Annotated in this window: 60 protein-coding genes (1 of these 60 running past the window's edge); 8 read left to right on the top strand and 52 right to left on the bottom strand. The window is 63.7% G+C overall.

Features of this window, described 5'->3' with window-relative positions; genetic code table 11:
- The 4 genes from FFS08_RS18150 to FFS08_RS18135 form a co-directional block, all read left to right on the top strand.
- Positions 1-7, top strand: partial view of a hypothetical protein gene (locus FFS08_RS18150; protein ID WP_137863669.1) — the 3' end only. 245 nt of this gene lie to the left of the window's left edge; 7 of the gene's 252 nt are visible here — the last part of the coding sequence; the start codon falls outside the window, past its left edge; the stop codon is at positions 5-7.
- Complete coding sequence (locus FFS08_RS18145) at positions 4-1,908, top strand: N-6 DNA methylase (RefSeq protein WP_137863670.1); 1,905 nt, start codon at positions 4-6, stop codon at positions 1,906-1,908. The genes FFS08_RS18150 and FFS08_RS18145 overlap by 4 nt, the downstream gene beginning before the upstream one ends.
- On the top strand, positions 1,905-2,771 hold the full coding sequence (locus FFS08_RS18140) for a DNA methyltransferase (protein ID WP_137863671.1): 867 nt from the start codon (positions 1,905-1,907) through the stop codon (positions 2,769-2,771). Before FFS08_RS18145 ends, FFS08_RS18140 begins: the two co-directional genes overlap by 4 nt.
- A 163-nt stretch (positions 2,772-2,934) precedes the next feature.
- Positions 2,935-3,771 (top strand): hypothetical protein, encoded by an 837-nt coding sequence (locus FFS08_RS18135; RefSeq protein WP_137863672.1) that lies wholly within the window; start codon positions 2,935-2,937, stop codon positions 3,769-3,771.
- A 117-nt stretch (positions 3,772-3,888) separates the two neighbouring features.
- Here FFS08_RS18135 and FFS08_RS18130 read toward each other — a convergent pair.
- A protein-coding gene (locus tag FFS08_RS18130) for an IS3 family transposase (protein ID WP_249341170.1) occupies positions 3,889-5,078 on the bottom strand; the annotation gives its coding sequence in 2 pieces (ribosomal slippage) (positions 3,889-4,826 and positions 4,826-5,078; 1,191 coding nt in all).
- 136 nt (positions 5,079-5,214) lie between these two features.
- Between FFS08_RS18130 and FFS08_RS18125 the strand changes: the two genes are divergently transcribed.
- Complete coding sequence (locus tag FFS08_RS18125; protein ID WP_137863673.1) at positions 5,215-6,156, top strand: hypothetical protein; 942 nt, start codon at positions 5,215-5,217, stop codon at positions 6,154-6,156.
- A gap of 26 nt (positions 6,157-6,182) precedes the next feature.
- Here the strand turns inward: FFS08_RS18125 and FFS08_RS18120 are convergent, their stop codons facing one another.
- From FFS08_RS18120 to FFS08_RS18110, 3 genes are all read right to left on the bottom strand, one after another.
- Positions 6,183-6,935, bottom strand: coding sequence for a hypothetical protein (locus FFS08_RS18120; protein ID WP_137863674.1), 753 nt, complete (start codon positions 6,933-6,935; stop codon positions 6,183-6,185).
- A gap of 140 nt (positions 6,936-7,075) precedes the next feature.
- Positions 7,076-7,336 carry a hypothetical protein gene (locus FFS08_RS18115; RefSeq protein WP_137863675.1) on the bottom strand — a complete coding sequence of 87 codons (261 nt, stop codon included), beginning with the start codon at positions 7,334-7,336 and terminating at the stop codon, positions 7,076-7,078.
- A 38-nt stretch (positions 7,337-7,374) separates the two neighbouring features.
- Positions 7,375-8,733, bottom strand: coding sequence for a tyrosine-type recombinase/integrase (locus FFS08_RS18110; protein WP_137863676.1), 1,359 nt, complete (start codon positions 8,731-8,733; stop codon positions 7,375-7,377).
- A 331-nt stretch (positions 8,734-9,064) separates the two neighbouring features.
- Here FFS08_RS18110 and FFS08_RS18105 point away from each other — a divergent pair.
- Positions 9,065-10,026 (top strand): IS630 family transposase gene (locus FFS08_RS18105; RefSeq protein WP_111467793.1). Its coding sequence is split into 2 segments (ribosomal slippage): positions 9,065-9,416 and positions 9,416-10,026, totalling 963 coding nucleotides; the frame shifts between segments, so codons are not numbered across the junction.
- Positions 10,027-10,078: 52 nt separating this feature from the next.
- Here the strand turns inward: FFS08_RS18105 and rnk are convergent.
- The 15 genes from rnk to kdpF form a co-directional block, all read right to left on the bottom strand.
- Positions 10,079-10,507 carry a nucleoside diphosphate kinase regulator gene (gene rnk / locus FFS08_RS18100; protein WP_111467794.1) on the bottom strand — a complete coding sequence of 143 codons (429 nt, stop codon included), beginning with the start codon at positions 10,505-10,507 and terminating at the stop codon, positions 10,079-10,081.
- A gap of 1,019 nt (positions 10,508-11,526) precedes the next feature.
- Complete coding sequence (locus FFS08_RS18095; protein WP_128079975.1) at positions 11,527-11,739, bottom strand: hypothetical protein; 213 nt, start codon at positions 11,737-11,739, stop codon at positions 11,527-11,529.
- A 90-nt stretch (positions 11,740-11,829) separates the two neighbouring features.
- On the bottom strand, positions 11,830-12,483 hold the full coding sequence (locus FFS08_RS24345; protein WP_137863677.1) for a LysR family substrate-binding domain-containing protein: 654 nt from the start codon (positions 12,481-12,483) through the stop codon (positions 11,830-11,832).
- Positions 12,484-12,836: 353 nt separating this feature from the next.
- Positions 12,837-12,965, bottom strand: coding sequence for a hypothetical protein (locus tag FFS08_RS24250; RefSeq protein ID WP_275298328.1), 129 nt, complete (start codon positions 12,963-12,965; stop codon positions 12,837-12,839).
- A 30-nt stretch (positions 12,966-12,995) separates the two neighbouring features.
- Positions 12,996-13,376, bottom strand: coding sequence for a hypothetical protein (locus FFS08_RS18085; RefSeq protein WP_137863678.1), 381 nt, complete (start codon positions 13,374-13,376; stop codon positions 12,996-12,998).
- A gap of 158 nt (positions 13,377-13,534) precedes the next feature.
- Entirely contained in the window at positions 13,535-14,503 is a 969-nt protein-coding gene (locus tag FFS08_RS18080) for a magnesium and cobalt transport protein CorA (protein WP_111467797.1), read from the bottom strand.
- A gap of 355 nt (positions 14,504-14,858) precedes the next feature.
- Positions 14,859-15,805 (bottom strand): IS630 family transposase gene (locus FFS08_RS18075; RefSeq protein WP_137863679.1). Its coding sequence is split into 2 segments (ribosomal slippage): positions 14,859-15,469 and positions 15,469-15,805, totalling 948 coding nucleotides; the frame shifts between segments, so codons are not numbered across the junction.
- 217 nt (positions 15,806-16,022) lie between these two features.
- Positions 16,023-16,775, bottom strand: a complete 753-nt coding sequence (locus FFS08_RS18070; protein ID WP_111467798.1) for a SpoIIAA family protein — start codon at positions 16,773-16,775, stop codon at positions 16,023-16,025.
- Between the two features lie 44 nt (positions 16,776-16,819).
- A complete protein-coding gene (locus FFS08_RS18065; RefSeq protein ID WP_099957415.1) occupies positions 16,820-17,539 on the bottom strand; it encodes a response regulator in 720 nt (239 codons plus the stop codon).
- Positions 17,511-17,999, bottom strand: a complete 489-nt coding sequence (locus tag FFS08_RS23860; protein WP_212742036.1) for an ATP-binding protein — start codon at positions 17,997-17,999, stop codon at positions 17,511-17,513. The genes FFS08_RS18065 and FFS08_RS23860 overlap by 29 nt, the downstream gene beginning before the upstream one ends.
- Before the next feature lie 138 nt (positions 18,000-18,137).
- On the bottom strand, positions 18,138-20,201 hold the full coding sequence (locus FFS08_RS18060) for a DUF4118 domain-containing protein (RefSeq protein WP_212742035.1): 2,064 nt from the start codon (positions 20,199-20,201) through the stop codon (positions 18,138-18,140).
- A gap of 37 nt (positions 20,202-20,238) precedes the next feature.
- The gene (gene kdpB, locus FFS08_RS18055; RefSeq protein WP_099957417.1) at positions 20,239-22,323 is read right to left on the bottom strand and encodes a potassium-transporting ATPase subunit KdpB; all 2,085 of its coding nucleotides are present in this window, start codon (positions 22,321-22,323) and stop codon (positions 20,239-20,241) included.
- A gap of 15 nt (positions 22,324-22,338) precedes the next feature.
- Positions 22,339-23,019: a potassium-transporting ATPase subunit KdpC gene (kdpC, locus tag FFS08_RS18050; protein ID WP_099957418.1), complete on the bottom strand. Its 681-nt coding sequence runs from the start codon at positions 23,017-23,019 to the stop codon at positions 22,339-22,341.
- 10 nt (positions 23,020-23,029) lie between these two features.
- Complete coding sequence (kdpA, locus tag FFS08_RS18045) at positions 23,030-24,733, bottom strand: potassium-transporting ATPase subunit KdpA (RefSeq protein ID WP_111467801.1); 1,704 nt, start codon at positions 24,731-24,733, stop codon at positions 23,030-23,032.
- Positions 24,734-24,863: 130 nt separating this feature from the next.
- Complete coding sequence (gene kdpF, locus FFS08_RS18040) at positions 24,864-24,959, bottom strand: K(+)-transporting ATPase subunit F (RefSeq protein WP_206289431.1); 96 nt, start codon at positions 24,957-24,959, stop codon at positions 24,864-24,866.
- 502 nt (positions 24,960-25,461) lie between these two features.
- On the opposite strand from kdpF, the gene FFS08_RS18035 reads away from it, so the two are divergent.
- Positions 25,462-26,358, top strand: coding sequence for a LysR family transcriptional regulator (locus tag FFS08_RS18035; RefSeq protein ID WP_283214636.1), 897 nt, complete (start codon positions 25,462-25,464; stop codon positions 26,356-26,358).
- A 179-nt stretch (positions 26,359-26,537) separates the two neighbouring features.
- Complete coding sequence (locus tag FFS08_RS18030; protein ID WP_111467803.1) at positions 26,538-27,776, top strand: outer membrane beta-barrel protein; 1,239 nt, start codon at positions 26,538-26,540, stop codon at positions 27,774-27,776.
- Between the two features lie 370 nt (positions 27,777-28,146).
- On the opposite strand, the gene FFS08_RS18025 is transcribed toward FFS08_RS18030, so the two are convergent.
- The 33 genes from FFS08_RS18025 to FFS08_RS17870 form a co-directional block, all read right to left on the bottom strand.
- On the bottom strand, positions 28,147-28,371 hold the full coding sequence (locus tag FFS08_RS18025) for a DUF2274 domain-containing protein (protein WP_137863681.1): 225 nt from the start codon (positions 28,369-28,371) through the stop codon (positions 28,147-28,149).
- Between the two features lie 2 nt (positions 28,372-28,373).
- Positions 28,374-29,510 (bottom strand): TraB/TrbI/VirB10 family type IV secretion system protein, encoded by a 1,137-nt coding sequence (locus FFS08_RS18020; protein WP_207802764.1) that lies wholly within the window; start codon positions 29,508-29,510, stop codon positions 28,374-28,376.
- Between the two features lie 80 nt (positions 29,511-29,590).
- On the bottom strand, positions 29,591-30,640 hold the full coding sequence (gene trbG / locus FFS08_RS18015) for a P-type conjugative transfer protein TrbG (RefSeq protein ID WP_111467805.1): 1,050 nt from the start codon (positions 30,638-30,640) through the stop codon (positions 29,591-29,593).
- Positions 30,637-31,320 carry a conjugal transfer protein TrbF gene (gene trbF / locus FFS08_RS18010; RefSeq protein ID WP_111467806.1) on the bottom strand — a complete coding sequence of 228 codons (684 nt, stop codon included), beginning with the start codon at positions 31,318-31,320 and terminating at the stop codon, positions 30,637-30,639. The genes trbG and trbF overlap by 4 nt, the downstream gene beginning before the upstream one ends.
- Entirely contained in the window at positions 31,320-32,675 is a 1,356-nt protein-coding gene (gene trbL, locus FFS08_RS18005) for a P-type conjugative transfer protein TrbL (protein WP_111467807.1), read from the bottom strand. The genes trbF and trbL overlap by 1 nt, the downstream gene beginning before the upstream one ends.
- A 4-nt stretch (positions 32,676-32,679) precedes the next feature.
- Positions 32,680-33,069, bottom strand: coding sequence for a putative entry exclusion protein TrbK-alt (gene trbK-alt / locus FFS08_RS18000; RefSeq protein ID WP_099957428.1), 390 nt, complete (start codon positions 33,067-33,069; stop codon positions 32,680-32,682).
- A gap of 10 nt (positions 33,070-33,079) precedes the next feature.
- A complete protein-coding gene (gene trbJ, locus FFS08_RS17995) occupies positions 33,080-33,856 on the bottom strand; it encodes a P-type conjugative transfer protein TrbJ (protein ID WP_137863682.1) in 777 nt (258 codons plus the stop codon).
- On the bottom strand, positions 33,853-36,309 hold the full coding sequence (gene trbE, locus FFS08_RS17990; protein ID WP_137863683.1) for a conjugal transfer protein TrbE: 2,457 nt from the start codon (positions 36,307-36,309) through the stop codon (positions 33,853-33,855). Before trbE ends, trbJ begins: the two co-directional genes overlap by 4 nt.
- Positions 36,310-36,321: 12 nt before the next feature.
- On the bottom strand, positions 36,322-36,603 hold the full coding sequence (locus tag FFS08_RS17985) for a VirB3 family type IV secretion system protein (protein WP_099957431.1): 282 nt from the start codon (positions 36,601-36,603) through the stop codon (positions 36,322-36,324).
- A complete protein-coding gene (locus FFS08_RS17980; protein WP_111467809.1) occupies positions 36,603-36,935 on the bottom strand; it encodes a TrbC/VirB2 family type IV secretion system protein in 333 nt (110 codons plus the stop codon). Before FFS08_RS17980 ends, FFS08_RS17985 begins: the two co-directional genes overlap by 1 nt.
- Positions 36,932-37,867 (bottom strand): P-type conjugative transfer ATPase TrbB, encoded by a 936-nt coding sequence (gene trbB / locus FFS08_RS17975; protein ID WP_341538222.1) that lies wholly within the window; start codon positions 37,865-37,867, stop codon positions 36,932-36,934. Before trbB ends, FFS08_RS17980 begins: the two co-directional genes overlap by 4 nt.
- Before the next feature lie 217 nt (positions 37,868-38,084).
- Positions 38,085-38,519, bottom strand: a complete 435-nt coding sequence (locus FFS08_RS17970) for a CopG family transcriptional regulator (protein ID WP_111467811.1) — start codon at positions 38,517-38,519, stop codon at positions 38,085-38,087.
- A gap of 9 nt (positions 38,520-38,528) precedes the next feature.
- Positions 38,529-40,517, bottom strand: a complete 1,989-nt coding sequence (locus FFS08_RS17965) for a conjugal transfer protein TraG (protein ID WP_111467812.1) — start codon at positions 40,515-40,517, stop codon at positions 38,529-38,531.
- A 26-nt stretch (positions 40,518-40,543) separates the two neighbouring features.
- Positions 40,544-42,283, bottom strand: coding sequence for a relaxase/mobilization nuclease domain-containing protein (locus FFS08_RS17960; RefSeq protein ID WP_137863684.1), 1,740 nt, complete (start codon positions 42,281-42,283; stop codon positions 40,544-40,546).
- A 244-nt stretch (positions 42,284-42,527) separates the two neighbouring features.
- On the bottom strand, positions 42,528-43,289 hold the full coding sequence (locus FFS08_RS17955; RefSeq protein ID WP_111467813.1) for a lytic transglycosylase domain-containing protein: 762 nt from the start codon (positions 43,287-43,289) through the stop codon (positions 42,528-42,530).
- Between the two features lie 3 nt (positions 43,290-43,292).
- A complete protein-coding gene (locus tag FFS08_RS17950) occupies positions 43,293-43,640 on the bottom strand; it encodes a DUF736 domain-containing protein (protein ID WP_111467814.1) in 348 nt (115 codons plus the stop codon).
- A 46-nt stretch (positions 43,641-43,686) separates the two neighbouring features.
- Positions 43,687-44,232, bottom strand: coding sequence for a S26 family signal peptidase (locus FFS08_RS17945; protein ID WP_099957439.1), 546 nt, complete (start codon positions 44,230-44,232; stop codon positions 43,687-43,689).
- A complete protein-coding gene (locus FFS08_RS17940) occupies positions 44,229-44,750 on the bottom strand; it encodes a DUF2840 domain-containing protein (protein WP_111467815.1) in 522 nt (173 codons plus the stop codon). The genes FFS08_RS17945 and FFS08_RS17940 overlap by 4 nt, the downstream gene beginning before the upstream one ends.
- On the bottom strand, positions 44,747-45,001 hold the full coding sequence (locus FFS08_RS17935) for a ribbon-helix-helix protein (RefSeq protein WP_099957441.1): 255 nt from the start codon (positions 44,999-45,001) through the stop codon (positions 44,747-44,749). The genes FFS08_RS17940 and FFS08_RS17935 overlap by 4 nt, the downstream gene beginning before the upstream one ends.
- Positions 44,998-45,636, bottom strand: coding sequence for a ParA family partition ATPase (parA, locus tag FFS08_RS17930; RefSeq protein ID WP_037455276.1), 639 nt, complete (start codon positions 45,634-45,636; stop codon positions 44,998-45,000). Before parA ends, FFS08_RS17935 begins: the two co-directional genes overlap by 4 nt.
- 208 nt (positions 45,637-45,844) lie before the next feature.
- On the bottom strand, positions 45,845-46,735 hold the full coding sequence (locus FFS08_RS17925) for a replication initiator protein A (RefSeq protein WP_099957443.1): 891 nt from the start codon (positions 46,733-46,735) through the stop codon (positions 45,845-45,847).
- 9 nt (positions 46,736-46,744) lie between these two features.
- Positions 46,745-47,023 (bottom strand): helix-turn-helix transcriptional regulator, encoded by a 279-nt coding sequence (locus tag FFS08_RS17920; protein WP_099957444.1) that lies wholly within the window; start codon positions 47,021-47,023, stop codon positions 46,745-46,747.
- A 178-nt stretch (positions 47,024-47,201) separates the two neighbouring features.
- A complete protein-coding gene (locus FFS08_RS24110) occupies positions 47,202-47,744 on the bottom strand; it encodes a DUF2285 domain-containing protein (protein WP_207802738.1) in 543 nt (180 codons plus the stop codon).
- Complete coding sequence (locus tag FFS08_RS24105) at positions 47,632-47,991, bottom strand: transcriptional regulator domain-containing protein (protein ID WP_099957445.1); 360 nt, start codon at positions 47,989-47,991, stop codon at positions 47,632-47,634. The genes FFS08_RS24110 and FFS08_RS24105 overlap by 113 nt, the downstream gene beginning before the upstream one ends.
- 101 nt (positions 47,992-48,092) lie before the next feature.
- On the bottom strand, positions 48,093-48,359 hold the full coding sequence (locus tag FFS08_RS17905; RefSeq protein ID WP_099957446.1) for a DNA -binding domain-containing protein: 267 nt from the start codon (positions 48,357-48,359) through the stop codon (positions 48,093-48,095).
- Positions 48,360-48,479: 120 nt separating this feature from the next.
- The gene (locus FFS08_RS17900) at positions 48,480-48,722 is read right to left on the bottom strand and encodes a helix-turn-helix domain-containing protein (protein WP_099957447.1); all 243 of its coding nucleotides are present in this window, start codon (positions 48,720-48,722) and stop codon (positions 48,480-48,482) included.
- Positions 48,723-48,907: 185 nt separating this feature from the next.
- A complete protein-coding gene (locus FFS08_RS17895; RefSeq protein ID WP_099957448.1) occupies positions 48,908-49,234 on the bottom strand; it encodes a DUF736 domain-containing protein in 327 nt (108 codons plus the stop codon).
- Between the two features lie 563 nt (positions 49,235-49,797).
- Complete coding sequence (locus FFS08_RS17890; RefSeq protein ID WP_502702049.1) at positions 49,798-50,184, bottom strand: hypothetical protein; 387 nt, start codon at positions 50,182-50,184, stop codon at positions 49,798-49,800.
- Positions 50,185-50,383: 199 nt separating this feature from the next.
- A complete protein-coding gene (locus FFS08_RS23605; RefSeq protein ID WP_164712595.1) occupies positions 50,384-50,548 on the bottom strand; it encodes a hypothetical protein in 165 nt (54 codons plus the stop codon).
- Between the two features lie 283 nt (positions 50,549-50,831).
- A complete protein-coding gene (locus FFS08_RS17885) occupies positions 50,832-51,377 on the bottom strand; it encodes a hypothetical protein (RefSeq protein ID WP_207802739.1) in 546 nt (181 codons plus the stop codon).
- Positions 51,378-51,420: 43 nt separating this feature from the next.
- On the bottom strand, positions 51,421-52,344 hold the full coding sequence (locus FFS08_RS17880; protein ID WP_099957450.1) for a DUF2493 domain-containing protein: 924 nt from the start codon (positions 52,342-52,344) through the stop codon (positions 51,421-51,423).
- Positions 52,345-52,651: 307 nt separating this feature from the next.
- A complete protein-coding gene (locus FFS08_RS17875) occupies positions 52,652-53,686 on the bottom strand; it encodes a DUF7146 domain-containing protein (RefSeq protein WP_111467817.1) in 1,035 nt (344 codons plus the stop codon).
- Positions 53,686-55,571, bottom strand: a 1,886-nt coding sequence (locus FFS08_RS17870) for a strawberry notch C-terminal domain-containing protein (RefSeq protein ID WP_502702048.1), incomplete at its 5' end; no start/stop codon positions are given. The genes FFS08_RS17870 and FFS08_RS17875, both read right to left, overlap by 1 nt.

Raw genomic sequence — 55,571 nt, 5'->3', positions numbered from 1 at the left:
TTCATGACGGCGAACAGGCTGGCTTCGCCGAGAGCAGGGCGTTCGCTGGAGGGCTTGGTCGCGCCACTTCGCGAGCACGTCCTCGCCGCGGTTGCCGTTGCTCGTAAACTTAAGCTCGACGGCGGCTGGATCGAGAAAGCTTCGCGGCATGACGTAATCAGAACGGGCTCGGAAGAACGGGCCGCGTGGGCCGCGGTGGCTGTGACTCTCGCGGATATGATCCGCACCGGACATGCAGCCGACGGCTGTCGCGCCAAGGCCTGGTTTGGACTGAGCGACCTCGCGAGTTGGTCAGCCCTTGATGCGCCGTTGCAACCGCTCGCCGGGGAGGTGCATCTTCTAGAACTTCTCCCTTATCTGCTCGACACCTATGGGCGGACCACTCGGCTGGACGTCCTGCGAGATGTCTCGCTTTCGGTCAGTCGTGCCGAGCGAAAGAAAGTTGGGTCGTTCTATACGCCGGCAGACGTCGCGGACTTCATGGTGGCCGCCCTCGCGGGCCCGGCGAAAGCCGAGTCTGATGAATGGTGGCTAGATCCTGCTGTCGGCAGCGGCGTGTTCCTCGCCGCCGCACTGCGTCGCTATGCTTCGGGAGACCGCGTGAGGTTCGCTGAGACGAAACTCACCGGGTGCGACATCTCTCCCCAAGCTTGCGACTTTGCCGCGTTCACGCTGCTAGCCGGAGTCGCGGCCGAAACGGTGAATCCGTCGACCACGTGGGCAGCGATCCGGAGCAACTTGGTAGCCGTCGATACGCCCTCAGTTGCCCGCGCCAGTGACTTGCGTGCGCGACTTGCCCCAGGCGGAGGACCGCTTCGGCTGATCTGCAATCCACCTTATGCGACCGGTGACGTTGTCCCAATGGCCGATGGTAGGCCGACATCATCGCTCTACCTACCCTTCATCGAGCTGAGTTGGACAGTGGCGAGTGGGCCGGATGACGCCGCTGCTCTGGTCGTGCCCCTCGCCCTCGGCGCGAACCGTTCTGCAGACCACCGGCGCTGTCGCTCAGCGATGTCGGCCCACGGTGGAGAGTGGACCCTACTTTTCTTCGACCGCCAGCCGCACGCCTTGTTCGGCGAGGAGGCTAAGACCCGTGCGACAATCGCCATCAAGCGGCCTGGGCCTACACCTGCCTCCATCCGAACGAGCCGCCTCCTGAAGTGGACCAGCAGGCAGCGCTCGACGATTTTCACCGAGAAGAGGACGGCGGAGATGGGTCAGGCGCCTATCGCGCGTCTGGTTCCTAAGCTCGGGTCTAACGCGGAGGTCGCCCTTTACCGCGCGCTCGAACCTTACCGGCTGCGATCAGGTGCGCGTCCAGAGCCTAGCAAGGCGGCCGCGTCTGAGATCGTCGGCACGGCGATCAGCTCCGACGTCTTCGTGGCGGGTACCGCCTACAACTTTCTTAACGTATTCAGAAACTATCCAGACAAGATTAGCTGGCGCGGGACGCTTAGCGCCAGTGGAATTAACCGACTCCACTGCTCCACCGTCGAAGAAGCCGACATAGTAACCGCCATCTTATCATCGCGGATTACTTACTGGCTCTGGCACGTCGAGTGCGATGGTTTTCACGTCCCGGCTTGGTTCCTCACGGAACTGCCGCTGCTCAATATGCGGATGCCGGAGAGGCTAGCGGAAGAACTCGGGCACCTCGGGAGATCAGCTTGGGCGGGCCTGCAACGAGACGTGATCTGCAGCGCGAACCGCGACCGGCTGACATTTGCCTTTCGCCCAACAGAGATCAGCAATGTGCGAAGCGCGATCGACGCGCTGCTGGCGGACCTTATTGGAGCCGATCCCGACACGGCCGCCATGCTGCGCGAGTTCGAACGACAAGTCGTTTCGATCGACGGCTCGGTCCGGCTCGCAAGGAACAGAAAAGATGAAGGAGTAGTGGAATGAAGCCTGGCGCAGAAGTGAAGGCGCTCAGTGCGCTTACCAAGGAAGAGTGGCGGGAGTACACTAAGACGGTCTGGAGTATCGCGAACGTCAGTCACGATCTCCACCCGGCGACTTTCCCTACTGAAATTCCCAAGCGTCTGACGAAGCTCTTTAGCTTCTGGGGTGAGACGGTGCTCGACCCCTTCGGCGGCGTCGGATCAACGGCGGTCGCCGCGATCCGCGAAGGCCGTAAGGCGATCTGCATCGATCAGAACCCGAACTTCGTCAAAGAGATGCGCGCAAGAGTCAAGAAAGAGCAGCTCGATCTGAACGCGTTTGACGCGCGTCAGGGCGACTCTCGCGATTTGTCCGGGATCGAGGACGGCAGCATCGACCTTATCGTCACCAGTCCGCCTTATTGGGACAAGGCGGACTATGGGGGCCGAAACACTGACATCGGTACTGCGGGTAGCTATGTCGATTTCCTCGACGAGCTTCGTCGTGTCTTTCAGGAGTGCTACCGGGTACTCCGGCCTGGACGTAAGCTCTGTGTCGTTACCGCGAACGTCAACCAAATGACCGATCACGGCCTGTTGACGTTCCCGCTCAGCACCGACATTGGGGTGCTACTCCGCGACATAGGCCTCGTAATGATCAATGAGATCATCTGGTCAAAAGACGGCACCGGAGGCCGCTGGGGATCAGCGAATGGTCAGCGACCAATATTTGGAAGCTACCCCTATCCGCCAAACTTCCTTTTCAAGAATGTGCACGAATACATCATCGTGTTTGCAAAGCCGGGCCTGTCGCGATCAAAGGGGGCAAAAGTTCGTCGATATGACGAGGTGATGGGCTTTCAGCCTTCGGTGATTGCCGCCGAGTAGGCGTACCGGCCGGCGGCAACGGAGACGAATAGCGGCGCGTTTTCCGACGAGTGGCGTAGCGACACCGCTCGTTCTGGTAACCCGGACGTGGAAAGACTAGCTTTCTGACCTTTGACGAGCGGCGCGGGCGGCTTAAATGCAGGCTGAGGGAGTGACATTAGGTATGACGGCAGACACCAGGAGGAAGCCTCGTGGCGTCGACGCTAATCGCGAACTCGTTGAGCTAGCAAAAACAGCTTGCCCCACGGTTTCAATCTCCCCTCCTGACCTGATCCATGTCACCACGGTAGGGTGGGGCAGACGTGTCATCAACGGAGGTCTTCTAGAACGGCGCCAATGCAGCGTCTTCGGAAAGGAACTTGTCTACTTCTTTGTGGCGCGTCCCGCTTATCGCTTCAGAAAAGGCGATGAGAAGAACGATCAGCTCAACTTTTTCCCGTTCGCCATCGCGCTGTCACCGAGCGCACTACCTGCCCCTTATCACGTATTTCCGTTCGACACTGGGGCCTATATGGCAGGCTTCTATAACGCTGTCGTAGATCCATCCATATATCTTGACGATTATGAACTTGAGCCAGAACTCGCGTCTGCGCTTCGTCATATCGAGTGGGCCTTCGGCGGCGTCGAGGAATACTTCGACGCAAAGGTGAAGACCGGGCTTGCCAGCTCAATCCCACACTGGCGGTCCGTAGCCCAAAATTGGATTCGGATCGCGTCGCTTGCCGCTACAGGTCGTGACCAGCCGGACCGCCGCGCCTCAGCTATCGAGCTCGCCTATGCGCAGTCTATAGACCTAAGGCAGGGCCACACCCGGCTACTTGTCTTCCCAGAACAACTTCTTGAGGACCCAAACGGGGCTAACAGTGCGCTTCTGAAGTCCATTCGTGACTTGAACGTCGACTTCGAAACCTACGACTGGCGACCCAACGAAACGCCAGATTCGTTCGCTGACATGATCGCACAAATCATGCGGCGCCGGCTTGGAAGCGCCGCTGCATGACCGCCCGTGGCGAGAGCGCCGTAGCGATGATGCTTATCGCATATGAGCGTCTAACCGATCACGGCCTCGCTTTGCCGCTATTTGCGTCTTCGCCCGCAGTGACGTGACCCCCGTTTCTCATCCAGCCATAACGAGAGTCCTTTGGTGATCTGAACTGGGGTTGGTGGGGTTGGCAAGAGGCCGGTCAGCGCAGCCTCCAACCAGCGCAGCGGACCGGCCGATCTTTCCGCTGAGCGCATCTGCGTAGGCCTGCGGCGTCAGCCAGCCGAGCTTCGAGTGCGGCCGGGTTTCGTTGTAGTCGCGCCGCCAGGTTTCGAGCACCGCACGGGCGTGCGGCAGGGATCGGAACAGCGTCTCGTTCAGCAGCTCGTCACGCAGACGGCCGTTGAAGCTCTCGTTGAAGCCGTTCTGCTGAGGCTTGCCCGGCGCGATGTAGTGCCAGCCCACACCGGCGTCGTCGGCCCAGGCCAGGATGGCGTTGGACGTGTATTCCGTGCCGTTGTCGCTGATGATCGTCTCGGGTCGCCCGCGTCGCAGGATGATGGCGTCCAACTCGCGCGCCACCCGTCGCCCTGACAGCGAGGTGTCGGCGACGAGCCCGAGGCACTCGCGGGTGCAGTTGTCGATCACCGTCAGGATGCGGAAGCGCCGCCCGTCCGTCATCTGGTCGGACACGAAGTCCAGCGACCAGCGCTGGTTTGCGACCAGAGGAATCTCCAGCGGCCGCCTTGTGCCCATCGCGCGTTTGCGCCCGCCGCGCCGACGCACCGTCAGCTTCTCCTCGCGGTAGATCCGCTGGACACGCTTCTTGTTGACCGCATGGCCCTCGCGCCGGAGCATCACGTGCAGACGTCGATAGCCGAACCGCCGACGCTCCTGGGCCAGGGCCTTCAGCCGATCGCGCAGGGCGCCGTCGTCCGGTCGCGTCGCCTGATAGCGCACGCTCGTCCGGTCCACGCCCAGCACCCGGCAGGCCCGCCGTTCGCTCATCCCGTAAGCCGACTGCAGGTGCGCCGCCGCCGCTCGATGCGCAGCGGGCGTCACCACTTTTTTCCCAGCAGATCCTTCAGCGCGACGTTGTCCAGCATCGAGTCCGCCAGCATCCGCTTCAGCTTGGCGTTCTCCTCTTCCAGCGCCTTCAGCCGCCGGGCCTCCGACACGTCCATGCCGCCATACTTGGCCTTCCATTTGTAGAAGGTCGGCGAGCTCAGCCCGTGCTTCCTGCACAGATCCGCCACCGGAACACCGGCCTCCTGCTCGCGCAGGATCCCGATGATCTGCTCTTCCGTAAACCGTGATCGCTTCATTCTGTCCGTCCTTTCGAGGGGCGGACTCTAGCTATTCGTGGAGGAGTTTCAGGGGGTCACGTCAGCAGCCAATGCCCTTCACGTTGCGGTTCCTTCGAGACCGGGCGACCCGACAGCTCATATACAAGCCTTCGAGTTGTACTCGACGACCGAAGCCAAAACGCTCGACCGCTTACAATTCCGCTCCGCAGTTCCAGGCGAAATCTGGATCGACGTCTTCATCTGGCGCGATACGGTGCATGTCGGCACCCGAGCAGAGCTGTGGCAGAGTACGGAAGCCTGCCACGAAGAGATGGAACGCATCTCCCCGCTGTCGTTACTCGCGCTGGCCGAAGGGCTCGATCGCTCAGAGGCGATTCGTTGTGCGAACATAGCCTACGATTGGCTGACACGAGATTGGGGCAGCAGCAGAGCCGACCGCTGGAGGGTCGACAGTTATCTCACGCGGCTTGCACGCCGTGATTTGATCAGGCGCTATGATACCGGACCGTCGAACGCGAAAGCGGCCAAGGTGTTAGAGTTCATGCGCCTGGCCCAACATGAAACCGTTCTTGAGCTCAGATCGCCTCGTTTGCTCGATTTCGAGGCAGATGATCTGCCCGATCTAGGCTTCGCCGTGAACGCCTTGGGGTGGAGGTTGGAAATCGTTTTCGATGAGCCAAGCGATCATCTAGCTCCGAGCGCCTCCTCGCCGACCGCGAAAGCCATGGTTATGCGACTCCGACACGGTCGGGGACGAACGCAGACGCAGATACCGCTACGCGTGTTCGACGGCTTCTTCGCTGGCAGCCGAACGCTGCGGGACGCCAGAACGGGGCGCTCAAGGACTATGACGCTGTCCAAAGCCGGCGAGGCGCGGAACACGATGAAGCTGCAGCTCCCGGAGATCGCCGGAATGACCGATCCCGTTGCGCGCTTTGAGCGTCATGATGACGGCGTCATCTTCGAAATACATGACGCGTCCTCGCCCGACGGCCGCAAGATTGTCCACCTGCTGGACGAGGGCGTCCGAAACGGCAGCACACGGAAAACACAGCGAGGGGCGACGTGGTGGCGCCTGCTGACTGACTCCGATTAGCCACTACTATTCGGGCGAAAAGGCTATCAATCGTCTTCAGCGACGTAGCGAACAGGATGGCTCGTCGCTATCTCAGCGATCGCCCCGACCAACGCCGCGTTGAGCGTGAGCATCGCGCGTTGTAGGTGAGGCAGGCTCACATAAAGTGCTGAACTAACGGGCGGCGTCGACCGCTTGGCGACAGGATCGTAGTTCTCACCGTACCGGAATGCGGTCGAGCCGGGATCGATTGAGGCGATCTCCTTCAACCGCGTCATGATCCACGATGGCACGGAGCCACCCGTTCGAGCGCGGACGGCCTCAGCGAGCGCATCGGCGAGCTCGGCCAGATCGTGGCCTCTTCGGCTCCCACCGACAATCTCTTTTAGTAACAGTTCAAGCGAATGTCGGTAGAGGAACAGCGCAGGATTAACCAACTTATAGTCTTCCCAATCACCGCGTTTGATCGACTCGAGAATGAGGTGCGCAGCATCGAAATACTGCTGAGCAAGCTCGGGTCGCTTGGGGAGGAATTCGTCGCCGATCATGAAGCCTTGGGGCCCGGTGAATGGGTCCTCTCGCTCGACCGCTTCCGTGGGCTCCTCAAATAGAGGGCGATTCATCGCCTCGTAAGTGAAGATTCGCTCCGTTTGTGGGTTAGGGATCGACATATAGGTATGACCGTCGCACCAAACTAGATCAATCTGCAACGCGTGATTTCGTAACCCATGGCCCGGCAAGCGCGTCCAATTTCTAATCGCGAGGACTCGCGCAGGCGCGCGAATTTGTGCGATATTCATAGCCTGATCGTCACCATCCAGATGGTTCCGGAGAAGATCGGCACCTCTTTCCCGAGCTGCGGCGCGGCCGGATCCACGCTTACTTGGAATATTTGGACTTGCTTGATCTGGCACCGATCCGAAAACTGAAGCGGGCTGCTTCAGCCGTCACGCGGGCCCAGATCGGCGCGGAAGGATAGGCCTTCTGATAGCAGAACAACCCGTTCTTCGCGTCCCAAGGCATCCAGCAACGCCTTGACCATCCCCGCTGCTTTTGGCGGCAAACGCGCAGTCTGAACTTCACCGTTGCCCCTGATCACGCGCAATTCGATCCCGTCACGCTCATCAAGCATGGGCAATGACGCGACCAACTGCCGATTCTGTCCAGCGAGTTGGACACGCTGGATGACTTCAACGCCCACGCTCTCCCTCCGATATTCCACGCGCTGTCGGTTCCGCATCATGCCGCCAAATGCTCCTCGGGAACCGGGGCATCGTCTCGCGCGCTGCTCATCATCTTAAGGAAACGAGCCAAAGTCGCCTTCCTGGCCCCACGGTCGAGCGCATAAGACGTTTGCTTGAACTCCACGCCGTCAAGGAGGCCTTCGATGTAACCGGAGATCGTATCGGCCGCCATGATCAACGCCGCGTCCAGCGTATGAATATATTTGCTGGTGACGGAGCCTCGCGAGTGACCGATCAACGCCGCGATCGTGGACTCCGTAAACCCCAGGTCGTTGGCTACACTCGCAAAACTATGTCGAAGGACATGCGGCGTGACATCCACCAGGGCCGTGTTCCGGAAAATCTTCTCCCAGTGATTGGGGAAACTGCCGAATGAGTTGTCCTCCTCGCCTCCTGGGAAGACGTAGGTCTTTGAAATCTTCGCGCTGCGCTCCTCGAGGTATTCCACGACAGGCAGGCCGATCGGTCGCACAGACGCTCCCTCCTTGCTGTCGGCGAGTCGCAAACAGCTTGCTTCGATATCGACTTCCTCCCAGCGGAGCACCAGCATCTCCGACCGGCGGCATCCTGTCAGCGCGAGCTGCCGGATGAGCTCCACCGTCATCCTGTACCTGTCGTTCTTCCCTGCTGCCCGGAGGATAGAGCCGAGCGTTTGATACTCGGCGTCGCTGAGACGACGGCTACGAATATTATCTTTTGGCCGTCGAACCCCGTGCGCAGGATTGGCTTCTATAATTCCTGCCTCGACGGCGTAGGTCAGTATGCCGCTGAGAAGTCCGACAGTACGTGAGGCTGCTCCCACACCGCCTCGCACGATGGACTTGCCCCGCAATTTTCCTGTCTTGAAACTGCCGTTGGTTTTACCGGCTATGACATCCTTCAACACCTTATTGATATCCGCCTTGGTGAGGTCTTTCACCCGCCGCGTCCCGACCAACGGAATGATGTGACGGCGGATTCGACCGACGTCGCTGACGATGGTTGTCGGCTTCTTCGGGCGTCCACCCTTGCCCATAATCAAGCCGGCGTTCAGGTCCTCGAGATAGCGCCCGCACAGCTCCTTGACCGTTATGGCTTTATGATTGAGTTGCCGCTGTTCAGACGGATCTTCGCCACGCGCGATCTTGCCGAAGAGAACCCTTGCCTCGTGGCGCGCAAGCTCGGGCGTCCAGAAGCCATGCAACCCGATGGTGAATCGGCGGGAGCGGCCGGCGAACCTATAATGAATGACATAGCTGCGCTTGCCGGATGGATATATCCGAAGATCGAGGCCAGGCAGTTCGGTGTCCCAGATGAAGTAATCCGTCTCCCGCGCCTTGGCGGAGTCCGCGTTACGTTTTGTGAGTTTTGGCATGTGTGGCGAGCGGCTTTCCCTTGGCGAACGCGCCAAGGAAGCGCCGGGAATGGGGAGCAACGAAGTGTCCCTTACCCAATCAGAATCGTTGGCGAGATTCGCATTTAGTGTCAGCGTTTTAGACGGGATCGCGCGATCGCACTAACCCCAGGAGCCTGACTACATCCCCTCCGAAGGTGGAGGCCACACGTTCGAATCGTGTCGGGTGCGCCACGCCCCTCAGGGCTGGCGCAATGGGTTAGAGCGAAGCTCCCCAGTGTCGGCTAGAGCCATTCCCGGCGGTGTTGCGACGGGATAGTGGCTGGTGCGTTGACCAGTGAAGGAGCCAGCGATGCCTTCACCCTTGTCTATCGATCTGCGCGAGCGCGTCGTGGCGGCCGTGGTAGAGGGCGCTTCGTTTCATCGGGCGGCGGCGCGGTTCGGGGTGAGCGTGTCGAGCGCCAGCCGCTGGTCGCAGCGGTTTGCGCAGCAGGGCAACGTCGTCCCCAAACCGACGCACAGCGACGACAGCTTGCCGGCGATCGAGGCGCATGCGGATCTGATCCTCTCCCTCGACGAGGCACGGCCCGAACTCTTCCTGCGCGAGTTGCGCGACGCCCTGGCCGAGCAGGGCGTGCAGACCAGCACGAGCGGACTGTCCCGCTTCTTCGCCCGCCACGGCATCACCCGCAAAAAGGGGCGCTGTACGCAGCTGAGCAGGAGCGGGCCGACGTGAAGGCGGCGCGTGAGGCGTGGTTCGCGGCTCAGCCCGACCTCGATCCCGACAAGCTCGTCTTCCTCGACGAGACGGCGGCCGCCACCAACATGGCCCGCCACTACGGCCGCGCCCCGCGCGGCGAGCGCTGCCGGCTGCTCGTACCGCAGGGCCATTATAAAATGACCACCGTCACCGCCGCTCTGCGCACCACCGGCCTGTGCGCCCTCGATCTCGCGGATGGCGCCACCAACGGCCAGCGCTTTCGCGACTACGTCGCCAACCGCCTCGTCCCGGTGCTGCGGCCCGGCGACACCGTGATCCTCGACAACCTGCAAGCTCACAAGGTCAGCGGCATCCGCGAGCGGGTCGAGTCGGTCGGCGCGCGGCTACTCTACCTTCCGCCCTACAGCCCCGAGTTCAACCCGATCGAACAGATCTTCGCCAAGCTGAAAGGGCTGCTGCAGACCGCAGCCGCCCGCACCGTGCCTGACCTATGGGACGCCATCCGGCGGGCCTTCAGCCGCTTCACCCCAGACGAGTGCCGTAACTGCCTCGCAGCCGCCGGCTACGACGACGACTTGGCCATCGCTACGTAAGCGGGAACGGCTCTAAGACGGAAAGATTTCAGGCAGGTTCGTAAGTCCGCGATCAGCGACTTTTTGCTGTCGTGTCTCGTGCCGGTTGGATCACCTTTACGACGCTCAGCGTGCGTTCGTGTCCATCGCGATCTGGCCAGAGTATTGAGTCACCTTCGCGCAAGCCAATGAGCCCGGCGCCGACAGGAGTGATTACGGAGATCCGGTTCGCAGCAATATCGGCCTCGGCAGGGTAGACAAGTTCGACGGTACGACGGGTGCTGGTTGCCTGATCGACAAACTCGACCGTCGAACGCATGGTAACGACGTCAGGAGGAATGTCCTCGGCGGTGTGAATCCTGGCGCGTTCGATCTCGGCCATCAACAGGCGGCTAACATCTGACTGGCGGGCGTGGGCACGCATTCCGAGATCGGACAGCGCATCGGCTTCGGTGTCGATCATATGAATGGGAGGGCGCGCGGCAGCTTTAACAAGGGTCATGACGAAGGCTCGTAGTGTGAGGGTTGCGAACGCTGGCGAGGCGTGGCGGATCGGGCTATGCCCTTACCCCGAACCCAGCACGCGAACGTCCGGACCCGGGGCTAACAGCCCGACATGAGCTGGCACCCGCGATTGCAGAATCGGACGTGAGCCTTCGACGCTTGCATAACCAGGCGACCATGGGCTGCGGCCCTAGCCCCGTCAATCGCCCCGCGAGCCTCAGAGCGATGTGTTACGTAACCCGGTGAACCCGATTTGGCTGAGAACGGCGAGCGCACGGCCTTAGCTGACCAGCATTCTGAGTGCCGCGGAGCTGATCAGCATCAGGAGCAACATCGCGAAGACGTGATCCCACATGCAGAGGCTCGTACGCGAAACTGGCTGTCGCGTGACCAGCGCCACCCCAACGAGAACGAGCGCGGATGCAGCAAACATTAAATGCACGAAGAACAGGAAAAGAAAGGGCGGCCGATGATCGAGCGCAAAGGTTGGTGCGCAGAGTAGGAGGATCAATCCGACTTGCCCGCAAAACGCGCGGAGGTGTAACCGCGAGCGGCTATCCTGCTCACGCAACAACCTCATCCACCGGAATCGCGTGACCGCTTCCCACATGGTCGGCGAGTGCCCTATCATTGCTCCAAGGCTCGCCGGTCACGGCCGCGCGAGGCCAATGCAACGAACGGTAGCTCGACCGACATCAGGATGGCGTATGATCGGGCCAAACCGCGCAAATATTGCGTTAGGGCAGATTAGCTTCGTCTAAGATCTCCGCTTTCAGTCTTTCTCGTCCTGAGATCCTTTAAGCCGACCTCGATCTCCAGCTACAGGTTCTTGTGGAGCCTCGGTTACCGACCGATCTTTGGCTTTGTTGATGAGCCGAGACTTAGAGAGCGTGTCGAGCTTCGCCATTATGCCTCGTGTGACTTGGCGTCGCCGTACGAACAACGCCACCAGCGACACGAGCAAAGCGAAGCGCGCGAGCATGAGGATCCAGTCGCCGACATCAGCGTGAAAGCTGTTCAACGCCATGGACGGCGACCAAGGAAGGAGCGCCCGCTTCGTTTCCCCGGGATCAGAACGTAGATGATCCCGAGCGCAAGAAACCAAAGCAAGGCGACCGCGCGCAACGGCGTCGCGGCCGCTGGTATATGATGAGCCGCCACGAGCAGGCCGATCAGGCCTGAGACGCCGATGATCTTAACGGCCGCGGAAAGAATGGTGAGGGGCGGCATCCTACAGCACCCTGGGCGAGGTCGGTGCAAAAGCCCTGATGAGCTGAAGGAAGCTCAGGCGGCGGCGCGCAGCATGGGTTGACGGGGCGATCACTCCACCGCTCCTTGACGGCCTTCGGCCTGGACATAGGCGAGCAGAACTGAGGCCTCTGGCGAGAGGGTCTCCGGCCGCCATATTGCGTAGACCGCAGCGTGAGGCTCCGGAGCGCTGATCGGTCGGTAGATGACGCCGGGATAATAAACGCCTAGTGCGCAAGAGCGTGTCAGCGCGATCCCGAACCCCAATCCTACGAGATGCATAAGAGTGTCGCGATGGACCTGGGTTGGAATGATCAACCGTGGCCGGCCTTCGAGTATTGTCGCTATTTCGTTCGCCGTGCGGATGACGCGCGTTTCATCGATCGCCATCAGAAACGTTTCGCATCTGAGTGCTTCGCGACGAAGGGCGTGGTGACCGGCGAGCCGATGACCCTCCGGCAAGGCCACTACGATCGTCTCGTTCCAGCAGTGCTCGGACACGATGGACGCTTTATTTACCCGCTCTTGTATGAAAGCGACGTTAATTGTTCCGCGCGCAACTTGATCGGCGATATCGTCGCCGTTACCCTCGACAAAACGTACATCTATTGCTGGTTCTGTTTTTTGAGCCGAGCGAGCACGTTTCGAAGTGGGCCATAGCTCAGGGAGGCGTCCAGTCCGATCCGAAGCGATGCCGATGTGCTGCCGCCGGTGAAATGACTGCAAGCGTCGCGCAGGCTATGTGAGAGCATCTTTTGAGGCCCACCGGAAGGGGCGGACAACTTGAGAAAGCGGCGACTTTTGCTTGGCTCAAACGTTGTAGGGCGTGTTCCAACTGGTCTATCCATACGTGGAATGCCTTCGGCTTTTTCGCTCGCGGGGACCGGCGGTCGGCGCTCCGGGCGAAGCAACAGGCGTGCTGCAATCAAGAGCGCGGCCAAGAAGATGATGAAGACGGACGCGCCAGACATTGGTCATTCCGTGAAACCGAGCGGACGGTCAATCGAAGCCGCGACGTTGATCGAAGTTCGCTTGCTCTCAGGTTGATCGCGGCTGCTCCAATCATTTTTGCGATTTTTTCAGGCGGAGCGTTCCTCCGATCCGCGGTCTTTTGTTGCTTTGCGCCTGTCCCGGCGGCTCGCCAGAAACAGCTTTACGCGGAGGTAGATGTTCAACCACAGCAACCCGCCGATGATGAGCAGAAGCATCAGGAGGCCTTCTGGATTCATCATTGTGCCTCATCGTGCTCCCCGCAGCAGAACATGGTTGCTGGCGCGCTGCGGGCGCGGAGACACCGATGATGGATTGGCGGGCGCCACGGTCCATCTCATTGCGTGCGAGGCCTCCTCGGAGGGAATGTGGAGAGGTGTCGCCGGGGAGCGCCTCGGTAGCTCGATCTGATCAAAGATGTGGCGACCGAGCACGAGCAAGGCGCTGCCCGCGCTCATGCCGACGAAGCCCAACGCCGCCAGAAGCATCTCAAAGGGCGTGGCTTCATGCAGCGGAAGCGCATGGACAAGTGCGTACAGGCGGCTCAACGCAAGTGCGGCAATGATCACGCCCAGCAAGCCCGCTAGTCGTAACCCTGCATTCCTTGCATCAGTTGCTGCGATTGGCATGCCGCCCTCCATGGTGGCGGCCATCCAACTAAAGGCACGATCATAAAGATTCGAGATCAGATTTTCGGGCTAGACGTAAAGATGGTGTATATATTCGCCTTACTTCCTAAGTCGGCAGCCATGAGGTATGCCGCGTCTTTGGCCTTAAGTAGTGTGGGCTATAGCCATCCAGTTTTTCGGAAGCGCCGGTATAGTGTCAGGCATATCACGGCGATGATCGACATAACCGCAGGGTAGCCATAGACGGAATGCAACTCGGGCATATGCTCGAAGTTCATCCCGTAAATGCCAGCCAAGGCAGTCGGCACGGCCAGGATCGCCGCCCATGCTGCCAGTTGGCGGGTGATGGCGCCAGTGCGTTGTTGCTCCATCAGATTGCTGAACTCGAAAACGGAAGTCAGCACCTCGCGGAGACCAGTGTTCATCGTCTCCACCCGCCGCACGTGATCCAGCACATCTCCGAAATAGTGGCGAGCCTCGGCATCGATGCAAGGATGGTTGGTCTGAGCTAACTTACGGGCCACCTCCTCCATGGGTATCAGGATGTGTCCAAAGCGAGTGAGCTGACGCCGAAGCGTGAATATTCGGGCGATCTCGGTTCGACCCAAGAAGGCGTCGAGGGTGTGCTGCTCCATAGCCGAGACTTCTTCCTCGAGCGACTCGACCAGTGGAATGTACCCGTCGACGATGAAATCCAGCACTGCGTGCAACACATAGTCCGTGCCTTGGCCGAGGAGATCTGGCGACTCTTCCAGGTGCTTGCGCAGCGGAAGGTGTGATCGGGTTGAGCCTTGCCGCACCGTGATGATGTGACTGTGACCGAGGAACACGGCGGTCTGTCCGTAGGCAATGACGCCGTCGTCCAGTTGCGCGGTGCGCGCGATCAGGAACAACTGATCGCCGTAGATATCGACCTTCGGCAACTGGCCGTCTTTGAGCGAGTCTTCTACCGCGAGTGGGTGAAGCTTGTAGAGGGCCTGTAACGCCATGACGTCCTCCGCGCATGGGTCCGACAAGCCTATCCAAACGAACTCGGAGCGATCCGTCGGGCAATCAACCCGTTCGCCGATGTCGACTTCGCGAACCCGACGACCGTCGCGGTAGAGATACGCTGCGATGACTGGCATCAGTCCTCTTTCTGTATGAGGAGGTGCGGCCCGAGCTTAGTCGCCTGACCTGCAGTCGTCATCGCGATGACCGGCGATTGTGTGCGGCTACAGCGCTTGTGACGTCGGGCTGATTGGCTCGCCGTGGTTCTAAGCGGCGCAGACATTGCGGTCGATGCCGGCTTGGGGAGCACCTCTGGTCGGGGCTTGACCTCGCTCTCGGCGGCCGGCGGTAAAATCATGTTCGACAGATTGGATGACTCGCCTCGACGTCTCGCGCAGCCAACTCGCGGCGCGTTGCATATCGCGCGGCGAGATCGAGATGAAGTCTCTTGACCGCTACATCTGAAGCGTTGGCTGCTAGAGCGGAATCCGTTCAGACTGCATCGTAGCCGGCTGCGGCGAAGTAGTTTGCGCACTCGATGGGCGTGAAGGCGTCGAGGAGGGTGCCGATCCTGTCCCAGAGAGCGCCAACCGTCCGCTCGGCGGCCTTGCGCAGCAGCGCCTTGAGCTTGGCGAAGGCGTTCTCGATCGGGTTGAAGTCGGGCGAGTAGGGTGGGAGGTAGCGGAGGCTCGCACCGGCTGCCTCGATCATCTGGCGCACCTTCGGCCCTTTGTGGCTCGACAGGTTGTCCAGGATGACGATGTCGCCCGGCCGCAGATCCGGAACGAGCACACGGGCCACGTAAGTCTCGAAACTGTGCCGGTTGATCGGGCCGTCGAGGACGAAGGGCGCTACGATCCCGTCCTGCCGCAGGCCCGCCACGAAGGTGGTCGTTTTCCAATGGCCGTGGGGAACGGCGGCCCGCAGGCGCTGCCCTCGGGGTGCCCGGCCGCGCGTGCGAGCCATGTTGGTGGACGCCCAGGTCTCGTCAATGAACAGGAGCCGGGCAGGATCGAGGTCGAGCTGACCTTCAAACCAGGCTTCCCGTCGCCTCAGGACGTCCGGCCGGTCCTGCTCCGCGGCATGCGCCGTCTTTTTTTCACCGTGATCCCGTGACGGGCGAAGAAGCGCCACAGCCCGCCGTAGCCAATCGCGACCCCGCACCCTGCGAGCGCCGCCCGTAGTTCCTGGAGCGTGATGTCCCGCTCCGCCTCGTAAAGCGCCAGGATCAGCTCGCCGTGTGCCTCAACCGCATGCGAGCGCTGGTCCCCGCCCATCTGCCTCGGGCGCGCGTCGCCCTGCTCGCGTTCCAGCGCCCGCCAACGGCTGACGCTCGCCGCACTAACCCCGAACCGCTCACCCGCCTGGCGATGGCTCAGCCCCGACGCGACCGCGGCCAGAACACGGACCCGGAGATCAAGCGAGAGAGGTGTCGACATGCCCACCGGCCTCCTCCCGGCAGACAGTCTGAATCACGCTTCGACATGAGAAGGAATCCCAAACCGATTCACACCGCTCGGATCACGCTCTAACTCCAGTTCCTGTGCCGCCCGGCGGGCGAAATATGCTTCGTCCGATACCGGATCGACGCTCCTCGCGTTGGTGCTCCGGACCGAGGAAGCAGTCTCCGATGGGCTGGCGGGGACGGGCTCTTCTTCAGCCGCCATGGCGACGCAGCCAGGCCCGTGCAGCCTCTTCGTCGCCAGCGGCGAAATGACGGGCTTCCATCTTGAGCAGCGGATCGAAGAGGTTGGTGAGGCGACTTATCCAGTCGGGCCCGCCGACGAGCGCATATCGCTCGATATGGCGTAACAGCCCGATCTTCAGTTCGAGCAGCCTCGTATCAACGAGCAGCGACGGCTCGAAGCCGTCATAGTGACGGACGATGCCGAGGAGGCGGCGACCGCCCCCGCCGCTGAACGCGGCCGAAAGCCTCTCGGCGAGATTGCGCGCATCCGCGCTGGTGATGCGCCCGTCGATCTCGAAGGTGAAAATATCGGAATCACCGTTCTCTAAGACCCGCAGGCTTTCAGGATGCGCGCAATCGACGTCACCGCGAACCCAGGCGAGGGCGTGCTCCCGACGATCGGGCGTATAGGACTGATACCTGACATAGGGCAGCAAGGCGTTTTCGATCCGGGCGGCGTTACGGATCCAAGCCTGGTCGCTGACGATGGCGATCCGTCCGAATTGTCTGAGCCGTGCCAAGTAGCGGAACGCATTGCCAAGATCGCTACGCCACGCCTCCGAGGACATGCCCTTGAAGTTGCGGACTTCCGCGAAGACATGGACGGTGTCGCCGCGCTCAAGCGCCGTATCAAGCTGCCGCATGGCGGTTTCGACGTCAGCTTTCTCGATACGGCCGTCGGTGGCCAACTCGATGACAGTTTCATTCTGATTTTCGGCCATGATCTGGTCCTTGCGGATTGTCGGATTGATCCGGTTGTTCAGGGTCAGCTATGACGTGCCTCGGCGGCCTCCAGGCCGGACAAGCGATATCCGACCTGCAATTCCGTCAGGAGGTGCTGGGGCTGCGACGGCTCCTCTTCGAGCTTTTGCCTGAGCTGCGCCATGTAGATGCGGAGGTAATGGGCGCGTTCCGAGTATCCGGGACCCCACACCTCCATAAGCAGTTGGCGGTGGGTTAGCACCTTGCCGTGGCCACGGACCAACGCCGTCAGAAGTCGAAACTCGTTGGGCGTGAGATGGACGGGTATGCCCGCGCGCGCAACTTCGTGCGTGGCAAGATTGATGGTGACCGACCCGAACTTGGCTACGGGCGACGCTGCGCCGCCGTTCGATACGGTGCCGGCGCGCCGCAGTTGTGCCCGCACTCGCGCCAGGAGTTCGGGCACGCCAAACGGCTTGACCAGATAGTCGTCGGCGCCGGCGTCAAGCGCCTCCACCTTTTCGGTTTCCTGCTCGCGCGCGGAGAGTACGAGAACGGGCGCTGACATCCAGCCGCGCACTTCCCGGATCAGCGTCTTGCCGTCGCCGTCGGGTAGTCCGAGATCGACGATCATCAGGTCGGGCTTGCGACTGCCCGCATTCAGCCGCGCCTCTTCGGCCGTCGCCGTCTCGAAGACATTCATGCCCTCTTTTTCCAGCGCCATGCGGATAAAGCGCCGAATATCGGCTTCGTCTTCAACGATCAGAATGCGCGGCTTGATCATGGATCGGTTCACTTTCGATCGCAGGCGGCGTCCCAAGCGGCAGTCGTATCTCGAACGCGGCTCCGTTTGGTTTGCGCTGTTCGGCTCGGATGCTTCCGCCGTGAGCCGTGATGATACTGCGGCAGAGCGCGAGCCCCAATCCAACGCCGGCGACCGACGACTCCTTCTGCCCACGCGCGAACGGCTCGAAGAGCATTTCCGGATCCCGCACGGGGAGCCCGGGGCCATTATCTTCAACGATAAGATACATGGTGTCCGCCGTAGCACCGGCCCGAACGTTTATCGTGCTATCGCGCGGGGTATACTTGGCGGCGTTGTCGAACAGATTGATCAGAACGCGCTCGATGAGCGTGGCATCGGCCTCTATGAGCGGAAGATCCGCCGGCAGATTGGTGCGAACCTTGCGAGGTTCGAGGATCGCGCGCGATTGTAACACGGCGCTGCCGACGATCTCGCTCAAGGAATTCCATTCCTTGTTGAGCCGCACGCCTTCGCTTTGCATGCGTGCCAGGTCGAGCAGGTTGGCAACGAGGCGCTTGAGCTCGTCAGCCTGAACCCGGATCGAGCGCGCCAGGTCACTGCGATCTTCGACTGGAAGCTATTTGCGATGCTCGAGCGTCTCGGCCAGGCCGCGGATCGCGGTCAGCGGCGTCTTGAGGTCGTGCGATACGGCCGACAGCAGCGCGTTGCGGAGCTTCTCACCCTCCATCCGGACCAGGGTTTCCTGTGCGACTTCCATGAAGTGGATGCGCTCGAGCGTGAGGCCAATGGTCGAGCAGCAGGCATCAAGCAGACGGCGATCGTCCGGATCGTCGGGCAGCGGCGCGCCGACCGGCACGACCGCCAGCACTCCGCGCATGGCCATCGACGCTTTCAGGGGAAGGTACAGGGCGTGGGCGGCGCTCAAGGTCTGAGTGCCAAGGCCCGCTTGCTGTCCATGATCGAAAGCCCATTGTGCGGTCGATGTATCGACAAGGCCGGGGTCCTCGGTAGGCATCAAGCGCTCGTTCTTGTCGGGAACCAGGAGGATGATCCGCGCTTCGAACAGTGGTGTCAGCGCTTCCCGGCAAATTGCGACAACTTGGTCTATCTTGATCGCGCTTGAGAGGTCGCGGGCGATCCTGGCCAAGGCCGACGCCCTTCGTTCTCCGGCGCGGGCTACACGAGCTTCCGATCGGAGCCGCGCCGCGAGTTGGCTGATCACGACTGCGACTACCATCATAAGCGCGAAAGTGAATATGTATTGCGTGTCGGTGACCGCGAACGAGAGCTTCGGCTCGACGAAGAAGAAGTCAAAGCAGCCTACCGAAAGCAGGGACGCCCACGCCCCAGCGAGGCGGCCGAGTCGCAAGGCGATGAACACGGTCGTCACCAGGAAAAGCATGACGACATTGGAAAGATCGAAAAAGCCTACGAGCTGGGAGGCGAGGAAGGTCGCCGCGCCGCATGCGAGCGTGGCGATGCCAAGCGCCGCGATCTGCGTCTGCGGCTCCTCCGGTATCCAACGAACTCGGCGGGTCGCCCGGACTTCGTCAACGCTCAGCAGCAGGAGCCCAATTTCCGGATTGGCGCGGGCAAGCCGTTCCTGCAATCGGCGTTTGAACGTAAATATGCGTCGGCGAGCTGTGTTTCCGATGATTAGCTTGGTGGCGTTGCGCTTTCGAGCATAGTCGAGGATCGCCTCGGTAATGTCTTGGCCAGGGACATTTGCAAATTCCGCGCCGGCTGATTGGGCCGTCTTCGCGATGACGAGCAGCGCCTCGCGGGATCGCGCGTCATTATTTTGATAGGGCTGATCGACGTGGACGACGATCCATTTGGCCTGAAGCCGCTGGGCGAGGCGCCCGGCTTCACGGACGAGCTTTTCCTGGGACCGATCCGCGCTGACGCAGACCATGAGCAATTCCTGCGTCGGCCAGACCGTCTTGATCGCGTGCGAGACGCGGTAGGTCCGGACATCGGCGTTGACCCGGTCGGCGACGCGGCGGAGCGCAAGCTCGCGTAGCGCGATCAGATTGCCGCGGCGGAAGAAGTTCTGACGCGCGCGCTCGATTGACACGGGCAAGTAGACCTTGCCGGCGTTCATGCGGGCGAGCAGATCGTCCGGCGGCAGGTCGACCAGCACGACATCGGTCGCGGAATCGAAAATGCGATCGGGAACGGTTTCACGGACGCGAATGCCGATAATGCCGCCGACGATGTCGTTGAGGCTGTCGAGGTGCTGTACGTTGAGCGCGGTGTAGACATCGACGCCGGCGTCGAGCAGCTCTTCGACATCTTGCCACCGCTTGGCATGGCGGCTGCCGGCGACGTTCGTGTGGGCAAGCTCGTCGACCACCAGCAGCTTGTAGTCGGACGCCAGGGCGCCATCGAGATCGAACTCGGTGACAGGCCTGCCATTACCCGGCAACGTCTTGCGCGGGAGAATGGCAAAGCCGTCGATCAGCGCCTCGGTTTCCTTGCGGCCGTGCGTCTCGACGATGCCGATCCCGACCCGCACGCCCTCATCCTGAGCCTGCCGCGCCGCTTGAAGCATCGCAAAGGTCTTCCCCACCCCAGCGCAGGCCCCGAAGAAAATCTTGAGTTGTCCGCGTTTGGAGTGCTCTGCGTTACCTCTTACGGCCTCCAGAAGAGCGTCCGGATCAGGTCGCTGATCGTTCATCGTCTACTGCCTCACGCCAGTGCCGCACGCCGTTCGTCTAAAAGAACGGCGTGAGCACGAGGTCGATGAGCTTTATACCTATAAATGGCACGATAATCCCGCCTAATCCGTAGATGAGCAGGTTGCGACCGAGAAGCCGCGCCGCCGGTTCGGCGCGATACTTCACCCCGCGTAGGGCGAGCGGGATTAGCACGACGATGATCAGCGCGTTGAAGATGACCGCAGAGAGAATCGCCGAGGCTGGGCTGTGCAGTCCCATCACGTTGAGCGCGGCGAGCGGCGGATAGGTCGCGACGAAGGCGGCGGGAATGATCGCGAAATACTTGGCCAGGTCGTTTGCGACGCTAAAGGTCGTGAGCGCGCCGCGCGTCATGATCATCTGCTTGCCGACTTCGACGACGCGCAGCAGCTTGGTTGGGTTGCTGTCGAGATCGACCATATTGCCGGCTTCCTTGGCCGCCTGCGTACCGCTGTTCATCGCGACGGCGACATCGGCTTGGGCGAGCGCGGGCGCGTCGTTGGTGCCGTCGCCGGTCATCGCGACGAGCCGTCCCTCAGCCTGGTACTGACGAATAAGCCGGAGCTTGTCCTCCGGCGTCGCCTCAGCCAAGTAATCGTCGACGCCGGCTTCGGCCGCGATGGTCGCTGCCGTCAACTGGTTGTCGCCGGTGATCATCACGGTCTTGATGCCCATCGCGCGAAGCTCGGCGAAGCGCTCCTTGATCCCGCCTTTGATGATGTCCTTGAGCTCGATCACGCCCAGGACATTGGTTCCGTCGCTAACGACGAGCGGTGTGCTGCCGCGGCGAGAAACTTCTTCGACGGTCGTGGTCACTTCCTTGGGGAAGACACCGCCCATCGCCTCGACATGGGCGCGGATCGCACTGGCCGCACCTTTCCGGATCTGGCGGCCGTCGATGTTGATGCCGCTCATTCGGGTTTGCGCGGTGAAACCGATTGTCTCCGCGCCCTGAAGCTCGCGGCCGCGGATGCCGAAAGCGTTTTTGGCCAGGATCACGATAGAGCGCCCTTCGGGCGTCTCGTCGGCAAGGGATGCGAGCTGCGCCGCGTCGGCCAGCGCGGGCTCTTTGATGCCGGGCGCGGGATGAAACTTCGTCGCCTCGCGATTGCCGAGCGTGATCGTGCCGGTCTTGTCGAGGAGGAGGACGTCGACATCACCCGCCGCCTCGATCGCGCGGCCAGAGGTGGCCAGCACATTGGCCTTCATCATCCGGCTCATACCGGCGATGCCCACGGCTGAGAGCAGTGCTCCGATCGTCGTCGGGATGAGGCAAACGAGAAGCGCAATGAGCACCGTGATCGTCACCACCGTGCCCGAGCCGTTGATGATCGTGCTGAAGCTAGAGAACGGCAGGAGGGTGACGCAGACGAGCAGGAAGATGATCGTGAGTGCCACCAATAGGATCGTCAGTGCGATCTCGTTGGGTGTCTTGCCACGCTTAGCGCCTTCGACCATCGCGATCATGCGATCGAGGAAGGCCTCGCCCGGCTTGGCAGTGACCTCGACAACAATCCAGTCCGAAAGCACGCGTGTGCCGCCCGTCACGGATGCGAAGTCGCCGCCTGCCTCGCGGATTACGGGGGCGGACTCGCCGGTGATTGCGGACTCATCCACCGAAGCTGCGCCTTGCAGCACTTCGCCGTCGGCCGGGATGATCTCGCCGGCCTCGACAAGCACGTATGCTCCCACACCCAATTCGTCGCTCGCCTGAGGCCAGGATTCGGCGTCACGTCGCGGCTCCTTGAGCATCCGAGCGAGAACGCGCTGGCGGGTGGCGCGCAGCGCATCGGCCTGCGCCTTGCCGCGCCCTTCCGCCATGGCCTCGGCAGCGTTGGCGAAAAGGACCGTGAACCAAAGCCATGCGGCGATCGCGAAGATGAAGGGAGCGGACGCCTCGCCCTTGCCGGTCACGGCCTGAATGAAAAGCAAAGTTGTGACGATGCTGCCGAGAAACACGACGAACATCACCGGGTTCTTGATCTGAACGCGCGGTGACAGCTTCTTGAAGGCTTCCGCGGCCACTGATGCCCACGGCACTTGCTTGACGTTTCCGCCGAGGACGGCGGCGCTCTGCGCCGTAGGAGTCTCTAGATCGGACATGATGCCACCTCGGTTTTATTGGGCAGCCGGACGGGCCGGCGCGGCAGCCGCGTCGAGCGCGAGATTGAGTGCAAGGACATTGACGCGTGGGTCGCCGAACAGACCGAACTGCGGTCGATCTACATTCTCATTGATCAGCGCCAGGACGCGGTCCACCGCCACCCCTCGGGCGCGAGCGACCCGCTGCGCCTGGATGTTGGCGTTGGCGATCGAGATATGCGGGTCGAGACCTGAGCCGGACGCGGTCACCGCGTCGACCGGAACGGCGGCGTTGGCCGCCAGTCCGTTCTCCTGACGGTAGGCGATGGCGCGCTCTTCGACCGCGGTGAGGAGCTTCTTGCTGAGGACACCCTGGTTGCTCGCGGCGCTGGCTCCAGCGTTATACGGCTGGTCGACCGTCTTGGAGGGGTCCTGCGGGTCGGGACCCGACGTGGCGCTTGGCCGACTATGGAAATATTCCGGGCGGGCGAAATATTGTCCGATCTGGCGAGACCCGATGGCCTGCCCGTTTCTCTCGATCAGGCTTCCCTGAGCCTGGCTCGGGAAGAGCAGATTGGCGACGCCGGTTGTCGCCAGCGGATAGGCCAGACCTGTCACCACCATGAATAGCAGGGCTGAAACGAGCACCGGCCGGGCGATGCCCTTGAAGGCGGAGGTGGCAGAGAGGTCGGCGGATGTCGATTGATCGTTGTGCATGGCGATGTCCTCAGAATGTCGTGCCAGACAGCATCAGCAGATGCTCGACGATCGGGCCGAGCGCGAGCGCGGGGAGGAAGGTCAGACCCCCGACCACCAACACCACGAACACGAGAAGCCCTGTGAACAGCGGCGTTGCGGTCGAGAGCGTCCCTGGGCCAGCCGGCACCGTCGTCTTCGCCGCCATCACGCCCGCGACCGCCAGCATCGGCAGCAAGGTCAGATAGCGCCCGACCAGCATCGCGAGCCCAATGGTTGTGTTGAAGAAGGGCGTGTTGGCGTTGAAGCCGGCGAAGGCCGAACCGTTGTTGGCGGTGCCCGAGGTATAGGCGTAGAGCACTTCGCTGAAACCGTGGGGCCCCATGTTGGCCAGACTGTCGACGGTGGAGGGCATGACGCATGCGAGCGCCGTGAAACCGAGGATGCTGAAGGCATGGGCCAGAACAGCCAGCATCACGAACTTCATCTCGCGCGCCTCGACCTTCTTGCCGAGGAATTCGGGCGTTCGCCCGATCATCATGCCGACCAGGAAGACGGTCAGAATTGCATAGGTGACGAGATTGATGAGGCCGACGCCATCGCCGCCGAACACGTTGTTGAGCATCATCTGGGCGATCGGGACGAGGCCGCCAAGCGGCGTCAGCGAGGCGTGCATCGAGTCGACCGATCCCGTCGTCGCCGCCGTCGTGGTGGTCACGAACAGGCTGGTCTGCGCGATGCCGAAGCGAAGTTCCTTACCCTCCATGTTGCCGCCGCCGAGCGTTGCGGTCTGCGCCTGATCAATTCCCAGCGGCGAGAGCATCGGATTGCCCGCATGCTCGGCGCCGTAGACCAGCGCTAGGAAACCGAGGAACATGACGAAGAAGGCGGCGAAGAACGACCAACCCTGCTTGCGGTTGGCGATCATCGATCCGAAGACGTAGGTCAGGGCCGACGGGATCAACAACATGCTCAGGATGTGCAGCGTGTTGGTGAGCGGTGTCGGGTTTTCAAACGGATGCGCGGCGTTCATGCCGAAGAAGCCACCGCCGTTGGTGCCGATGTGCTTGATGGTCTCGAGACTGGCCACCGGCCCGATGATGAGTTGCTGGCGAGCGCCTTCGAGCGTCGTGACCACCGTGTCGGCCGTCAGCGTCTGCGGCATGCCCTGCCACACATAGATGAGCGCAAGGACGAAGCAGAACGGGAGCAGCAGGCGGTAGGTGACGCGCGTGAAGTCGACCCAATAATTGCCGATGTCGCCGGCGCTCTTGCGGCTAAGGCCCCGGATGAAGCCGCCCGCGGCGGCAACGCCGGTCGCGGCGCTGACGGTCATCAGGAAGGTGATGACCGCCATCTGCGACAGGTTCGAGAGGCTCGTTTCGCCAGAATAGGCCTGCCAGTTGGTATTGGTGATGAACGAGGCGACGGTGTTGAACGCGAGGTCGGGTGTCTGCGAAGAGCGACCGAGCGAATCGCCGGGCAGAAGTTGCTGGATACGCAAAATCAGGTAGCCGAGCAGCATCATGGCGGCGTTGCTGAGGAGCAGCACCGCGCCATAGCGTTTCCAAGACATCGGCTCGGCGGGATCGACTCCCAGCAACCGGTAGGTGCCGCGCTCGATAATATTGTGTCCAGGCGCGGTGAAGATGCGCTTGAGCCACGGGCCAGTCACAAAGACGAGGCCCGTCATGATCGCCAGAACGACGATGAATTGATTCAGATCGTATCCCATCAGAGCCCCCTCAAATTCGATCGAGGGCCACGATGAACCCTGCTGTGATTGCGAAGAATCCGAGCGTTACCGCTACGAAGATGAGGTCGCCCATATTTGCCACCTGCCGGTTAGAATGGATCGTTGATGCTCAGAAGCGCTCAGGCTTCATGAGGGCGTAGAAAAGGTAGATGAAGAGGCCGACCGCGCAGGCGCCGGCCAGACCAATCATGAGGGTTTCGGTCACGAGGATTCTCCAAACAGCGCGACGACGCCGAAAGATCGTCTCTGCGTGCGCGAGCGCGGACGCACGCGGCTCAGTAGACGCGCAGATCTCGGCTTCTCGGCCAGAAAGTTGCTGAGCATTTTGGCTGCAGCTCCAGTTTAGTGTCAGTCTGCGGGACGCCTTTAAGACGTTGCACGTAAAGGCGGCGCTGAGTTTTTACGCCGGTGTATAAGGATGGCGTAAGGAAGCATGTCACAGCTACCGCCTGCGACGCTTCTTGGCCGGTCATGAATAGATGAATGCGAGTGAAGTAGAGTAGGCTTTCGAACTGGCGAATGAGGGCTGCGTCTTACGCGGTCTTTGCGGTCGCCCCCGAAACTCTACGCGATCCTTATGTCACGCGGGGTAAGCAGCTTCCTATAGCATCGCGTTCGACTCGACGCGTTCCAATCACAGGTAACGCCGAGATGCGCTGTAGCTTCCATCCCCGCCAACATCGCTGCACAGCTCGGCCCCTCCGGCGGTGAAGGCATTTGAGCTAGAACTTAGGCACATACGATACGTTGTGACGGCCGCCCGGTTTGGAAGCTTTCGCAAGGCATCCTCACGCCTTGGGGTGCGGGAGTCGACGATCAGTCGACAGGTCAGAAACTTGGAGGACGGGCTGGGCTCCAGCCTATTTCTTCGCAAGAGGTCGGGCGTTTCGCTAACGCAAGCTGGCTCGATTTTTGTCGAGCATGCCGAAGCCGCGCTGAACGAGATTGATCGCGCGGTAGGCGATGTCGGCACGATAGGTCGCGGCAGGTCCGGTACGGTTCGCGTCGGCCTGTCATCCCCGCTCGCAACCGGGTTTCTCGGGGAGCTCCTTATTCGCTTTTGTCGGCAGCATGAAGCGGTGCAGCTTGAGTTTGTGGAAGGCACACATACACAGCTCTTCGAGGACCTGGAGCGCGGCAATCTCGATATCGCGTTCATGGCCGCGCCGCTTGACACTGGAAGCCTCGCCACCAAACGGCTGTGGAGCGAGGATGTGTTCGTCGTCTTGCCGGAGAGTGATGCACTCACGAAGAAGAGCGAAATCGCGTGGAGTGACATCCGGCTGAAGCAGTTCCTGGTGACCGAAGCTACGCCGGGACGCGATATCGAAGCGTTCGTTTTCCGGCACCTCTCCTCTATTGGATATTCGCCACGGATACAGCGTGACCGGGTGTCGTCACAGACCCTGATGCAGTTGGTTGCGATTGGCAGGGGCATCTCGATAGCAAGCCAATCGGTCGCGGAGACGGCGTTCCCCGGCATCACCTATCGGAGGCTCGAAGGTTGTGCGGTGCCCTTCTCGGCGGTCTGGTCGACCGAGAACGACAACCCGCCCTTTCGTCGGCTGCTGAGCTTGACGTCCGGGCAAGCAGCTACTGCATAATGGTCGAAGCCGCCGTTCCTGAGTTCCATTACCGCCAGGCGGTCTAAGCGGCGTCAAACAGTGCCGATCCCTCCCAAATATATATGCGATCCTTACGTCCCAGCGTCAGATAAAGCGCCGCCTTTATACGCGTAAAATTAGTGCTTCGCTGCATCTGCCCAATCAAATGGGGATGCAATATGCCCGGACCTGCCGATTTCTCTGCTATTCGCAAGTCGACGCCGCGACACAAACGGTGGTTGACATCGCCCTCGACCCTGGCTCTTGGAGTGGCGTGCGCTACGTTCTTCGGCGCGAGCGCGGCATATGCAGATCCGGTTCCGGCACCCAGTTTTGCTGGCCCCCTCGTCCCTAATCCTGACGCCATCGCGCTTGAGGCAGGACCGTTCGGTCAGGTTCTGGTGTCGGGCCAAGTGACGGGCATCGGCGTCGCGCAGACCAATGCAACGCACGCCGGCGGGATCGGCAACCGCGATGGCTTCGTCGATATCAGCAACGCGCAAGTCCAGTTTCAAACGACCCGGGGCCCGCTACAGTTCTATGTTCAGACGGGCATTTACTCCATCCCTTCGCTGGGTACGTCTTACCTGAAGGCGACCGAAGCGACAGAACAGCTTTTTGGTCCGGTTCCGGTGGCGTACGCGAAAGCGGTGATATCGCCCGAACTATCCGTGTCTGCCGGATTACTGCCGACGATGGTCGGCGCGGAGTCGACGTTCACCTTCCAAAACGTCAATATCGAGCGCGGCTTGCTGTGGAATCAGGAGCCGGCCATCAGCCGCGGCGTCCAAGTGAACTACGCCAAGGGAGCCGTCAGTGCGGCGGTCTCGCTTAACGACGGCTACTTTTCGGGAAAGCTGAACTGGCTCTCGGGCACGCTTTCCTACGCGTTTGATTCCTCGAATTCGCTGAGCTTCGTCGGCGCTGGTGCGCTATCGCGTAATGACAAATCCTCCTTCGCGACGCCTTTGGCGCAGAACAATAGCAGCATTTTCAATCTCATTTACACCCATACGAGCGGTCCGCTCACGCTGACGCCGTATCTCCAATACAGCCACGTTGGCCGCGATGATCAGCTCGGCATCAATCGTTCCGCCGATACCTACGGCGGGGCGCTGCTCGTTAAATACGCGATCGACAAGGAGTGGTCGCTCGGCGCGCGGGCTGAGTATCTGAAGACTAGCGGGGGAAGATGCGGATCGGACGCGTCGTGTGCGCCAACGAACTTGCTTTATGGTCCCGGAAGCAGTGCCTGGTCGCTGACCTTAACGCCGACTTATCAGAAAGGCATATTCTTCGCGCGAGGAGAGGTGTCGTACACTCGGATCGGGAACCTCGAGGCGGGCTTTGGCTTCGGTCGTGACTTCGATCGACGCGATCAGCTGCGCGCGCTGATCGAGACAGGCATACTTTTTTGAAGGCCGCACCGCGCTATCGCGCACGTGCGAGCTGATCGATGGGACCCGCGAACGCATAGTTGGCGCGATGATGGCAGCGAGCATTCATGATGCCGCATCTAGACGCGGAGTCGCGCCTGACGCTTCGGCGCTTCGCTACAAAACTCTGCGTCTCCTCTATTATTGGGCTATACGGCCGGGCGCATTATTTCCCAATGGTGTCGCTCGTGCTCTCGCTTTACTCGATCTGTAGCGCCGTCTTTGCAATCACGCTCCGTGAGAAATTCCTGAGGCGTGATGGGTTCAACCATTGGGACGAGGCGCTGTGGCTGCTTTTGGTTAGCACCGCTGTTCGCGTCATACACGGAATATACTGATGGGGTCGTCCCCGTCAGTCCGGAGCTGACTTCCTGGCGGCTGTGAACGCGCGATCGGTCGCGATGAAACGCTGCAACATCGGCGCTATGAGCTTGATCGGATCTGAAATGGTTTGCCGCTGTTCGCGCCCCAGGACCTCCGCGTAGAGCACCAAGTCGCGATGCAGCGAGGCCGGCAGTTCGAGCGACACCTTAACAGCCTTGTCTTCCAAGAGCGCGCCAAGCTTGAGCTTCGCCATGATCACCCTCCATATGGTTCGAGTACCAGATCCCGCGTCACGATCACCCTGACCGGGAAGCCCGGCCGGATCGTGAGCGTCGGAGCGACGTTAAGCTGGCGGCGAACGATCTGCTGACCGGCATCGTTGATCGTGTCCTGGCCACCATTGCGGATGGCTCGCAGCAGCCGGTCTTGATCATCGACGGCGAGTTCAGCACCGACGTTGAGGAGTGTGGACAGACCAGCGGCCCTGGCGAGATCCCACCAGTGGTAGTCCACGCCATCTTGAAGGCCGGCAAATCCTTGGGAGTCAGCTCCGGGTTGGCGTTCTAGCACGATCGAACGACCGTTCGGGAAAATCAGCCGGTTCCAGACCAAGAGCACGCGGCTCTGTCCGAATTGCACGCTGTTGTCGTACTGGCCCACGACGCGCGTGCCCTGCGGCACGAGAAGGATTCGCCCGGTCGGGCTGTCGTAGATGTTCTCGGTGACCTGCGCCGTGATCTGTCCAGGTAGATCGGAACGAATTCCGGTGATGAGCGCAGCCGAGATGACGGCGCCGGCTTGCAGAACGTTCGGAGACAGCGGCGCGACGACTCGATCGGGCGCCACCGTCCTGCGATCGGGCGCGGCATTGAGGAAGGCGTTCTGACGATCCTGGGCCGAAGGCGTTGCCGGCGGCGGCGCGAGCCCGAGGCTGGCGAGGTTTGGCGTCGGCGGAGGCACGACGGCCGGCGTTGTTGCGGGGGCACCGACGCGGGACTCCGACCCGGAGAACAGCCGGCTGGTCCGGGCGGTTTCGATTTCCTGAAGGCGCCGCTGCTCCTCTTGACTAAGCCCGGGATTCGGAGTCGCGATGCCAGGGGCCGGAACAGGCTGTCCGCCGTTCGCCGGGCTGAGCATCGGCCGGCCGAGATCGCCGGGAAGCGGTGGACCGAGCCGAGGAACACCGCTGTAATCGCGCGGCAGGCCCGCGAGCCCGTCAGCCGTCGAGCGATTCTCGGTCGAGTAGAGTTCCTCATTGGGTCGGCCGCTGTCGCGGGTTTGAAGCGCGTAGATCAAGGCGCCACCGAGGCCGAGGCTCGCGACGAGGCCCACGCCAGCCAGGACCTTGCGCGATAGCCGGGTGACGCGGGGTGGATCCGCGCGCAGCCGCATCGGCGCCGCGCTGGCCGGTTCGCCGGTCAACGGCTGCGCGTCGTCGTTGGGCGCATCCTCATTCCGGAGAGGGTTCTCGCTCACGAAGTCGGCCTCCCGTCGGTGCGTGTGATGCGAACGCGCCGCTGCCGATCGCCGGAACCAAATCGCAGTTCAGCGGCGGCGAAGAGGCGGTCGACGATCATGTGGTGCCCGCGCACGCGGTAGTTAACCAACTCTGAGGTGTCGCCTTCCGCGCCAACGACGAAGAGAGGCGGCATTTCGCCCTGACCGATGCCGCGGGGAAACTCGATGAAGACCTGGCGACCATCATCGAAAGCGCGCAAGGGACGCCAGGGTGCCCGATCACCTTCGATCGCATAGCGGAAGTTGACGTTGGCAAGATCGACACCGCTCGCCACAGGCTGCGCCGCCTGGGCCTCGGCGTTCTGCCGGCGCAGCGCAATGAGCTGGTCCTGCGGGTACTGCCAGGAGACCGATGCCATATAGGTGCGCTCGGTCGACCGAAGCTCCATGTGGTACGTGCGCATGTTGGTGTTGATGACGAGGTTGGTCATCAGTTCGGCGCGCGTTGGCTTCACCAGGATATGGATCTGCCGCGTCGCACCCGCGCCGCTCTCGGTGTCGCCGATGATCCAGCGCACGGTGTCGCCGGCGGCGACGGGGCCGGAGCCGACGAGCTGCTCGCCCGGCTGCAACGCGATATCGGTGATCTGACCGACGGCGGTATAGACCTGATAGAGTGCGCCTTGGGTGAAGGGATAGACCTGCATCGAATTGATGAAGCCATCGCGCACCGGCTGAATGCGCGCGGCGGCGTTGGCCTGGTTCACTCGCGCCGTCGGATCAGCGGGCTCGGCCGGACGCCGCGATGGCTCGACGCGCTGCAACTGGCCGGGCAGCGGCAGCGGGCGCGGCAGCTCGACCACGGTGACAGGTGCAGGCGGATCGATAGTCTGCACGGCGGGAGCCGCGTTGTCGTAGGAAATCTCGGGCGGCGGCGTGGTGGTGGCGCAGCCAGCGAGGGCAGTCGTCGCCAGCAGGATCGCCGGGATTGCGGCTCTGCGGAGAGCCGGAAATGCGAGACTGTGTGAAGCCGGGTTTCCGGCTTTACGGAAAGACGGCTTCATTGCCCAAGCTCCCGTGACCAATTTATTGCGTTGACGTAGATGCCGAGCGGGTTCGCTCGGAGGCGATCGGCGTTGCGGGGGATCTGGACCACGATCGTCAGGATCGCGGTCCAGCGCGTGGTCTCGGCGAGTTGGCCGTTTTCGTAGCGGCGCTCGACCCAGGCAACGCGAAAGCTGTCGGGTGACGCGCGAATGACGCTGGAGACATCGACGGCGATCTGCTGACGGCCTACCTTTGCGAACGGGTCGTTCGACCGCGCGTAGTCGTTCAGGGCTGCAGCGCCGCGGTCGGTCGTGAAATCGTAAGCTCGTAGCCAGTTTTGGCGGACGATGATGGCGTCCGCGGGAATCGATCGGACCTGCTCGATGAAGCGCGCGAGGTGAAAGGCGATTTGCGGATCGGTCGGACGATAGTCCGCCTGAGCGGGGGAAACCGCTTGCGCCTGGCCGAGCCGGTCGACTTGGACCACCCAGGGCACGATGGTCCCGCGGGCTGACTGTACGACGAGCGCGGTGGCGAATCCGGCTGACAGGAGCAACGAGCCAAACGCCATCAATCGCCAATTTTTGGCCTGGATGCGTGATGCGCCGATGCGCTCGTCCCAAACTTGGGCGGCGCGCTGATAAGGCGTCTCCGGCTCGGGGGCCTTGCCGTAATGGGTAGAGGGTCGTTTGAACATCAGCGATCGCCTTCGGACAGGTTGACGGACGAGCCACCGCCATGTGCGTCGCCTGAGCGAACGGCATGGGCTGTGGCCTGCGCGGCGTGGGTCATGTGTTGGGAGCGCCGCATGCGTTGCGCCCAGGCCGGAGCGCCGCCAGCGCGCGCGGGCGCTGCTCCGTCGCCGGCGGCATCACCGCCGATCGAGCCCATGGTGGAAGTTCCGCCTGTGGCTTCGAATGCCGCCTTGCCGCCAGCGCTGAAGCTGGAACGCATGCTTTCGGCAGCGCGCGACGCGGCACGGCGCAGCGGCGACACGGCGGCGCTGCCGCCGGCGCGGGCGACCCCGCCGAGCCCGGAAGCGACGCCGGCTGCACCGGACTGTCCGGCTGCGCCAAGGCTGTATGCGGTCGATGCGCCACCCGCGAGCGCGGCGCCGCCCCGGGCGGCGGCGGCGGCGCCACCAGCCAGTGCGGCACCGCCGGATGCGGCCGCGCCGACGGCGCCGGCGCCGAGAGCGACCATGCCACCGGCGGCAAGGCCCGTCCCGACGGCGGCGCCGGCGCTGAGTTGAGGACCGCCTGAGACGATCCCGCTGGCGATGCCGGGACCGAAGATGCCAAGACCGAGTAGCGACAGAGCGGCCAGCACGATCGCCATCGCTTCATCAATCGAGGGGTTCTGGCCGCCGAAACCGGACGTGAATTCGGAGAAGAGCGTCGAGCCGATGCCGATGATGACGGCCAGCACCAAGACCTTGATCCCGGACGAGATCACGTTGCCAAGCACGCGCTCGGCCATGAAGGCCGATTTGCCGAACAGGCCGAACGGGATCAGCACGAAGCCGGCGAGCGTTGTCAGCTTGAACTCGATGAGCGTGACGAAGAGCTGGATGGCGAGGATGAAGAAGGCGAGAAGCACCAGCGCCCAGGCCAGGAACATGCAGGCGATCTGGATGAAGTTCTCGAAGAACGACCAGTAGCCCATCAAGCTGGAAATGGAATCGAGCAGCGGCCGGCCGGCGTCCAGACCCGTCTGTGCGACCTTGCCCGGACGCAAGAGATCGGCCGTGGTGAAGCCTGTTCCACTGGCTTTGAGGCCGAGGCCCGCGAAGCTTTCGAAGATGATGCGGGCGAGGTTGTTCCAGTTGCCGATGATGTAGGCGAAGACACCGACGAACAGCGTCTTTTTGACCAGCCTGGCCAAAATGTCGTCGTCGGCGCCCCAGCTCCAGAACAGCGCGGCCAGCGTCACGTCGATCACGATCAACGTGGTCGCAATGAACGCGACCTCGCCGCTGAGCAGTCCGAAACCGCTGTCGATGTAGCGGGTGAAGACCTCGAGGAAATGGTCGATAACGCCGGTGTTGCCCATGACGTTACCGAGCCTCGTCGAGCTGTGGGGTGAGGCTTGGCGCGGCGGCCGGCGGCATCGGAGGGTTGCGCTCATCAGGCTGAGGGGTGAGGCTCTCTCGCGGCGCGGACGGCATGTCCGGCAAACGCTCGGCCGGGCGGGCACCGGGCGCGAGGAAGCGGTTTCGGTTCTCGGCCCATGCGCGGCGGCACGCCGGATCGCGCGGTCCGTCTTCGCCGAGCGCCTGGCAGCGGATCAGGGCGTCGCGCAGCGGATCGACCCGCGCTTGAACGGCGCGGCCTGACGACCAAGACGCTGGCGCCTCCTCTTTCCGCGTCATCTCGATCGCGGTCGCGGTGATCGCGACGGCGACGAATACCGCCGCGCCGATCCTAGCGAGCATCTTGCCGTCCATGGCCGCGGTCTCAGTTGCCGTTCGGGAACATGCGGGCGTTGCCCGGCTGGTAGCCGTTGCCAGGCGTCAGGAAGCGACGGCGTTGCTCACGACCCTGCTCGGCCGCGGCCGCACGCTCGGCCTCGGACAGACTCTGCGCACGGCCGTTGGCGGCCACGACCGCGGTGAGGTCGGCAAGCTGCTGCGCCTGCAGGGCGAGAAGCTGGTTGCCGGCCTGGGTCGCCTGCAGCGCACCGGCCGCGCCCTGGCTCTGCCCGACAAGCGCGGACATCTCGCTACGGTTGGTGTCGATGTTGCCGACAACGCCGGCCTGGACCCGCATGGCGTCCTGCAAGCCGCCGACGGTGTTCTGCCAGCGTTCACGCGCCTGCGCGACAAGCGCCTGATCGGAAGCCGACATCGATGCATTTCCGTAGGTGGTCTGGAACGCGCGATCGATTTGCTGGACGTTGAGGGCGATGCCCTGCGCCTGTTGCAGGAGCTGCTGCGTGCGCTGTACCGATTGCTGAAGCTGCTGAAGCGACGAGTATGGCAGGCTCGCAAGGTTGCGGGCCTGATTGATCAGCATTGTCGCTTCGTTCTGAAGCTGCGTGATCTGCTGGTTGACCTGCTGGAGCGTCCGCGCAGCCGTCAGCACATTCTGCGCGTAGTTCGTCGGATCGTAGACGATGCCGCCGAATTGGGCCGCCGCTGGCGTGCTGATAAAGAGCGAGATAGCGACTGGTGTCGCAGCGATGATCGTGGCGAAACGCAGTGCGCGAGAGCGCGAACGGAATGAGCGTGTCATGAGAATACCTCCTGATGGGCTTGGGGGATGACGTTGGTGAGGTTGGGAATGAGATCGGCAGCCCAGGCGAGCCGGCTCGAGATCAGCCATTCGGAGAGGAAGCCGTCGGTGCCGCTTCGCGCGTGAACCTCGGCGATCAGCGCTTGGTGCTGCTTGGATGAGGCTGCGCACAGCGCCAGCGCGACATCGGATAGTCCGAGCTCGAACAGGCGGTTGCCGCGCCGCGACTGGCAGTAATAGTCGCGCTTTGGCATCGCGCGGGCGAGGATCTCGATCTGCCGGTCATTGAGACCGAAGCGGCGATAGATGGCGGTAATCTGCGGCTCGATCGCGCGCTCGTTAGGCAGAAGGATGCGTGTCTGGCAGCTCTCGATGATCGCCGGTGCAATCGCCGAGCCGTCGATGTCGGAGAGCGACTGGGTGGCGAAGATGACGCTGGCGTTCTTCTTGCGCAGCGTCTTCAGCCATTCGCGGAGCTGGCCGGCGAATCCCTCATCGTCGAGCGCAAGCCAGCCTTCATCGACGATCAGGAGCGTCGGCCGTCCGTCGAGGCGGTCCTCGATGCGGTGAAAGAGATAGGCGAGCACGGCGGCGGCGGCGCCGGTTCCGATCAGTCCTTCAGTCTCGAAGGCTTGTACGTCTGCCTCGCCGAGATGTTCGGACTCGGCATCGAGAAGACGACCATAGGGGCCGCCGACACAATAGGGTCGCAGCGCCTGCTTCAGGTCGTTGGACTGGAGCAGGACGGACAAGCCCGTCAGCGTGCGCTCCGCAACTGGCGCAGACGCCAGCGAGGAGAGCGCCGACCAGAGATGCTCCTTGACCTCGGGGGTAACCGGCACGCTCTCGCGCCCCAGGATCGCGATCAGCCAGTCGGAGGCCCAGGCCCGCTCGGTGACATCGTCGATCCGGGCGAGCGGCTGAAGGGACACGCTGTCTTCAGCGCCTTCGGTAAGCCCACCGCCAAGATCGTGCCAGTCGCCGCGCATGGCGAGCGCGGCGGCGCGGATCGATCCGCCAAAGTCGAAGGCGAAGACCTGTGATTGCGCATAGCGCCGGAATTGCAGTGCCATCAGCGCCAGCAGCACGGATTTACCGGCGCCGGTCGGGCCGACGATCAGCGTATGGCCGACGTCGCCGACATGGATCGAAAGCCGGAACGGGGTCGAGCCTTCGGTTCTGCCGTAAAGCAGTGGGGGTGCATCGAAGTGCTCGTCCCGTTCCGGTCCCGCCCACACCGCTGACAGCGGGATCATGTGGGCGAGATTGAGTGTGCTGATGGGGGGCTGGCGGACATTGGCGTAGACATGGCCGGGCAAGGAGCCGAGCCAGGCGTCTACGGCATTGATGGTCTCCGCCATCGCGGTGAAATCGCGCCCCTGAACGACCTTCTCGACCAGCCGCAGCTTCTCGGCGGCGATGCGCGGATCGTCGTCCCATACGGTGATGGTGGCGGTGACATAGGCTTGGCCGGCATAGTCGGCGCCGAGTTCCTGCAGCGCCATGTCGGCGTCGGCCGCCTTGTTGGCCGCATCGGTGTCGACGAGCGCCGAGGCTTCGTTAGTCATCACCTCCTTGAGAATGGCGGCGATGGACTTGCGCTTCGCGAACCATTGCCGACGGATCTTGGTCAGCAGCTTGGTCGCATCGGTCTTGTCGAGAAGGATGGCCCGCGTCGACCAGCGATAGGGAAAGGCCAACCGGTTCAACTCGTCGAGAATGCCGGGCGTCGTCGCGGTCGGGAAACCGACGATGGTGAGGATGCGCAGGTGCGTTTGCCCGAGGCGAGGTTCGAGTCCGCCGGTCAGCGGTTGATCGGCCAGAAGAGCGTCGAGATACATCGGCGTCTCAGGGACGCGGACACGATGACGCTTCGTCGAGATGGTCGAATGTAGATAGGTGAGTGTTTCGGCGTCATCGAGCCACGCGCATTCCGGCATGAAGGCGTCGATCAGATTCAAGATACGATCGGTACGATCGACGAAACCGCGCAGCACTTCGCGCGCGTTGACGCCGCCGTGGTCGCGACCCTCGTATAGCCATGCTTCGGCACGCGCCGCGTCTTCGGCCGGCGGCAGATAGAGGAAGGTGAGGAAATAGCTGGACTCGAAGTGCGCGCCTGCTTCCTCGAAGTCGGCCTTGCGTTCGGCGTCGACCAGCGCAGAGGCGCTGTCGGCGAACAGGCTGGAGGGATAGGTTGCGGCGTCGTGGCGTTGCGCTTCGACGAAGATGGCCCAGCCGGAGCCGAGACGTCGGAAAGCGTTGTTGAGCCGGCCCGCGACTGCGACCAGCTCGGCCGGCACGGCGCTGTCGAGGTCAGGACCGCGGAAGCGCGCAGTACGCTGCAGGCTACCATCCTTGTTGAGGACGACGCCTTCTCCGACCAGGGCGACCCAAGGCAGGAAATCGGCAAGCCGCGTATTGCGATTGCGATATTCGGCAAGGTTCATCATCGCGTCGTTCCCTCAGACCGACAGGTGACCGGGGACGCGCAGATGCTTGCGCACGACGTCGACGAACTGCGGATCGCGTTTGGCCGCCCAAACCGCCGCGAAATGCCCCACAGCCCAAAGCCCGAGGCCGACTAGCCATAGGCGAAGGCCGAGGCCGAGCGCGGCCGCCAGCGTGCCGTTGAGGATGGCGAGCGAACGCGGCGCGCCGCCGAGCAGGATGTGCTCGGTCAGCGCCCGGTGTACGGGAACGGAGAAGCCCGGCAGCTCGCCGCCATGATCCGCGCCGTCAGCCATCAGACGAGCGCCCCGCCGCCAAACGAGAAGAACGACAGGAAGAAGCTCGACGCCGCGAACGCGATCGACAGGCCGAACACGATCTGGATCAGCTTGCGGGCGCCGCCCGACGTGTCGCCGAACGCGAGCGTCAGACCAGTGATGATGATGATCATAACGGCGATGATTTTCGCGACCGGCCCCTCGATCGATTCGAGGATTTTTTGAAGCGGCGCCTCCCAGGGCATGGACGAGCCCGAAGCGTGGGCGGCGGGTGCCAAAGCGAGCGAAAGAAAAATCATGCACGCCGCTGAGGCGATGTGCTGGCGGATACGCAAAGCGGGTTTGATCATGACGGGTCTCCTGCGGAGGGCTGGCTTGCGGGGGTGATGCGGTAGTCGCCCTCAGGGCCGAGACCTTCGACGCGGGCGAGTTCGGCCAGGCGACGCGAGGCGCCGCGGCCGGAGAGCACGGCCACCAGATCGATCGTCTCGGCGATCAGCGCGCGCGGGACGGTGACGACTGCTTCCTGGATTAGTTGTTCGAGACGCCGCAGCGCTCCGATCGCGGTGCCGGCATGGATCGTTCCGACGCCGCCTGGGTGCCCGGTGCCCCATGCCTTCAACAGGTCGAGTGCTTCGGCGCCGCGGACCTCGCCGATCGGAATGCGATCCGGCCGTAGGCGGAGCGAAGAGCGGACCAGATCGGAGAGCGAGGCGACGCCGTCCGTCGTCCGCATCGCCACCAGATTGGGCGCAGCGCATTGCAGCTCGCGCGTATCTTCGATCAGGACCACGCGATCCGAGGTCTTCGAGACCTCGGCGAGCAGAGCGTTGGTGAGCGTGGTTTTGCCGGTCGAGGTGCCGCCGGCTACGAGAATGTTGCGCCTGTCGGCCACGGCCTGACGGAGGGTTTCGGCCTGACCAGCCGACATGATCCCGGCCGCCACATAGTCGTCCAGGGTGAACACCGCGACGGCGGGCTTGCGGATCGCGAAGGCCGGCGCGGAAACCACCGGGGGCAACAGCCCTTCGAACCGCTCTCCTGTTTCGGGCAGCTCGGCCGAAACGCGCGGAGCGCCGGGATGCACCTCGGCGCCGACATGATGCGCGACCAGGCGAATGATGCGCTCGCCATCGGCGGGGGACAGTCGTTCACCCGTATCGGAAAGACCTTCCGACAGCCGGTCGACCCAGAGCCGCCCATCGGGGTTGAGCATCACCTCGACGATCGCGGGATCTTCCAGAAACGTGGCGATCGCAGACCCGAGGGCTGTGCGCAGCATTCGCGCACCGCGAAGAATCGCTTCCGATTTCTGGTGAGTTGCCGCCACGTCGTCCCCGTTCTCTTGCGGGTCCGCGATGTGCGGCCCTGGATCGGGGATGAGTAGAAGAGGCAGAAATCATGGCCTGACAACAACCGTCGCATGGCCGTCGTACTGTGGCGTACAAAGACAGGAGAACGGCGGAACGCCCGAATACTTGCGGCGCGCGCGTCGATGATTATTCCGCGTCGCGCGCGGGCGGGATGTCTTCCGAAATCTCCTGTCTGAGCTTCGGTCCTGTCGCGAGTCGACGGCCGAGCGCGGTCACGAAGGCTTCGTAGCGCTCCGCCGCCTTCGCACGCGCCGCAACCTGGGCCGGCTCGGGCAACGGCGGATTGGACGTCAGCCAGAAACGGATGAACACGGCGAGCGTTTCGACCGATATGCCGAGATCGCGCTCCATGCGCGCCATTCGCCGGTCGAGCTGATCGAGCCGCTTTGTGGTCGCTGCTTCCTGCCGTTCCGCGGCGTCTGGCGAAAGGAAGGATGCGATGCCGGCCTCGGCAACCAGCGACAGCGAGAGATCGCGTCGAGCTGCATGGGCCGCCAGTGCTTTCATCACGTCCGGGTCGAGATAGACGGAAAGGCGCTGCTTCTTCGGCGGCTTGCTCACGGGCGCCTCCTACAACTCGATGCCGTCGCCCGGATCGAGCGAGGCTTGGCGAGCGACCTGGCGCATGGTCTGGGTCATGCGGCTGAGGCGCGCGGCGTCCTCCTCGACTTCATCGCGAGGGTCTATCTCGAACTCGTTCTCGATTACCGGCTTGCGCTCGACCGTCTTGGTGCGGCTCAGCTCAGGCTGGTGCCGACGCTCCGAATCCGTTGGGTCATCATCATCGCCTGCATCCTCCACGGCGACGGCCGTGTTCAACACCGGACGTTCGGGCAAAGCCAGCGTGCTCCAGTCGTCGGCCCTCGCGGTTGTCGGCTTGGTGAGTGCAGGTGGCGTCAGGATGCGTTCCTGAAATCTGCTGTCCTCATAGTAGCGCGCCTTCTTGGCGCGGATCGGTGGAATGCCGGCGATCATGACGATCTCGTCCGACGGCGGTAGCTGCATGATCTCGCCCGGCGTGAGCAGTTGCCGTGCGGTCTCCGAGCGCGACACCATCATATGGCCGAGCCAGGGCGAGAGCCGGTGGCCGGCATAGTTCTTCATCGCCTTCATCTCGGTGGCGGTGCCGAGCGCATCGGAAACGCGTTTGGCGGTGCGCTCGTCATTGGTCGCGAAGCTGACCCGAACATGGCAGTTGTCGAGGATCGAGTTGTTCGGGCCGTAGGCCTTCTCGATCTGGTTCAGCGATTGCGCAATGAGGAAGGCCTTCAGGCCATAGCCTGCCATGAAGGCAAGCGCGCTCTCGAAGAAGTCCAAGCGCCCGAGCGCGGGAAACTCGTCGAGCATCAGGAGTAGACGATGGCGCTGGCCCTTGGCGTGCAGGTCCTCGGTCAACCGGCGCCCGACTTGATTCAGGATGAGACGGATGAGCGGCTTGGTCCGGTTGATGTCAGAAGGCGGCACCACGAGGTAGAGCGTGGTCGGATGCTTGCCGCCTACCATGTCGGCGATGCGCCAATCGCAGCGGCGGGTGACCTCGGCGACGACGGGATCGCGATACAGGCCCAAGAAGGACATCGCGGTCGACAGCACGCCTGATCGCTCGTTGTCGGACTTGTTGAGCAACTCGCGCGCCGCGCTGGCGATCACCGGATGCGGGCCGGCCTCGCCGAGATGGGCGGTCTTCATCATCGCCGCGAGGGTCGACTCGATCGGGCGTTTCGGATCGGACAGGAAGGCGGCGACGCCGGCCAAGGTCTTGTCGGCCTCGGCATAGAGGACGTGCAGGATCGCGCCGACCAAAAGCGCGTGCGACGTCTTCTCCCAGTGGTTCCGCTTCTCGAGCGAGCCTTCCGGGTCGACCAGAATGTCGGCGATGTTCTGCACGTCGCGCACCTCCCACTCGCCGCGGCGCACCTCGAGCAACGGGTTGTAGGCCGCCGACTTCGCATTCGTCGGATCGAAGAGCAGCACGCGGCCATGCCGAGCGCGATAGCCGGCGGTGAGCGTCCAGTTCTCGCCCTTGATGTCGTGGACGATCGCCGAGCCTGGCCAGGTCAAGAGCGAGGGCACCACCAGGCCCACGCCCTTGCCGGAACGCGTCGGCGCGAAGCACAGCACATGCTCGGGGCCGTCATGTCGAAGATAGTCGCGCTCGTGTTTGCCGAGCACGACGCCATCCGGACCGAGCAGGCCCGCGGCCTTCACCTCTTCCGGCCGCGCCCAGCGGGCCGAGCCATAGGTCTCGACGTTTTTCGCTTCGCGTGCCCGCCACACCGACATGCCGATCGCGACGGCGATGGAGATGAAGCCACCCGATGCGGCGATATAGGCGCCCTCGACGAAGATCGGCGGCGCATAGGCGTCGTAGAAATACCACCACCAGAAGAAGGCGGGCGGATAGTAGATCGGCCAGCCCGCCAGTTCGAACCAGGGCAGTCCGAGCTGAGGCTGGAACCCGAGACGATAGGCCGTCCATTGTGTCGCGCCCCAGGTCGTCATCAACACGATCAGGAAGACGGTGAGGATCTGACCCCAGAGGATTTTCGTCGCCGACATGGCGGGGCACTCCTTTCTTGGTTGGGCTACATGCCGAGGCCGCGATTGCGACCGAAGCTCCAGTCGACGCCGCCGCCGCCGCGCGAGACGCCGGAGACGTGCTGGCCAAGCTGACGTTCGAGAGAGGGCGACCAGGGCACGAGCTGGAAGCCGAGGCCGTCGTCGATCATGGCGAAGCGGCCCGACGCGAGCGCGAAGCGCTGGCGATAGGTGCCTGCCACATACTCGCCCGTTCCGGCCTTCGAGAATGGCCGGCCGGTCTCGGCCGCGAGCTTCTCCCCCAGCGCTTCGACCTCGCGCTGGCGCAAGGTTTCGATCAGCCCCGGCGAAAAGCTGACGCCGCGCGTCTGACGCTCGGCAAGCCCCTCGGCGATAAGATGGTCGGCGCGCCGGTCCATCGCCTGGCGCACCTCCGCGCCGAAGCCGCCGCCGCCGAGCGCTACCGGCTCGCGGGCGATGGCCTGCCGGTCGAGCCAGGTGGCGCCGGTTGCATGAACTTGCCGCTCGATATCGAGATCCGAGCGAACGGCGAGCGCGACACGCCGGCGGCCCAGCGCGTCGTCGAACTTGCGCAGCTCGACGATCGAACCCGGTGAGCTGTCCCCGGCGGCGTCGAGATCGGCAAGCTTGATGTGGTGGGTGCGCCCGTCGGTGCCGTCGACCACGGCATAGGCCGTGCCCTTCAGCTCGTCATCGAGGCCGCGGTCGACCAGCCGGCCGATGACCGGATCGTCAATGCTCTCGCCGGCGAGCACATAGCTCGCGGCGCCGCGCTCGATGCCGCGTTCGGTTAGGCCGCGGTGGATGCGCTTGATGATGTCGCCGCGCTCGCCAAGCGCGCGCAGCGTCTTCTCGGCATTCTCCGATACGACCCACTGGCCGGGACCGATCTGATCGGCGAGGCCGAGTGTCTCCAGCTTGCGCAGCCGACCGACCTTCAGCGCGTGGAATTCGTCTGGCTGCCGATCGGGATGTGGGGCGAGGTCGGCGACGCCCGTGCGATAGCTGTCGCGGGCGATCTGGCGATCGAGATCGGTCCAGCGTTCCGCCTCGACCTGACGCCCCAGGTTGCGCCGGATCTCCTGCTCGGTGCGCGGCCCCAACTCCTGGGTGACGAGATCCTGCGCGCGGGCGCGCATGCCCTCCTTGATGTAATCGCGGGAGATAACGAGGTCCTGGCCGTCATCGGTGCGCCCTCGCAGGATGATGTGGACGTGGGGGTTGTCGGTGTTCCAGTGATCGACGCCGACCCAGTCGAGCTTGGTGCCGAGGTCCTTCTCCATCTGACCCATCAGCTCGCGCGCGAAGGTCTTGAGGTCGCTCATCTCGGTCGCGTCCTCCGGTGAGACGATGAACCGGAAGTGATGCCGATCGTCCTGGGTGCGCTCGGCGAAAGCCTTCGGATCCGCGTCCTCGGTCTCAGGGCCGAACAGGTGCGCCTTCTCCCCATCCCGGGTGACGCCCTCGCGGCGGAGATAGCTGAGGTGTGCGGAGAGCGGCGCGGCCCGCGCGCTATGACGGACGACGCGTGTCTTGATGACGACGTTGCGCGACCGGCTCGTGAGCAGCCGATTGGCCTGCACCGTCGCGCGCTGCCCGCGTCCGAACCGCGAGCGATTGCCCTTGCTGATCTGGCCGGAGCGCGAGACGCGTCCACCGGCCCGCTGTGCGGCGGCAAGCGCCTGGGCAATAAAGGGCCGCGCCTGCTGTGCGCGGGTCGAACGGATGCGGCCAGGTCGGATGCGGAAATCGTCGTCGCCGCTCATGGCCGAGGCCCCGCACATCGCGCAAACGCGCGGAAAGCCTTGGCAAAATGGCGAATGCGCAGGCTGCGCCGATTAGGCGCACCTCGCGCGAATGTGCCATAAGCCTCTGAAAACACACGACCGCACCAAGCCGCACATCGCCGGCTTTTATCTCGCCATCGTGCGGTTGTGCTGACTGCTCCTCCTCTCCAGACCGCCTTTCGCCCGCCAGAGCACGCCACAATGCGAAAGGGTGCGAACGCGGTCATCGCGGGCCACCGGGGACATTGCGCGCGACGAAAAGGCCATCGGTGAGCGCAGCCACCGGGCCTTCATCGCGCTCCGGGGCTGCCGCCGTGGTGGCGTCTGGCTCGCGCTCAGTCTGCAAAGGAACGGCAGACGCCCTGCCGGACGACTGCACGACGAAGAGCGGCGCCCGCGTCCAAGCCAGCGGATCGGCGGCCGCCACCGTGACGGGGCCTACGAGTTCACCGCCGCCGACAACGGGGGCAAGCGTCGCGACATAGGCGCGCGTTTCAGCCGGCAATGGGCGGCCGGCGAGATACTCTTCGTACCGGCCGGGACCGGCGTTGTAGGCCGCCAGAAAGCCGGGCGAACCGTAGCGGTCGTGCATCTCACGCAGATACGCAGCGCCTGCCAGAATGTTGTCGCGTGGGTCGTAGGGATTGCCGCCGAGCCGATGGCGGACGCGCAGGTCGGCCCATGTGGCAGGCATGATCTGCATCAGGCCCATCGCGCCCGCCGGGGAGATGGCGCGCACATCGCCGGCGCTTTCGGCGCGCATGACGGCGCGTATCCACGCTTCTGGAACGCCGAACCTCTGCGCCGCCTCCGCGATGAAAGCGCCAAAGGGATCGCTGCGCGATGGCCGCTCGGCGGGCGCTTGCTGTGCGTAGGCAGTGCTCGCACCCGGCGCGGCGAGGATCAGGCCGGAAAGGAGAAGGAAGGCTGCGCGTCGGAGGATGATCCTCCCTCCGACGGCAGGCTGACGGCGCGCGGCGGGCATCGTTCAGTCCCGCTCGCCGCGCTTCGGCGGGCGGTTCCAGTGCAGGCCCCAGGCGGACTTGTCGTCGGCCGACTGGAACAGGTTGGCGCGGATCGGATGTTCAAAGGTCGGATCGTCGAGTTGCAGCGATACGTACTCGCCAGCTTTCTCGCCGGTGCGCTTCCAGCCGGCGCCGATCTCCGCGCCGGTCTCGTTGCTGTTGGTGTCGAGCACATGGACGCGGAAGTCTGGCGCCTTCTCCGCATCGGACGGTTCGGCCGCGACGATAATGATGTCTTGGTGTAGAGACAGCGTCGTCAGGTGGCCGATGAAGCCGTCATTTTCGCGTATGAATTGACCGACCACGGGCATGGGTCGTCTCCTTCAGATTGCGGTGGACAGGGTCATGGGCGCGCCGTCACCGCGTCGGCGCGCGCCAGACGAAGCGGCCATCGCCGTCCTCGTCGGTGTAGAGAGGGGTGGCCCGGCCGATCACGGCGGAGGCCGGAAGCGGGCCGAAATAGCGACCGTCGAGGCTGTCGCGGACTTGCCAGTTCATCAGGAACAGTTCGCCGGCGGCGACCGAGCGGCAGCCCTGCCACACCGGGAGCGGGCGACCGCGACGATCGCGATCGAGCGCGTCGCCCATCGGCACGCCGTCGACGGTGATGGCGAGCCCGGTCCGGCAAACGCGCTGACCTGGGACCGCGGCGACGCGCTTCAAGAGCGGCACGCCGCGCGGCAGGTAGCCGCCATCGGACAGGAAGGTTGCGAGCGGCTCGGGCGCGTCTACGGCCACCAGATCGGTCACGTCGACCGCGCCCACATCGCCGATCGTGTAGAAGCCGACCGGCGTGCTGGCGGACGCGTTCCAGATCAGGCGCGGCGCGAACGAAGCGATCGAAGCTACGCCGATAAGCGAGACGGCCGCCGTCGTGATGACGGCGTAGGAGAGCCGGGTCATGCGCCGATCCTCCGACGCAGGAGAAAGGCGCGATGCTGGCGCGGACCATAGGCGCGCGGCGTTTCGCCAACGGTCATTCGGTTATGGACGTGGCGCCAATGGTCGGGCGAAACGTCGATCGGATCGATGCCGCGCGCCTCGATGGCGTCGATGAGCTGGAGCATGCGCTCAACCTTCGGCCAGCCATCGACATGCAGCAGGACCTCTGCGCCCGGCGTGACCGTCGGAACGGTCTGGCACGCTGCGCCGCGTTCAACCGTGCGCAGGATGTTGAGCCGCGAGAGAACGGTGCCATGCTCGTTCGCCGCCCAGCGCACGAGCGCGAAGACGCTGCCGGGAGGGAAGAAAAGGATGCGGCGGCGGCGATCGAGGATCTGCTCGCGCCGCTCTCGGCCGAAGCGGACCCAGTGCTCCGTCTGCTTCTCGATCCAGACGAGTTCGACCTCAGTGAACGCTTCGGGCGGCGGCTCGGCGGCAGCACGGCCGACGCGCGCTGGCGCGGCGACAAGGCCGGTCATTGTCCTTCTCCTGACGGGGGTGGGAATTCGCGCTCGAACAGCGCGCGCAGCATGTCGGCGACGGTCTGGCCGCGCTGAAAGGCGGCAATCTTGATGCGGCCGCGCATGTCGGCGGTGACGTCTATCGTCAGCCGGGCCGAGTAGTCCTCGGCGGGCTGACCGCGGGCGGCGTGGCGATCGGGCGCCTTGATCCAGCTTTCGGGATCGGCGGGACGCGCTGCAAAGCTGCGCTTTGGGGACCGTTCGCTCATGCGCCGATCCTCGCGACTTCCGCCGCGAGCGCGGCGATCTCGCGCGCGCCAGGACAATCCTCGTCCTGCTCGGCGGCGAGCCGGCCGGTCTGCACGACGTCGGCGAAGACGATGCGTTGGCCGATCGTGGTCGAGAGTAAGGGCGGGTCGTGATCCGCGAGCGTCTCGGCGGTCTCACGTGCCAGCACCGTGCGGGCCGCGCAGCGGTTCAGCACGAAGCGGGCGGCGAGCTGCGGCCGATATATGCGCGCCTCGCCGAGCAGCGCGAGCATTTCGGCGGAGGCCCAGCCGTCGAGCGGCGACGGCTGCACCGGGATCAGCACGAGGTCGGCCGCGAGCAGCGCCGAGCGCATCAACCCGGCAACGCGCGGTGGACCGTCGATGACGACGTGGTCGGCGTCGCGGGCCAACTCCGGCGCTTCACGGTGGAGCGTGTCGCGGGCCAGGCCCACGACACCGAACAGCCGCTCCAGCCCCTCCCGGCTGCGCTGCTGCGACCAGTCGAGCGCCGAACCCTGGGGGTCGGCGTCTATCAGCGTGACACGCTGTCCACGGCGAGCCCATTCACCAGCCAGGTGGAGGGCGAGCGTGGTTTTTCCGACCCCGCCTTTCTGGTTGAGCAACGCGACGATCATGACGGTCTCCCGGCGATCGGGGACTCGTCCACAGCGGCCGAAAAGCGCGGTCGCGTTAGAAAGATTCCGTAGGAATCTAGGTTAGATAAGTTACGGGGCTCGCAAGCTGCTGATTCAGCGCGAGGATTCGGCGATTTCGGTCCCCGATAGCACGAGAGTCCGGTCCCCGATGGCACGAGAGTGCCGGTCCCTGATAGCACGAGACGATTCACAGCTTATCCCCAGGGTGAGGTTTGGTCCGGCGACGACGACGCGGGATGCCGAGGGCATCCGGATCGGTCGGCACGAAGGAGAGGATTTCCGGCCCGCCGAGGCATTGCTCGATGGTCAGGCGGTAGCCTGGCAGCGGTTGGCGGCGGACGATGTCGCGAAGGTCGTAGGCGAAGTGCTTGAGTGGCGAGAGGCTGCCCGACTTGGCGTGGAGATGCGGGAAATCGAAGCTCCAGCCGAACTCCTGCTTGCCGCCGTGCTTGCGCACGAGGCGGTACAGCCAGCGCTCCAGGCCTCCCGTCAGACCGAAATAATTGCGGTCGATCGTCAGCACGAGCGCGTCGTCGAGGACGGCGGCGTAGAACCAATCGGGCACGATCAGCTCGAGGCCGAGCGGCCGGCCGCGATGGTCGGCGCGCTCCTTCCATTCGTTGATCCAGGAGAAGCGGTGCATCCGCCGCTCGGTCGGCTGGCGGATCGAGGTCGCTACCGTCGTCGACTGAAGTCGGTCGAGCGCAGCCTTGAGGCGGTCGTAGTCGCGCAGCGACACGCCGCGGCCGATGAAGTTGAGGATTTCGTAGGGAGTGGTCGCCATGAGGCGTGACGGCTGCAAGCCGACGTCCCGCGCCTCGACGATCTGCGAGGCGGCCCAGATCAGGACGTCGGCATCCCAGATTGTCGCCATGCCGTGCTCGGCGACGGCTTCGACGCGGATCTTGACCGATCCCGCCTTGAAGTCGATCGGCGCCAGGCGCTTCGACTTGGCGAGCGAAAAGAACGGATAGGCCATGAGATCCTGCGCGTCGCGGGGCGCGAGATCGCCCGGCAGCGCCCGGAACAGATCGAGTTGCGCGCGCTCGCCGCTGTGATGCTGATGACGGGGCGACATGCGACCGTCTCAGCGCAGTGTGCGGCCTACGGCGAGCGACGCGGCCTTCTGGGGCTTGGCGGGTGGAACGTTTCCGCTCGGATCGGAGGTCGAGGTGACGAGACCGCGATCTGCCCAGGCTTGAAGGTCGTTTATGGAATAAACGACGCGGCCACCCAACTTGCGATAGGTTGGACCAGTGCCATACGTACGGTGCTTTTCAAGGGTGCGCTCTGATAGGCCCAAGAAGCGCGCTGCTTCCTCGGTCCGCAGGTATCGTGGCGGTAGATTGGCGGCTTCCTCGCCCATGATCGAACCTCCGTGCTCTCGCGGCGGCCGCTACGGATGAGCGGCGGCTTGCGGGTACGGTGGCGAAAGAAGGCCGGTCAGTTGTCGTGGAGAGTTGGGGGGAGCCTAATTCCCACACCGTGATCGCATCGTCCGAGGCCGGCGGTCTGCGGCGCGCCGCATAGCGGGCTGACGCCGGTTAGTCGCGGCGGCGGCGATGCCGGAGAAGTTTACGGTAACCACCCTCGATCATGCGTCTAGCTTCGCGTAGCAGAGACATGATTGCATGTCGGCGCGACGAGGCTTGCCATTCGTCGCGGCTGACATCGTCGATATCGAAGATCACCTTCGCGATCGACTGTTGCGTGGCGCCATAGCGGAATCCGTCGAATGCCTGGAGCATTCTGCGAGCTCTCGCACGTTGCTGGGCTGTCAATCGCGTGTCTGGCGGCACGGCGCGATGATGAAGCGTCGCGAGCAGGCGTTCAACCGACTCCAGACGGTCGAAGCCGGTGATGTCGAGCGGGATGACCGCAACCAGCGGTGTGATCGTCGCCGCATCGCCGATCTGGATGAGCTGGAGCGATGGGGCGCCAGCGTCATGTACTCTGAAATCTGCGCCGACTGCATCAGATGCAAGCGGCGGCGGTAATATCGCCGCTGTGCTCGTCGTCGTCGCGAGAAGGTCCGGCGCCGTGTCGAGAATAACAGTGCTGGTATCGTCCGTAGGCGACCAGAGCACGGCAGCGGCCGGCGGCGGATCCAGCGGATCGACGGGGAAATCGCAACCCCCAACGAAGTCGGAAGTCTTCTAGATCTTGTTCGGGAGAGAGGTCTCGATGGAGGAGCGCCGTGAAGTCACGGTCGTAGGCGTCATTGCGCCGAAGCCACTCCCAAGCAAGATCAGAAGCGCTCAGTCTATCGACGTGATCGTAATTTGCCGAGGCTCGCCACTGAGAGGGATCCGGCGTCACAGCTTTGCTCCTCATCGTCTTCCGATCGAGTTCGGACTGACAATGATTACCGTGAGTTGCGTTGCGCGGAAGTCCAGGTTGAAGCAACAGGTGTTGCTCCCGAGGCATCGCGGGCGCTAACGGGCAAGGCTCTCTCTCGCGACTTCGCGGTAGCCGTGCTCGGACATCCAGCGCGCCCGTGCGAGGTGTGTCGCATGAACGCGACGGCAACGCTCCGGATCAGCGTCAGGATCGAGGCCGAACAACGTGCGAGTGGCTTCTCTCCAGTCGGCTCCGTCGCGCCATGAATCGATCAGGCGCAGGTACAAGGCCATATGCGCCCGGTCGTACGGCGTGAGAGCCGATCCCGTTGGTGCTTCATCCTTGAAGTCGTGCGTCGTCACCGCATCCCCCTGCTGTCCGGAATATCCACTGTGGAGGGATTTGTTAACGATGATCTGACGCCGTTACGAATGCAAGCCGTGTCGCCGGACAATCGCGTCACGGGGGCGATATGCCAATATTCAGCGTCGAACCTGGTGATCGACAAGCATGACCCCTACGCCTTGGTCGGAGCTCAAGAAGACGATCCCGTCTCGTTCCAAGGCCCGTCTCACCTCGTCGCGCGTGCTTTCGTAGATCCCGAGATTGCTCTCGGATTCCAGTCGCTTGAGTGCGGTGAGGGATACACGGGCCTTGTCCGCGAGCGTCTCCTGTGTCCAACCCAGCAAAGCGCGTGCGGCCCGCGATTGTCGGGCGGTGATCATGCATGATCACCTCCCACTCGGACCTACGCGCACGCCAGAACTACGACTATAATAGTCGCTTCATAGCGATATTTCCACCTGAATCGCGCTCTCGGGCCTGCCAGGGAGGCGCTTTCGCGGTGACTGATTCGGTCGCCCTGGACGCCGAAGGCCCCGGCCTTTCGGCCGGGGCCTTGCGCCGGGCGTCAGTCCCCCCGGCGCCCGTTGGGGCGGGACCAGATCAGCGAGAAGGTGTCGCTGTCCTCGTCGTCGAAGAGGTTGGCGTAGATCGGGGCGTTGAAGCTCGGATCGTCCAGCTTGAGGCCCAGGTAGTCGCGGCCCTCGTTGGAGCGCTTGGACCAGGCGGCGCCGATCTCGGCGCGGCCGACCAGGACCCGGTGGCTGGGGGCGTTCTCGCCGGTGGCGCGCTGGTCCGGGACGATGCGGACGTTCTTGGCCTGGACGCTGAGGGTAACGATTTCGCCGGTGAACTCGTTCGAGCCGGTCTTCTTGAAGGTGCCGATGGTCGCCATTGTAAGTCTCCGTTTTCCGTTCCCGAGCCCGCACCATTGCGGCCTCGATGGCGATCGGTTGGCCGGAGGCGATCGACGGCGCACCCCGAAGGGGCTTGACAGCTAAGGAGGGCTTTCTTGTCTCGCGAGGAATGACGGCGCAGCCGGCAGGGGAAGAAAGTTTGACGCGGCTGTTGCGTCATAGGCGATCGAGGCGAAGCCGGCCTTCGGCCAGATCAGGCCATGAGAGAGGCCGTTTGGAGCGGTCGCGTGACGGGCAGAAAGGGAGAGATGGCGCCCCGCCGCTGCCGCCAAGATGACATCGCCGCGAACCTCACCGGCGAGCTGTCGTCCTCTGTCCGGGCCGATCACGGCATCCTGACCCGGCCTGCCTCCGGCGGAAGTCCCCGCATCAACGAATCTCGGTTTCCGCTACGACGGCTGACGCTTCGCCAGCGCACGCCGTGGGTCGCTCTCAGGGCCGAACGACGATCCGCTTTCCAAGCCCCGCAACCGCCCACTCTCCTGACGGGGACGCTTGCCCCGATCGTCGCCCTGGTCCGCACCATGAGGCATGGGTGACGTCAGGCCCGCGCAAGGTCTCGGCTGGTGGGGCCGCTGGCCTTTGCCATTCCTGCGACCCGGGCAAAGGCCGTGATGCCAACGGCGATGGCCCCGATGACGGAGAAAGTGATCTGCCAAACGTCCGAGGGCATCAGGTGCTTCACGATGCCATGGGTGGCGTGGAAGCCCGCGACGGCGGCGGGTGCGACGAATACGATGGCGACGCCGAGCTTCAGCCACATCGGCCTTGCGAAGGTGATGAGGAGCTGCCCGACCGCGAACGTGACGGCCGCGGCGACCATGCCGACGAGGATCGCGCCGGCAATGCCGGCGCCGGTGCCGTTGGCCCAGGCGCCTGCGGCGAAGCCGACGAAGGCCGGCAGCGCAAAGACGGCCAGCGTGAACAACAGCCAGCAAAGCCCGCCTATGGCCGCGACAGATGCGAGTATTGCGAGGATGATCATAGTGGTGGCCTCCGTGCCAAAAGGTCTGACGGTTGCGCCTGCCACCACCACCACGGCGCGACCGCACTATAGCTTAAGATCGAGTGCGCCGGGAGCGGAAATCCCGGGGGACTTCCCGCTTCGGCGGACGGGGTTGCCCCGGTCAGGCAAAAGGATCGATCTCATGGACAATCGCTGCGGCGTCGCCGTCATATTCGCTGGCGAGCGTGACTGAATGGGTGCCGTCGCCGGCCTGGAAGATGACGATAGCGGCCATCAGCGAGGTGGCGAGGCTGAAGGCGAAGGCGTTCGCTTGCTTGAGGGACATCGATCCGGCTCCTGTTTCGAGCGGAGGACCATCCCCCGCTGACAGGCGCCCGAAGTGTCGGACTGGTCGCTGCAATCACCGCGCAGGCGCAGCCGCAGCGGCGGCATGCTCGCATAGCCGACCCTTTACGGGTTGATGGCGCCAAGCGACCAGTCTGACCAAGGATCAGCGCATAAAAGCGGGTGTGGTGCTCGGCGTCGGGAGCCGGTCCTGTCCCGTCAGTCGGGCAGCACTTGCATTCGCCATGCCGGGGCGTCGCCAATATCGCGGTAGGCATAGTTGATCAGGTCGCGCACCAGCTCGAGCAGTCCAACGACCGGCAGCCGTCGAATTGATCGCCATGGGCCATGCCGTTGCGCCGCTGGCTCAGGCTGGGCTTCGCCTCGCCGGTGACGAACCCGATCGCGGTGCCCCCGGTGCGGACGATCATCGGAATGTGCGTGTCGGTCAGGCCGTCGGAATCCACCACGTGCTTCAGCAGCGTCGCGAAGGTGCGGCCATTCTTCGGGATCTGGCCGCCGTACCGGTCCATCGTGGCGAGTGCGAGGGCGATCAGCGCCGCAAGTTCGCCGGCTTTCAGCACGTCGCGGTCGACCCATCCCAGGAGGTAGAGTATCTGCGCGCGCGCGAACTTCGCGCGCACGATGTCCGGAATGCGCTCGTCGATGCTGAGCCCGACGATGAATTTCCGCCATGTCTGCGGATCGTCGAACTGAAGGAACCCGCCGGGCATTCCCGGCGACGGCCAGGGAATGATGAGCGGTTCGGTGCGCGCCGGAAGATCCAGGTCGAGCTTCAGAGGCTTTTCCTTCGTGATATTCGGCCGCATAACAATACTCGTGATCGGCAAGTATTGCGAAGTCTGACGGCGCTCACGCGCCGCCGAACTTCCAGACCGGGATTCCGAGCTTCTTCGCCTTGTCGGCCAGGTTGTCGTTGATGCCCGTGCCCGGGAAGTGCATCACGCCCTTCGGCACGATCTCCAGCATCTCGTCGTTGCGCTTGAACGGCGCTGCGCGGCCATGCTTCGTCCAGTCGGGCGCGAAGCCGATCTGTGGGACGTTGCGGTTCTTCGCCCAGAGCGAGGCGATCTTCTCAGCGCCCTTCGGCGACTTGCCGTGTACCAGCACCATGTCGGAGTGCTTCTCAAGCACCTGGTCGAGCTTGGCCCAGATGAGCCGGTGATCGTTGAAGTCGAGCCCGCCGGTGAGGACGATCTTCGGGCCGGGAGGAAGAAGGACCTCCTGATCGGCACGCTTTTTCGCCATCAGGAAGTCGCGGCTGTCGATCATCGCCGAGGTGAGATTGCGATGGTTGACCTTCGATCCGCTGCGCGGAAGCCAGGGCTTGCCGACGTGCCGTTCGTAGTGTTCGGCGGCCTGGTCGCGCATCAGCTCGAAGGCGGCCTGGCGCTCGATGAGCGTTTTGCCCTCGGCGATCTGGCGCTCGAGTTCGACCGACTTCACCTCGCTGCCGTCCTGTTCTCGCTGCGAGCGCTTTTGAGCCTGCTCGTTATCGTCGAGCTCGCGTGCGATCCGTTCGGTGGCGCGATGGAAAACGTTGACGGTCGACCAGAGGAGATCGTCGAGATCGGGTTCGAGGCGTGTGTCTTCCAGCGTGACGATCAGCGCGTCGAAGATGTCGGCGACGGCGCCCGCGACCGCGTTGCCGTCCGGAAGAAGCCGCTGGTCCGGTTCATCGGCGAAGGGCCGGTAGCCGTGGAGCTGCAATTCGTTGAGAACATGGTCGGTGGGTGAGGATTCGTGGTGGGGTTCGAAGTCGTCGTGGTCGTCCATGGGATGCTCCGTCGTTAGGACCGCGACCGTCGCGGCCTTCATGGCGACGAAGCCCACCGGCGGGCCGGCTCTGCACCCGGAGCGCAGCGCAGGGCCGGAGCGTCAGCGGAGGATGGCGAAGGCCGGCTATTTTGCCTCGCGATGGAAAGGCGCGGCACGCGCCGCCGGAAAATAGTCGGCCGCCGCCATTGCCGGGCCGGCCCGACTGTGGGCCGATCGCCCTCTCGAAGGCCGAGGCGCGGTCCTCTCAATTGTATGGGGCATCCGGACGGGTATGGCGGCATCGCCGCCACCCTCCTCCTGCCGGCTATGCCGCCAGACCCATGAAGCGCGCCACGTCCTGCGGCCCGATCTGCATCCGGGTCTGGCTTCTGAGCGCATCGATGCCGAGGGTGCGGAGATCCTCGTTGAAGTCGCCGCGTTGGGGCGAGATCACGATCGCCTCGATCCCGGCCGCGTTCGCCCGTTCGACCAGGCTGTCGCGCGCACCGTCACCGGCTGGATCGTCGTCGCGCAGGATATAGAGCCGCCGCAGCGTGTCCGGGAACAGGATGGCGGCGAGATGGGCTGCGGAGAGCGCCGCCAGCATCGGCATGTCGGGCAAGACTTGCCTGACCGACAGGACGGTCTCGATGCCTTCGCCGGCCGCCATGACTTCGCCGCCCGTGCCAAAGCGAACCGCGTTGCCGAGAAGATCGCCCATCGCACGCCTCGGTGTGTCGAGCGGCGCCTTGTCGCGGCGTCGTGGGTCGAGCCAGGTCCGATGCGCCCCGGTGATCTTGCTGCCAAGGTCTGTGACGGCGGCCATCATCGCCGGCCAGGTCTCGGTCGGAGAATGCTCGTCGGGCCGATAATAGCAGCGCGGGTGGAAGCGCAGATTTCCGGTTCCGCGTAAATCCGTAATGCCGCGTTCGCGTAAGTACGACTGTACGAGCGTGCCCGTGATCGGCTGCGACATGCCGAACAGGCGGCGGGCCGCCTCGGGCGATCCGTGCGGCGCAGGCGCCTGACGCGGGTTTGCCGGCATCGGCTCGGGCGGCGGCATGCTGAGGAAGGTCCGTGCCTCGTCGGCGACATCCTTGAAGTCGATGAGGCCGCAGCTCTCCCGGATCACGTCGAGAAGATCGCCATGCTCGCCGGTCGCGGCGTCGGTCCATTTGCCGGCCGGACCTTTCGGTGAGTCCTTGAGCCGCACATACATCGAGCGGCCGGGCGTGTTGCGCACGTCGCCGACCAGCCAGTAGCGCCCCTCGCGCCGCCCGCTGGAGAGGTAATGGCGGCACACCGCCTCAGCCTGCCGGCCGAGACGCTGCGCGAGATCGGAAGCGTCGTGACGCGACATCACGCGGCCTCCCGTTCGGAGATGCGCGCCACCGGATAAGTGTCGAGCAGCTTGGTGAGTATGCTCACGCCGCTGGCGTCAGCCGGCACGAAGAAGCGCAGCTTCCAGGAGATGATCTCGCTGAACAGGCCATAGGCCCGCAGCCGCTCGCGCATCGCCTCGGTGAAGCCGGTCAGCTCCAGGCGATAGGCGCTCATAACGCGGGCGCGGCGAAGCTGGAGGCCCTCGGCCAAATCGAGGATCGTGCGCCCCTCCATCAGCGCGGCGAAAGCATGTTCCGGGCTCAACGTGCTCGCCCCCTGCGAGGTGGCGTTCGCAGCCCAGGCCGGCGAGACGCGGCGGCCGATAATGCGCTCGCCTGCATCGGTCTGAAGCCGGTAGACCCGGGTCGACTCGTCCGGCAGGCGCTTCCAGATCGGCAGCAGCAGGCCGGCGACGATGTGGATCGTGCTGTCGGAGAAGTCCGGGATGTCGGCAAGCTCGGTCTCCCAAGCCGCTGCGAAGCGATCGGGATCGGCTTCCTCCCAGTGGCTTTCGTCCATCATACGCAGCGGCGCATAATGCTGCTCCATCGGCCGGATCAGGCAGACACGGCGTTCGATCTCGCCATCGTCGAGCATCATCGACGGGGCCGGCATCTGGACCCCGGCCCGGCCGGAGCGACCGTTGACCAAGAGCCGCGCGCGCGGATCGGAGAGATGGTCGAGCGCAGCGGCCAGCGTGACGGGTCGGTTACGCTCCCGGCGCGTGATGGTCAGGAGCCGCGTCTCCGCGCCGGTGCCGGGATGGACGTGGATCACCTGACTGTCGGTGACCACGAAGCTCTCGGCCTGCAGCGTCTCCAGCCCGACGTCATAGTGACCGCTGCGGATCGCGCCCTCGATCTTCGCCGTCAGGAGCTGCTCGAAGGCGGTGAACAGGATGCCCTGCAACTCGATGGTGAGCGCCAGCAGCCGGTTGAGGAAAGTGGTGATCGGCGGCAGCTCGTCCTTGATGCCGTTGTCGTCCATCAGCTTGAGGCCGGTGGCGGTTTCGAAGCGATCGAGCGAGCATCCCTCGACCTTGCCGCGCACGAGCAGCAGGTAGAGCTGGCGCAGCGCATCGCGCGCGTAGTGGGATTCGAGATTGTCCTCGGGCCGGAACAGGCCCTGGCCGCCGGTCTGGCGCTGGCCGCGCGTGATGGCGCCGAGCGTGTCGAGCCGCCGCGCGATGGTCGAGAGGAAGCGCTTCTCGGCTTTCACGTCGGTGGCGATCGGTCGGAACAGTGGTGGCTGGGCCTGATTGGTCCGGTTGGTGCGGCCGAGCCCCTGGATCGCCGCGTCGGCCTTCCAGCCAGGCTCCAGCAGATAGTGGACGCGCAGGCGCTGGTTTCGGACAGCGAGGTCCGCGTGATAGCTGCGGCCGGTGCCGCCGGCGTCGCTAAAAACGAGGATACGCTTGTCGTCGTCCATGAACGAGGCCGCCTCGGCGAGATTGGCGGAGGCCGCCCGGTTCTCGACGGCGAGCCGATCGCCCTTGCGCACGACGCGCCGCGAGCGGCCGGTCACCTCGGCGACAACGTCCGTGCCGAAACGCTGGACGATCTGGTCGAGCGCACCAGGAACCGGCGGTAGCGATGCGAGCCGTTCGATCAGTTCGTCACGCCGGGCGACAGCCTCGCGGCTCTCGACGGGTTGACCGTCGCGATAGACCGGCCGCGACGACAGGTTGCCCTCGCTGTCGGAAAACGGCTCGTAGAGCTGTACCGGGAACGAATGGGCGAGATAGTCGAGGACATATTCTTTGCAGTCGCAGTTTATGTCGAGCGTGGCGGCGGTAGGCGCAGGTTTCCTTCGGTTTTCCATGATTTCACTCCAGATAACTACGGTTCCGTCGACCTCAGCAA

It is taken from the genome of Sphingomonas sp. 1F27F7B, assembly GCF_005503355.1.
In the GTDB taxonomy this organism is placed as follows: Bacteria; Pseudomonadota; Alphaproteobacteria; order Sphingomonadales; family Sphingomonadaceae; genus Sphingomonas.
Note: the sequence above shows the minus strand (reverse complement) of the source record. Positions and strands in the feature narration are given on the sequence as shown.

Excerpts from the sequence above, each read along its gene's own strand:
- FFS08_RS18145 (WP_137863670.1), top strand. The coding sequence starts at position 4 with ATGACGGCGAACAGGCTGGCTTCGCCGAGAGCAGGGCGTTCGCTGGAG.
- FFS08_RS18140 (WP_137863671.1), top strand. The coding sequence starts at position 1,905 with ATGAAGCCTGGCGCAGAAGTGAAGGCGCTCAGTGCGCTTACCAAGGAA.
- FFS08_RS18135 (WP_137863672.1), top strand. The coding sequence starts at position 2,935 with ATGACGGCAGACACCAGGAGGAAGCCTCGTGGCGTCGACGCTAATCGC.
- FFS08_RS18120 (WP_137863674.1), bottom strand. The coding sequence starts at position 6,935 with ATGAATATCGCACAAATTCGCGCGCCTGCGCGAGTCCTCGCGATTAGA.
- FFS08_RS18110 (WP_137863676.1), bottom strand. The coding sequence starts at position 8,733 with ATGCCAAAACTCACAAAACGTAACGCGGACTCCGCCAAGGCGCGGGAG.
- rnk (WP_111467794.1), bottom strand. The coding sequence starts at position 10,507 with ATGACCCTTGTTAAAGCTGCCGCGCGCCCTCCCATTCATATGATCGAC.
- FFS08_RS18095 (WP_128079975.1), bottom strand. The coding sequence starts at position 11,739 with ATGCCGCCCCTCACCATTCTTTCCGCGGCCGTTAAGATCATCGGCGTC.
- FFS08_RS24250 (WP_275298328.1), bottom strand. The coding sequence starts at position 12,965 with ATGCTTCTGCTCATCATCGGCGGGTTGCTGTGGTTGAACATCTACCTC.
- FFS08_RS18085 (WP_137863678.1), bottom strand. The coding sequence starts at position 13,376 with ATGCCAATCGCAGCAACTGATGCAAGGAATGCAGGGTTACGACTAGCG.
- FFS08_RS18080 (WP_111467797.1), bottom strand. The coding sequence starts at position 14,503 with ATGCCAGTCATCGCAGCGTATCTCTACCGCGACGGTCGTCGGGTTCGC.
- FFS08_RS18070 (WP_111467798.1), bottom strand. The coding sequence starts at position 16,775 with ATGGCCGAAAATCAGAATGAAACTGTCATCGAGTTGGCCACCGACGGC.
- FFS08_RS18065 (WP_099957415.1), bottom strand. The coding sequence starts at position 17,539 with ATGATCAAGCCGCGCATTCTGATCGTTGAAGACGAAGCCGATATTCGG.
- FFS08_RS18060 (WP_212742035.1), bottom strand. The coding sequence starts at position 20,201 with ATGAACGATCAGCGACCTGATCCGGACGCTCTTCTGGAGGCCGTAAGA.
- kdpB (WP_099957417.1), bottom strand. The coding sequence starts at position 22,323 with ATGTCCGATCTAGAGACTCCTACGGCGCAGAGCGCCGCCGTCCTCGGC.
- kdpC (WP_099957418.1), bottom strand. The coding sequence starts at position 23,019 with ATGCACAACGATCAATCGACATCCGCCGACCTCTCTGCCACCTCCGCC.
- kdpA (WP_111467801.1), bottom strand. The coding sequence starts at position 24,733 with ATGGGATACGATCTGAATCAATTCATCGTCGTTCTGGCGATCATGACG.
- FFS08_RS18030 (WP_111467803.1), top strand. The coding sequence starts at position 26,538 with ATGCCCGGACCTGCCGATTTCTCTGCTATTCGCAAGTCGACGCCGCGA.
- FFS08_RS18025 (WP_137863681.1), bottom strand. The coding sequence starts at position 28,371 with ATGGCGAAGCTCAAGCTTGGCGCGCTCTTGGAAGACAAGGCTGTTAAG.
- FFS08_RS18020 (WP_207802764.1), bottom strand. The coding sequence starts at position 29,510 with ATGCGGCTGCGCGCGGATCCACCCCGCGTCACCCGGCTATCGCGCAAG.
- trbG (WP_111467805.1), bottom strand. The coding sequence starts at position 30,640 with ATGAAGCCGTCTTTCCGTAAAGCCGGAAACCCGGCTTCACACAGTCTC.
- trbF (WP_111467806.1), bottom strand. The coding sequence starts at position 31,320 with ATGTTCAAACGACCCTCTACCCATTACGGCAAGGCCCCCGAGCCGGAG.
- trbL (WP_111467807.1), bottom strand. The coding sequence starts at position 32,675 with ATGGGCAACACCGGCGTTATCGACCATTTCCTCGAGGTCTTCACCCGC.
- trbK-alt (WP_099957428.1), bottom strand. The coding sequence starts at position 33,069 with ATGGACGGCAAGATGCTCGCTAGGATCGGCGCGGCGGTATTCGTCGCC.
- trbJ (WP_137863682.1), bottom strand. The coding sequence starts at position 33,856 with ATGACACGCTCATTCCGTTCGCGCTCTCGCGCACTGCGTTTCGCCACG.
- trbE (WP_137863683.1), bottom strand. The coding sequence starts at position 36,309 with ATGATGAACCTTGCCGAATATCGCAATCGCAATACGCGGCTTGCCGAT.
- FFS08_RS17985 (WP_099957431.1), bottom strand. The coding sequence starts at position 36,603 with ATGGCTGACGGCGCGGATCATGGCGGCGAGCTGCCGGGCTTCTCCGTT.
- FFS08_RS17980 (WP_111467809.1), bottom strand. The coding sequence starts at position 36,935 with ATGATCAAACCCGCTTTGCGTATCCGCCAGCACATCGCCTCAGCGGCG.
- trbB (WP_341538222.1), bottom strand. The coding sequence starts at position 37,867 with ATGCTGCGCACAGCCCTCGGGTCTGCGATCGCCACGTTTCTGGAAGAT.
- FFS08_RS17965 (WP_111467812.1), bottom strand. The coding sequence starts at position 40,517 with ATGTCGGCGACGAAAATCCTCTGGGGTCAGATCCTCACCGTCTTCCTG.
- FFS08_RS17960 (WP_137863684.1), bottom strand. The coding sequence starts at position 42,283 with ATGAGCGGCGACGACGATTTCCGCATCCGACCTGGCCGCATCCGTTCG.
- FFS08_RS17955 (WP_111467813.1), bottom strand. The coding sequence starts at position 43,289 with ATGCCCGCCGCGCGCCGTCAGCCTGCCGTCGGAGGGAGGATCATCCTC.
- FFS08_RS17950 (WP_111467814.1), bottom strand. The coding sequence starts at position 43,640 with ATGCCCGTGGTCGGTCAATTCATACGCGAAAATGACGGCTTCATCGGC.
- FFS08_RS17945 (WP_099957439.1), bottom strand. The coding sequence starts at position 44,232 with ATGACCCGGCTCTCCTACGCCGTCATCACGACGGCGGCCGTCTCGCTT.
- FFS08_RS17940 (WP_111467815.1), bottom strand. The coding sequence starts at position 44,750 with ATGACCGGCCTTGTCGCCGCGCCAGCGCGCGTCGGCCGTGCTGCCGCC.
- FFS08_RS17935 (WP_099957441.1), bottom strand. The coding sequence starts at position 45,001 with ATGAGCGAACGGTCCCCAAAGCGCAGCTTTGCAGCGCGTCCCGCCGAT.
- parA (WP_037455276.1), bottom strand. The coding sequence starts at position 45,636 with ATGATCGTCGCGTTGCTCAACCAGAAAGGCGGGGTCGGAAAAACCACG.
- FFS08_RS17925 (WP_099957443.1), bottom strand. The coding sequence starts at position 46,735 with ATGTCGCCCCGTCATCAGCATCACAGCGGCGAGCGCGCGCAACTCGAT.
- FFS08_RS17920 (WP_099957444.1), bottom strand. The coding sequence starts at position 47,023 with ATGGGCGAGGAAGCCGCCAATCTACCGCCACGATACCTGCGGACCGAG.
- FFS08_RS24105 (WP_099957445.1), bottom strand. The coding sequence starts at position 47,991 with ATGAGGAGCAAAGCTGTGACGCCGGATCCCTCTCAGTGGCGAGCCTCG.
- FFS08_RS17900 (WP_099957447.1), bottom strand. The coding sequence starts at position 48,722 with ATGATCACCGCCCGACAATCGCGGGCCGCACGCGCTTTGCTGGGTTGG.
- FFS08_RS17895 (WP_099957448.1), bottom strand. The coding sequence starts at position 49,234 with ATGGCGACCATCGGCACCTTCAAGAAGACCGGCTCGAACGAGTTCACC.
- FFS08_RS23605 (WP_164712595.1), bottom strand. The coding sequence starts at position 50,548 with ATGTCCCTCAAGCAAGCGAACGCCTTCGCCTTCAGCCTCGCCACCTCG.
- FFS08_RS17885 (WP_207802739.1), bottom strand. The coding sequence starts at position 51,377 with ATGCGGCCGAATATCACGAAGGAAAAGCCTCTGAAGCTCGACCTGGAT.
- FFS08_RS17880 (WP_099957450.1), bottom strand. The coding sequence starts at position 52,344 with ATGGACGACCACGACGACTTCGAACCCCACCACGAATCCTCACCCACC.
- FFS08_RS17875 (WP_111467817.1), bottom strand. The coding sequence starts at position 53,686 with ATGTCGCGTCACGACGCTTCCGATCTCGCGCAGCGTCTCGGCCGGCAG.